At 67.2% G+C, this 55,385-nt stretch carries 51 protein-coding genes and 4 pseudogenes (2 of these 55 running past the window's edge); 34 read left to right on the top strand and 21 right to left on the bottom strand.

Annotated features, from left to right (window positions below):
* A protein-coding gene (gene sfnG / locus BSE24067_RS12295; protein WP_151063991.1) for a dimethylsulfone monooxygenase SfnG crosses the window boundary here: on the top strand, positions 1–941 show its 3' portion. 163 nt of this gene lie to the left of the window's left edge; 941 of the gene's 1,104 nt are visible here — the last part of the coding sequence; its start codon lies off the left edge, out of view; its stop codon occupies positions 939–941.
* 157 nt (positions 942–1,098) lie between these two features.
* On the opposite strand, the gene BSE24067_RS12290 is transcribed toward sfnG, so the two are convergent.
* Positions 1,099–1,746, bottom strand: coding sequence for a LysE family translocator (locus BSE24067_RS12290; RefSeq protein ID WP_151063990.1), 648 nt, complete (start codon positions 1,744–1,746; stop codon positions 1,099–1,101).
* A 106-nt stretch (positions 1,747–1,852) separates the two neighbouring features.
* On the opposite strand from BSE24067_RS12290, the gene BSE24067_RS12285 reads away from it, so the two are divergent.
* Positions 1,853–2,704, top strand: coding sequence for a LysR substrate-binding domain-containing protein (locus BSE24067_RS12285; protein ID WP_151063989.1), 852 nt, complete (start codon positions 1,853–1,855; stop codon positions 2,702–2,704).
* A 22-nt stretch (positions 2,705–2,726) separates the two neighbouring features.
* On the opposite strand, the gene BSE24067_RS12280 is transcribed toward BSE24067_RS12285, so the two are convergent.
* The gene (locus tag BSE24067_RS12280) at positions 2,727–3,617 is read right to left on the bottom strand and encodes a LysR substrate-binding domain-containing protein (RefSeq protein WP_151063988.1); all 891 of its coding nucleotides are present in this window, start codon (positions 3,615–3,617) and stop codon (positions 2,727–2,729) included.
* Between the two features lie 151 nt (positions 3,618–3,768).
* On the opposite strand from BSE24067_RS12280, the gene ydiJ reads away from it, so the two are divergent.
* Complete coding sequence (gene ydiJ, locus BSE24067_RS12275; protein WP_151063987.1) at positions 3,769–6,816, top strand: D-2-hydroxyglutarate dehydrogenase YdiJ; 3,048 nt, start codon at positions 3,769–3,771, stop codon at positions 6,814–6,816.
* A 192-nt stretch (positions 6,817–7,008) separates the two neighbouring features.
* On the opposite strand, the gene BSE24067_RS12270 is transcribed toward ydiJ, so the two are convergent.
* From BSE24067_RS12270 to BSE24067_RS12260, 3 genes are all read right to left on the bottom strand, one after another.
* Positions 7,009–7,311 carry an XRE family transcriptional regulator gene (locus BSE24067_RS12270; RefSeq protein ID WP_151063986.1) on the bottom strand — a complete coding sequence of 101 codons (303 nt, stop codon included), beginning with the start codon at positions 7,309–7,311 and terminating at the stop codon, positions 7,009–7,011.
* An 88-nt stretch (positions 7,312–7,399) separates the two neighbouring features.
* The gene (locus tag BSE24067_RS12265) at positions 7,400–8,554 is read right to left on the bottom strand and encodes a branched-chain amino acid ABC transporter substrate-binding protein (RefSeq protein ID WP_151063985.1); all 1,155 of its coding nucleotides are present in this window, start codon (positions 8,552–8,554) and stop codon (positions 7,400–7,402) included.
* A 623-nt stretch (positions 8,555–9,177) separates the two neighbouring features.
* Positions 9,178–10,080: a DMT family transporter gene (locus tag BSE24067_RS12260; protein ID WP_151063984.1), complete on the bottom strand. Its 903-nt coding sequence runs from the start codon at positions 10,078–10,080 to the stop codon at positions 9,178–9,180.
* 57 nt (positions 10,081–10,137) lie between these two features.
* Here BSE24067_RS12260 and BSE24067_RS12255 point away from each other — a divergent pair, with 57 nt between their 5' ends.
* The 4 genes from BSE24067_RS12255 to BSE24067_RS12240 all read left to right on the top strand — a co-directional run bounded on the left by BSE24067_RS12255 (position 10,138) and on the right by BSE24067_RS12240 (position 13,080).
* The gene (locus BSE24067_RS12255) at positions 10,138–11,118 is read left to right on the top strand and encodes a LysR substrate-binding domain-containing protein (RefSeq protein WP_151063983.1); all 981 of its coding nucleotides are present in this window, start codon (positions 10,138–10,140) and stop codon (positions 11,116–11,118) included.
* A 166-nt stretch (positions 11,119–11,284) separates the two neighbouring features.
* Positions 11,285–11,947 carry a nitroreductase gene (locus BSE24067_RS12250; protein WP_151063982.1) on the top strand — a complete coding sequence of 221 codons (663 nt, stop codon included), beginning with the start codon at positions 11,285–11,287 and terminating at the stop codon, positions 11,945–11,947.
* Positions 11,948–11,990: 43 nt separating this feature from the next.
* Positions 11,991–12,455, top strand: a complete 465-nt coding sequence (locus BSE24067_RS12245; RefSeq protein ID WP_244130546.1) for a sodium:proline symporter — start codon at positions 11,991–11,993, stop codon at positions 12,453–12,455.
* Between the two features lie 154 nt (positions 12,456–12,609).
* The gene (locus tag BSE24067_RS12240; RefSeq protein WP_151063980.1) at positions 12,610–13,080 is read left to right on the top strand and encodes a hypothetical protein; all 471 of its coding nucleotides are present in this window, start codon (positions 12,610–12,612) and stop codon (positions 13,078–13,080) included.
* A 72-nt stretch (positions 13,081–13,152) separates the two neighbouring features.
* Here the strand turns inward: BSE24067_RS12240 and BSE24067_RS12235 are convergent, their stop codons facing one another.
* Together BSE24067_RS12235 and BSE24067_RS12230 are read right to left on the bottom strand one after the other, a co-directional pair.
* Positions 13,153–14,325, bottom strand: a complete 1,173-nt coding sequence (locus tag BSE24067_RS12235) for a porin (protein ID WP_151063979.1) — start codon at positions 14,323–14,325, stop codon at positions 13,153–13,155.
* A gap of 247 nt (positions 14,326–14,572) precedes the next feature.
* The gene (locus BSE24067_RS12230) at positions 14,573–16,426 is read right to left on the bottom strand and encodes an ABC transporter ATP-binding protein (protein ID WP_151063978.1); all 1,854 of its coding nucleotides are present in this window, start codon (positions 16,424–16,426) and stop codon (positions 14,573–14,575) included.
* 289 nt (positions 16,427–16,715) lie between these two features.
* On the opposite strand from BSE24067_RS12230, the gene BSE24067_RS12225 reads away from it, so the two are divergent.
* The 6 genes from BSE24067_RS12225 to BSE24067_RS12200 all read left to right on the top strand — a co-directional run bounded on the left by BSE24067_RS12225 (position 16,716) and on the right by BSE24067_RS12200 (position 20,963).
* A complete protein-coding gene (locus BSE24067_RS12225) occupies positions 16,716–17,282 on the top strand; it encodes a TetR/AcrR family transcriptional regulator (protein ID WP_151063977.1) in 567 nt (188 codons plus the stop codon).
* A 202-nt stretch (positions 17,283–17,484) separates the two neighbouring features.
* Positions 17,485–17,910: an organic hydroperoxide resistance protein gene (locus BSE24067_RS12220; RefSeq protein WP_151063976.1), complete on the top strand. Its 426-nt coding sequence runs from the start codon at positions 17,485–17,487 to the stop codon at positions 17,908–17,910.
* A 67-nt stretch (positions 17,911–17,977) separates the two neighbouring features.
* Positions 17,978–19,012, top strand: coding sequence for an alpha/beta hydrolase (locus BSE24067_RS12215; protein WP_151063975.1), 1,035 nt, complete (start codon positions 17,978–17,980; stop codon positions 19,010–19,012).
* Between the two features lie 281 nt (positions 19,013–19,293).
* The gene (locus tag BSE24067_RS12210) at positions 19,294–19,665 is read left to right on the top strand and encodes a CidA/LrgA family protein (protein WP_151063974.1); all 372 of its coding nucleotides are present in this window, start codon (positions 19,294–19,296) and stop codon (positions 19,663–19,665) included.
* Positions 19,662–20,396, top strand: a complete 735-nt coding sequence (locus BSE24067_RS12205) for an LrgB family protein (protein WP_151063973.1) — start codon at positions 19,662–19,664, stop codon at positions 20,394–20,396. The genes BSE24067_RS12210 and BSE24067_RS12205 overlap by 4 nt, the downstream gene beginning before the upstream one ends.
* A gap of 231 nt (positions 20,397–20,627) precedes the next feature.
* The gene (locus BSE24067_RS12200; protein ID WP_151063972.1) at positions 20,628–20,963 is read left to right on the top strand and encodes a hypothetical protein; all 336 of its coding nucleotides are present in this window, start codon (positions 20,628–20,630) and stop codon (positions 20,961–20,963) included.
* 176 nt (positions 20,964–21,139) lie between these two features.
* On the opposite strand, the gene wrbA is transcribed toward BSE24067_RS12200, so the two are convergent.
* Positions 21,140–21,742: an NAD(P)H:quinone oxidoreductase gene (gene wrbA, locus BSE24067_RS12195; protein WP_151063971.1), complete on the bottom strand. Its 603-nt coding sequence runs from the start codon at positions 21,740–21,742 to the stop codon at positions 21,140–21,142.
* Positions 21,743–21,804: 62 nt separating this feature from the next.
* Positions 21,805–22,530, bottom strand: coding sequence for a pirin family protein (locus tag BSE24067_RS12190; RefSeq protein WP_151063970.1), 726 nt, complete (start codon positions 22,528–22,530; stop codon positions 21,805–21,807).
* Between the two features lie 126 nt (positions 22,531–22,656).
* On the opposite strand from BSE24067_RS12190, the gene BSE24067_RS12185 reads away from it, so the two are divergent.
* The 4 genes from BSE24067_RS12185 to BSE24067_RS12170 all read left to right on the top strand — a co-directional run bounded on the left by BSE24067_RS12185 (position 22,657) and on the right by BSE24067_RS12170 (position 27,079).
* Positions 22,657–23,577, top strand: coding sequence for a LysR family transcriptional regulator (locus tag BSE24067_RS12185; protein ID WP_151063969.1), 921 nt, complete (start codon positions 22,657–22,659; stop codon positions 23,575–23,577).
* A 201-nt stretch (positions 23,578–23,778) separates the two neighbouring features.
* Positions 23,779–24,723 (top strand): dTDP-4-dehydrorhamnose reductase family protein, encoded by a 945-nt coding sequence (locus BSE24067_RS12180; protein ID WP_151063968.1) that lies wholly within the window; start codon positions 23,779–23,781, stop codon positions 24,721–24,723.
* A gap of 524 nt (positions 24,724–25,247) precedes the next feature.
* A complete protein-coding gene (locus BSE24067_RS12175) occupies positions 25,248–25,577 on the top strand; it encodes an H-NS histone family protein (RefSeq protein ID WP_151063967.1) in 330 nt (109 codons plus the stop codon).
* A 254-nt stretch (positions 25,578–25,831) separates the two neighbouring features.
* Complete coding sequence (locus BSE24067_RS12170) at positions 25,832–27,079, top strand: MFS transporter (RefSeq protein ID WP_151063966.1); 1,248 nt, start codon at positions 25,832–25,834, stop codon at positions 27,077–27,079.
* Here BSE24067_RS12170 and BSE24067_RS12165 read toward each other — a convergent pair.
* Positions 27,057–27,648, bottom strand: a pseudogene (locus tag BSE24067_RS12165) (alpha/beta fold hydrolase); the annotation flags it as partial. The gene BSE24067_RS12170 and the pseudogene BSE24067_RS12165 sit on opposite strands and share 23 nt — an antisense overlap.
* 211 nt (positions 27,649–27,859) lie before the next feature.
* Here BSE24067_RS12165 and BSE24067_RS12160 point away from each other — a divergent pair.
* Positions 27,860–28,771 (top strand): acetoacetate decarboxylase family protein, encoded by a 912-nt coding sequence (locus tag BSE24067_RS12160; protein WP_151063965.1) that lies wholly within the window; start codon positions 27,860–27,862, stop codon positions 28,769–28,771.
* A gap of 43 nt (positions 28,772–28,814) precedes the next feature.
* Positions 28,815–30,062: a saccharopine dehydrogenase family protein gene (locus BSE24067_RS12155; protein WP_151063964.1), complete on the top strand. Its 1,248-nt coding sequence runs from the start codon at positions 28,815–28,817 to the stop codon at positions 30,060–30,062.
* Between the two features lie 175 nt (positions 30,063–30,237).
* Here the strand turns inward: BSE24067_RS12155 and BSE24067_RS12150 are convergent.
* A pseudogene (locus BSE24067_RS12150) lies at positions 30,238–30,549 on the bottom strand (type 1 glutamine amidotransferase family protein); the annotation flags it as partial.
* A gap of 397 nt (positions 30,550–30,946) precedes the next feature.
* Between BSE24067_RS12150 and BSE24067_RS12145 the strand changes: the two are divergent.
* Entirely contained in the window at positions 30,947–32,137 is a 1,191-nt protein-coding gene (locus BSE24067_RS12145) for a beta-propeller fold lactonase family protein (RefSeq protein ID WP_151063963.1), read from the top strand.
* 197 nt (positions 32,138–32,334) lie between these two features.
* Here BSE24067_RS12145 and BSE24067_RS32785 read toward each other — a convergent pair whose 3' ends face one another.
* Complete coding sequence (locus BSE24067_RS32785; protein WP_006750603.1) at positions 32,335–32,469, bottom strand: hypothetical protein; 135 nt, start codon at positions 32,467–32,469, stop codon at positions 32,335–32,337.
* 412 nt (positions 32,470–32,881) lie between these two features.
* On the opposite strand from BSE24067_RS32785, the gene BSE24067_RS12140 reads away from it, so the two are divergent.
* The 7 genes and pseudogenes from BSE24067_RS12140 (at position 32,882) to BSE24067_RS12110 (ending at position 39,732) form a co-directional block, all read left to right on the top strand.
* Positions 32,882–33,310 carry a hypothetical protein gene (locus tag BSE24067_RS12140; protein ID WP_151063962.1) on the top strand — a complete coding sequence of 143 codons (429 nt, stop codon included), beginning with the start codon at positions 32,882–32,884 and terminating at the stop codon, positions 33,308–33,310.
* A 104-nt stretch (positions 33,311–33,414) separates the two neighbouring features.
* Positions 33,415–33,540 (top strand): annotated as a pseudogene (locus tag BSE24067_RS12135) (alpha/beta fold hydrolase); the annotation flags it as partial.
* Positions 33,541–33,725: 185 nt separating this feature from the next.
* A complete protein-coding gene (ampC, locus tag BSE24067_RS12130; RefSeq protein WP_151063960.1) occupies positions 33,726–34,895 on the top strand; it encodes a class C beta-lactamase in 1,170 nt (389 codons plus the stop codon).
* A 398-nt stretch (positions 34,896–35,293) separates the two neighbouring features.
* On the top strand, positions 35,294–36,313 hold the full coding sequence (locus tag BSE24067_RS12125) for an aldo/keto reductase (RefSeq protein WP_151063959.1): 1,020 nt from the start codon (positions 35,294–35,296) through the stop codon (positions 36,311–36,313).
* A 17-nt stretch (positions 36,314–36,330) separates the two neighbouring features.
* Positions 36,331–36,744, top strand: a complete 414-nt coding sequence (locus BSE24067_RS12120; RefSeq protein WP_151063958.1) for an SRPBCC family protein — start codon at positions 36,331–36,333, stop codon at positions 36,742–36,744.
* Positions 36,745–37,226: 482 nt separating this feature from the next.
* The gene (locus BSE24067_RS12115) at positions 37,227–38,015 is read left to right on the top strand and encodes an SDR family oxidoreductase (RefSeq protein ID WP_151063957.1); all 789 of its coding nucleotides are present in this window, start codon (positions 37,227–37,229) and stop codon (positions 38,013–38,015) included.
* 133 nt (positions 38,016–38,148) lie between these two features.
* On the top strand, positions 38,149–39,732 hold the full coding sequence (locus tag BSE24067_RS12110; protein ID WP_151063956.1) for an aldehyde dehydrogenase (NADP(+)): 1,584 nt from the start codon (positions 38,149–38,151) through the stop codon (positions 39,730–39,732).
* Between the two features lie 313 nt (positions 39,733–40,045).
* Here the strand turns inward: BSE24067_RS12110 and BSE24067_RS12105 are convergent, their stop codons facing one another.
* Positions 40,046–40,954 (bottom strand): LysR family transcriptional regulator, encoded by a 909-nt coding sequence (locus tag BSE24067_RS12105; RefSeq protein ID WP_151063954.1) that lies wholly within the window; start codon positions 40,952–40,954, stop codon positions 40,046–40,048.
* A 119-nt stretch (positions 40,955–41,073) separates the two neighbouring features.
* On the opposite strand from BSE24067_RS12105, the pseudogene BSE24067_RS12100 reads away from it, so the two are divergent.
* Positions 41,074–41,563, top strand: a pseudogene (locus BSE24067_RS12100) (aldo/keto reductase); the annotation flags it as partial.
* On the opposite strand, the gene BSE24067_RS12095 reads toward BSE24067_RS12100, so the two are convergent.
* A complete protein-coding gene (locus tag BSE24067_RS12095) occupies positions 41,535–42,851 on the bottom strand; it encodes an MFS transporter (RefSeq protein WP_151063953.1) in 1,317 nt (438 codons plus the stop codon). The pseudogene BSE24067_RS12100 and the gene BSE24067_RS12095 overlap by 29 nt on opposite strands.
* Positions 42,852–43,077: 226 nt before the next feature.
* Here BSE24067_RS12095 and BSE24067_RS12090 point away from each other — a divergent pair, with 226 nt between their 5' ends.
* Together BSE24067_RS12090 and BSE24067_RS12085 are read left to right on the top strand one after the other, a co-directional pair.
* Positions 43,078–44,241: an iron-containing alcohol dehydrogenase gene (locus tag BSE24067_RS12090; protein WP_151063952.1), complete on the top strand. Its 1,164-nt coding sequence runs from the start codon at positions 43,078–43,080 to the stop codon at positions 44,239–44,241.
* A gap of 46 nt (positions 44,242–44,287) precedes the next feature.
* Positions 44,288–44,602: an NIPSNAP family protein gene (locus BSE24067_RS12085; RefSeq protein ID WP_059682945.1), complete on the top strand. Its 315-nt coding sequence runs from the start codon at positions 44,288–44,290 to the stop codon at positions 44,600–44,602.
* Here BSE24067_RS12085 and BSE24067_RS12080 read toward each other — a convergent pair.
* The 5 genes from BSE24067_RS12080 to BSE24067_RS12060 all read right to left on the bottom strand — a co-directional run bounded on the left by BSE24067_RS12080 (position 44,595) and on the right by BSE24067_RS12060 (position 49,364).
* Complete coding sequence (locus BSE24067_RS12080; RefSeq protein ID WP_151063951.1) at positions 44,595–45,539, bottom strand: LysR family transcriptional regulator; 945 nt, start codon at positions 45,537–45,539, stop codon at positions 44,595–44,597. The two genes, BSE24067_RS12085 and BSE24067_RS12080, sit on opposite strands and share 8 nt — an antisense overlap.
* Before the next feature lie 136 nt (positions 45,540–45,675).
* The gene (locus BSE24067_RS12075; RefSeq protein ID WP_151063950.1) at positions 45,676–46,464 is read right to left on the bottom strand and encodes an ABC transporter substrate-binding protein; all 789 of its coding nucleotides are present in this window, start codon (positions 46,462–46,464) and stop codon (positions 45,676–45,678) included.
* 50 nt (positions 46,465–46,514) lie between these two features.
* Positions 46,515–47,951 carry an FAD/NAD(P)-dependent oxidoreductase gene (locus tag BSE24067_RS12070; protein ID WP_151063949.1) on the bottom strand — a complete coding sequence of 479 codons (1,437 nt, stop codon included), beginning with the start codon at positions 47,949–47,951 and terminating at the stop codon, positions 46,515–46,517.
* Complete coding sequence (locus BSE24067_RS12065) at positions 47,948–48,247, bottom strand: (2Fe-2S)-binding protein (RefSeq protein ID WP_151063948.1); 300 nt, start codon at positions 48,245–48,247, stop codon at positions 47,948–47,950. The genes BSE24067_RS12070 and BSE24067_RS12065 overlap by 4 nt, the downstream gene beginning before the upstream one ends.
* Entirely contained in the window at positions 48,240–49,364 is a 1,125-nt protein-coding gene (locus tag BSE24067_RS12060; protein WP_151063947.1) for an NAD(P)/FAD-dependent oxidoreductase, read from the bottom strand. The genes BSE24067_RS12065 and BSE24067_RS12060 overlap by 8 nt, the downstream gene beginning before the upstream one ends.
* A gap of 149 nt (positions 49,365–49,513) precedes the next feature.
* Between BSE24067_RS12060 and BSE24067_RS12055 the strand changes: the two genes are divergently transcribed.
* On the top strand, positions 49,514–50,428 hold the full coding sequence (locus BSE24067_RS12055) for a LysR substrate-binding domain-containing protein (protein ID WP_151063946.1): 915 nt from the start codon (positions 49,514–49,516) through the stop codon (positions 50,426–50,428).
* 220 nt (positions 50,429–50,648) lie between these two features.
* On the top strand, positions 50,649–50,894 hold the full coding sequence (locus BSE24067_RS12050; RefSeq protein ID WP_151063945.1) for a hypothetical protein: 246 nt from the start codon (positions 50,649–50,651) through the stop codon (positions 50,892–50,894).
* Between the two features lie 128 nt (positions 50,895–51,022).
* On the opposite strand, the gene BSE24067_RS12045 is transcribed toward BSE24067_RS12050, so the two are convergent.
* Complete coding sequence (locus BSE24067_RS12045) at positions 51,023–51,964, bottom strand: dihydrodipicolinate synthase family protein (protein WP_038571588.1); 942 nt, start codon at positions 51,962–51,964, stop codon at positions 51,023–51,025.
* Positions 51,965–52,559: 595 nt separating this feature from the next.
* On the opposite strand from BSE24067_RS12045, the gene abaF reads away from it, so the two are divergent.
* Both abaF and BSE24067_RS12035 read left to right on the top strand, forming a co-directional pair.
* Positions 52,560–53,939, top strand: coding sequence for a fosfomycin efflux MFS transporter AbaF (gene abaF / locus BSE24067_RS12040; RefSeq protein WP_151063944.1), 1,380 nt, complete (start codon positions 52,560–52,562; stop codon positions 53,937–53,939).
* A gap of 470 nt (positions 53,940–54,409) precedes the next feature.
* A complete protein-coding gene (locus tag BSE24067_RS12035; RefSeq protein WP_151063943.1) occupies positions 54,410–55,090 on the top strand; it encodes a GntR family transcriptional regulator in 681 nt (226 codons plus the stop codon).
* A 134-nt stretch (positions 55,091–55,224) separates the two neighbouring features.
* On the opposite strand, the gene BSE24067_RS32500 is transcribed toward BSE24067_RS12035, so the two are convergent.
* Positions 55,225–55,385: the 3' portion of a hypothetical protein gene (locus BSE24067_RS32500; protein ID WP_151063942.1), read on the bottom strand. The gene runs 34 nt beyond the window's last position; only the last 161 of its 195 coding nucleotides appear in the window; its start codon lies beyond the right edge, outside the window; its stop codon occupies positions 55,225–55,227.

The raw sequence follows: 55,385 nt of genomic DNA, 5'->3' as shown, positions 1-55,385 counted from the left end.
CGCTGAGCCAGATCCGCTTCACGGCCGGCTACGGCGCCGAATACCAGCACGAATCCGTATCGTTCAGCCAGGCGCTACTGCACGCGACGACGAAACTCAAGGTGCTCGCCGCGATCCTGCCGGGCCCGTGGCATCCGGCCGTGGTCGCGAAGCAGCTCGCGACGATCGACCACATTTCGAACGGACGCATCGCGATCAACGTGGTCAGCGGCTGGTTCAAGGGCGAATTCACCGCGATCGGCGAGCCGTGGCTCGAGCACGACGAACGCTATCGGCGCTCGAAGGAGTTCATCCAGGCGCTGAAGGGCATCTGGACGCAGGACAACTTCACGTTCAAGGGCGACTTCTACCGCTTCAACGATTACACGCTGAGCCCGAAGCCGGTGCAGAAACCGCATCCGGAGATCTTCCAGGGCGGCAGTTCGCGCGCCGCGCGCGACAACGCGGCCAGCGTGTCGGACTGGTACTTCACGAACGGCAATACGCCGGAGAACCTGAAGGCACAAATCGACGACATTCGCGCGAAGGCCGCCGCGAACAACCATCGCGTGCGGATCGGCGTCAACGCGTTCGTGATCGCGCGCGACACCGAGGAGGAAGCACGGGCCGTGCTCGACGACATCATCCGGCATGCGCACGTCGAGGCCGTGCATGCGTTCGGCGATGCGGTGAAGGAAGCCGGCAAGGCGTCGCCGGAGGGCGAGGGCAACTGGGCGAAGTCGACGTTCGAGGATCTCGTGCAGTACAACGACGGCTTCCGCACGAACCTGATCGGCACGCCGCAGCAGATCGCCGAACGGATCGTCGCGCTGAAGGCGATCGGCGTCGACCTCGTGCTCGCGGGGTTCCTGCATTTCATCGAGGAAGTCGAGTACTTCGGCAAGCGCGTGCTGCCGCTCGTGCGCGAGCTCGAAGCGCAGCGGCAGGCGGTGGTCGCGTGATGCAGGTCAGTGGCGCGCCGCAGCCGGTCGCAGCCGCGCCACGATCCGCGTAGCCATGCGAGCGTCGCGGCTCGCGACGTTCGCTTTTTTCACCGCGTGCGCAACATGGAGCGCGTGGACCGGCTCGCCATGGCCGCTCGTCGGTCCGTCTTCCGCGTCACGCCGCCGCTGCCATTCTCGCCGCATCGACCAGCATCTCCACGCCGAGGCCGCCGAGCACGGCGCCCATCGCCCAGCGCTGCGCGAGCAGCAGCGCCGGCCGGCCGCGCAGGAACGCAGCGATGCCGCTCGAGCAGATCGCGACGAGCCCGTTCGCCGATGCGAACGCCGCGATCAGCAACGAACCGAGAAACAGCGACTGGCCGAACACGCTCCCCTGCCGGTAATCGATGAACTGCGGCAGCAGCGACACGAACAGCATCGCGAGCTTCGGATTCAGCACGCTCGTCGTCGCGCCCATCGCGAGCAGCCGCAGCGGTTGTTCGCTCGGCAGCGCCTTCACGTCGAACGGCGAACGGCCGCCGGGCCGCACGGCCTGCCACGCGAGATAGAGCAGATACGCGGCGCCCAGCACGCCGAGCACGGTGCGTGCATACGGCACGCTCAGGAACAGCGTCGTGATCCCGAATGCGGCGCCGAACATGTAGAACAGGTAGCCGACCATCACGCCCGCCAGCGAAATCAGCCCGGCGGTGCGCCCCTGCGCGATCGAGCGCGACATCACGTAGACCATGTTCGGCCCCGGCGTGACCGCGAGCATGCCGCCGATGAGCAGGAATCCACAAAGTGAGCCGGAGGGTTGCATGATTGCCGCTTCCTGAAATGAACGTCGATGGCAATCATTGTCCGATCATGGAGGTGAACAGTAAAACGGGATAAACTGAATCGATTGATCAGATTTGCTGAATACGATGAAGAAGCTCGATCTCGACGTGCTGGCGATGGTGGTGGCCGTGGCGGAGTCCGGTTCGTTCGCGCAGGGTGCGCAGGCCGTGCATCGGTCGCCGTCGGCCGTGAGCATGCAGATCAAGGCGCTGGAGGATGCGCTCGGCAAGCCGCTGTTCATCCGCGACACGCGCAACGTGACGGCCACCGGCGACGGCCGCATGCTCGCCGACTACGGTCGCCGGATGCTCGCGATGCGCGACGAGGCGTGGGCGTCGGTCGTGCGACCGGAGATCCGCGGCCGCGTGACGATCGGCGTGCCGGACGATTACATCTCGTCGCTGCTGCCGCAGGTGCTCGGCAAGTTTGCCGCTATGCATCCGCGTGTCGAAGTGCGCGTGATCGGTCAGCCAAGCAGCGCGCTCGTGCCGATGCTGAAGGACAACACGGTCGACCTCGCATGCCTCACGCGGATCAAGGGCGTGACGGGCGAGCTGATCCGGATGGAACCGCTCGTCTGGGCCGGCTCGCCGAAACGCGATGTGTGGGAGGAGCGGCCGCTGCCGGTGGCGTTTTTCACGCACGGCGGCAGCATGGCGCGCGATCACGCGGTCAAGGCGCTGAACCGGCGCAGGATTCCGTACCGGATGTCATACGAAAGCCCGAGCTTTCTGGGGCTGCTGAGCATGGTGGAGGCCGGCCTCGCCGTTGCGCCGCTCGCGCGCTGCTGCGTGCCCGATCACCTGTTGCAACTGTCGGAGAGCCACGGGCTGCCGTCGCTCGGCGAACTCGAAGTCGTGCTCGCGCGCAGCGTGCAGTCCGCGCGCCCGCCGTGCGACTACCTTGCCGAGCAGATTCTCGGCGAATGGCGCACGTGAGCGCGCCGCATCCGCCGGCGCTTCAGCACGATTTCAGCAGCCATTCCCGGAACGCCACCAGCGACGGCAACGTATCGTTTTCGGGCGGATACACGAGGTAGTAGCTGCGCTGGCTGGTGATCGCGTCGCCGATCGTCACGAGCTCATGGCGGCTCAACTCGTCTTCCACCAGCACCTTCGGCACGAGGCCGATCCCCATTCCGGCCCGCACGGCCTGGATCAGATGCGACGTCAGCTCGAAGCTCGGCCCGATCCGCATCTCGCGATGATCGAGCCCGAAATGCGCAAACCATTCGGCCCATGCGTGCTGATTGCTCGTCACGCCCAGCAGCGTCTGCCCGGCAGCCCACGCCGGCGCGCGCGAATCGGCGTTGCGCCGCCCGGCCGCGTCGGGGCTCGCGATCGCGATCAGGAACTCGTTGTAAAGCCGGTGCGCGTGCAGGCCGGGCCAGTCGCCCGCGCCGACGGTGATCGCCGCGTCGAGATCGTCGGTATGGAAATCGATGCCGCCGATCCGCGAATGCAGGTGCACGGTCACGCCCGGGTGCGCGGCGTAGAAGCCGTGCAGGTGCGGCAGCAGCCATTTCGACCCGAACGTCGGCAACGTCGCGAGCCGCAGCGTGCCCGCGCCGGCCTGGTGCGACATCGCCTGCAGCGTCGCGCCGCGGATGCGTCCGAGCGCGCCGCTCAGCTCGACGAAGTAGCGCCGCCCGACTTCGGTCAGCTTCACGGAGCGGCCCTCGCGCCGGAACAGCGGCACGCCGAGCTGATCCTCGAGCGTCTGCACCTGCCGGCTGATCGCGCTCTGGCTCAGCGACAGCTCGTCGGCCGCGCGCGTGTAGCTCTCATGCCGCGCGGCGGCTTCGAACACCAGCAGCAGCGACATCGAAGGGGTCAGGTGGCGGTAATTCATGAGTTTTATGCAAGTTTTGACGGCGCAGAATTCGTTTGTTTCTCATGCCGCTTCGCAAGATACTGGATTTTCGGTTCGCGTGGAATCTTGCTCAAAACTCATGGTTCTGATCGCGGCCGCGCACCGGCTTCCCTAATTGCGCTTCCATCTCATGTCGATTGCTTCGTTGCCTCGTCCCGCCAGCCCGCCCGCCGACCGTTACCGTGACTTTCTCGCGGCCCTTCAGGCTGCCGGGTTCGCCGGCGAGATCCATGCGGATCATGCGAACCGGACCGTGCAGGCGACCGACAACTCGATCTACCAGCGCCCGCCGCAAGCGGTGATCTGCCCGGCGCACGCGGACGACGTGCGGCTGCTCGCGCGCGTGCTCGCCGAACCCGCGCACCGCGACGTCGCGGTGGCCGCGCGAGGCGGCGGCACCGGCACCAACGGGCAGTCGCTGACCGACGGCGTGGTCGTGGACCTGTCGCGCAACATGAACCGGATTCTCGAAATCAACGCGCAAGAGCGCTGGGTGCGCGTGCAGGCAGGCGTCGTCAAGGATCAGCTGAATGCCGCGCTGAAGCCGCATGGGCTGTTCTTCGCGCCGGAACTGTCGACGTCGAACCGCGCGACCGTCGGCGGGATGATCAACACCGATGCGAGCGGGCAGGGCAGCTGCACGTACGGCAAGACGCGCGACCACGTGCTTGCGCTCGACTTCGTGTTGCTGGGCGGCGAACAGCTGCACAGCGATGCGATCGACGGCGACGAACTCGAGCGGCGCTGCGCGCGGCAGGACCGCATCGGCAAGGTCTATCGCACCGCGCGCCGCATCAGCGACGAGAAGGCCGCGCTGATCGACGCGAAGTTTCCGAAGCTCAACCGCTGCCTGACCGGCTACGATCTGGCGCATCTGCGCGAGCCGGACGGCCGCTTCAACCTGAACAGCGTGCTGTGCGGCGCGGAAGGCTCGCTCGGCTTCGTCGTCGAGGCGAAGTTGAACGTGCTGCCGATTCCGAAATATTCGGTGCTGGTGAACGTGCGCTACGCGGGCTTCATGGACGCGCTGCGCGATGCGCGTGCGCTGCTCGAACTCGAGCCGCTGTCGATCGAGACGGTCGACTCGAAGGTGCTGATGCTCGCGACGAAGGATATCGTGTGGAGCAGCGTCGCCGAGTATTTCCCGCAGGACGACGCGCGCCCGACGCTCGGCATCAACCTGATCGAATTCTGCGGCGACGATGCCGACGACGTCGATGCACGCGTGCGCGCGTTCGTCGAGCATCTGCGCACCGACACGAGCGTCGAGCGGCTCGGTCACACGATCGCGACCGGCGACGACGCGGTGAAGCGCGTATATGCGATGCGCAAGCGCGCGGTCGGCCTGCTCGGCAACGTGCAGGGCGAGGCGCGCCCGCAGCCGTTCGTCGAGGACACAGCGGTGCCGCCCGAGAACCTCGCCGCATACATTGCCGAATTCCGCGCGCTGCTCGACGGCCACGGGCTGCAGTACGGGATGTTCGGCCACGTCGACGCCGGTGTGCTGCACGTGCGTCCGGCGCTCGACATGAAGGATCCGAAGCAGGCCGCGCTGGTGCGGCCGGTGTCGGACGCGGTGGCCGAGCTCACGCGGCGCCATGGCGGCCTGTTATGGGGCGAGCACGGCAAGGGCGTGCGCTCCGAATATGCGCCGGCGTTCTTCGGCGAACTGTATCCGTCGCTGCAGCAGCTGAAGGCCGCGTTCGATCCGCACAACCAGTTCAACCCCGGCAAGATCGCGACGCCGCCGGACGCCACGCTGCGGCTGCTGAAGATCGACGAGGTGCCGACGCGCGGCGACCACGACCGGCAGATCGACGAGCGCGTGTGGCAAAGCTACGGCACCGCGATGCACTGCAACGGCAACGGCGCGTGCTACAACTTCGATCCGGACGACGCGATGTGCCCGTCGTGGAAGGCGACGCGCGAGCGCGTGCAGTCGCCGAAAGGGCGTGCGTCGTTGATGCGCGAATGGTTGCGATTGCAAGGACAAGCCGGCGTCGACGTCGTCGCGGCGGCGCGTACGCGGCAGCCGTTCCTGCGCGGGTTCGCTGCGCGCTGGCGCAACAGCCGCGCCGCGCGCGACGGCGCGGCCGACTTCTCGCACGAGGTGTACGACGCGATGGCCGGCTGCCTCGCGTGCAAGTCGTGCGCGGGGCAGTGTCCGGTCAAGGTCAACGTGCCCGAGTTTCGCTCGCGCTTTCTCGAGCTGTATCACCAGCGCTACCTGCGGCCGCTGCGCGACTACCTGATTGGTTCGCTCGAATTCACGATGCCGTGGATGGCACGCGTGCCCGCGCTGTACAACGGGCTGATGCGCGCCGGCTGGGTGCGCACGCTGCTCGAGCGGCACGTCGGGATGGTCGACGGTCCGCTGTTGAGCCGCTTCGATCTCGCGCCCGTGATCCGGCAATGGAACGTGCGGCCGGCCGATCCGCACGCGCTCGCCGCATTGACCGATGCGCAGCGCGCGCGCAGCGTCGTGATCGTGCAGGACACGTTCACGCGCTACTTCGACACCGAGCAGCTCGCGACGCTGATCGAACTCGCCGCGCGCATCGGTTTTCAGGTATGGCTCGCACCGCTCGCGCCGAACGGCAAGCCGCTGCACGTGCAAGGGTTTCTGCGCGCGTTCGAGCGGGCGGCGATCCGCAACGCGACGCAACTGGCCGCGCTCGCGCGCTCGGGCGTCGCGCTCGTGGGCCTCGATCCGGCGATGACGCTCACGTATCGGCAGGAATACCTGAAGGTGACGGGGCTCGCCGACGTGCCGAAGGTCGCGTTGCCGCAGGAATGGCTGGCGGATGCGTTGCCGGAAGCCGATGCGGGCGGCGCGACGGTTTCGTATCGGTTGCTGCCGCACTGCACCGAGAAGACCAACGCGCCGGACAGCGGCAGGCAATGGGCGCAGGTGTTCGCGCGCCGCGGATTGCGCCTGGCGGTTCAGGCGACCGGCTGTTGCGGGATGTCGGGCACCTACGGGCACGAAGCGCGCAACCTGCGGACGTCGCGAACGATCTATGCGCAATCGTGGGCCGCGCACGTCGATGCGCCGAGCGAGCACGGCGAAGCGCTGGCGACCGGGTATTCGTGCCGCAGTCAGGTGAAGCGCATGTCCGCGCGGCAGCTGCGTCATCCGTTGCAGGCGCTGCTCGATCACGTGCGGGCGGCGCGGTAACGGCCGGTCAGCGCGCTGCTGCGTGGGGTTGCGCTGCCCGATGCACCGCTACGCTGGTGACGTTGGCCCCGTACGTTGGGTGCGGAGCGTCTTGCGGCCGGGCTTGCCACTATTCGAGATGCGGGCTGATTGATGCGGCGCGGCGTGCAGAGCGCCGCGCGCAACGGCCAAGCGGCCCGTCGGCCGCGGCCGTTACGACTTGCCGCTGCGGCGCTTCGCGGCACGCGGTTTTGCCACGCCCGGAAACGCGCCGACGCCGCGCGGGCGCTTCGGTTCGATGCCGGTCTTGCCGATCACGTGCCGGAAATCGATCTCGTGCGCGGCGAGCGCGCCGATCAGCGTCGCGATGACCGCGAGGTGGGAAGGGACGGTGCCCTTGCTCGAATAATTGGTGATGGAGCTTTCGTTCATCCGGATCAGCCGCGCGAATTCCCGCGCCGTCAGCTGCGCTTTCTTCAACTCCTGTTGAAAGTCCGCATACGCCATCGCACACATGTTGCTTCGTCTCCGCAAAACCTGAATCGGCCCCGCGCGGCACCGGCGCCGACGGGTGGCGTTCCCGTCGGGCCGGCCTCGCGGGGAATTACATCTTCACCTGATCGAGGAAGGTCTTCTTGCCGGTCTTGTAGCCGTAGATCGAGATGACCCCGTGCGTCAGGTCGCCCTTCGAGTCGAACGTCGTCGTGCCGATCACGCCGTCATACTTCGTCGACGGCATCGCCGCGAGGATCTTCGCCGGGTCGGTCGAGTTCGCGCGCTTCATCGCATCGACCGCGATGTAGACCGCGTCGTACGCGAACGGCGCATCGAACTTGATGCCCTGGTTGAAGCGCTTCTGGTACTTCGCGAGGAACGCCGCGCCGCCCGGCATCTTCTCGAGCGCCGCGCCGGCCTGCGAGCACAGTACGTTGTCGGCCGCCGGGCCGGCCAGTTCGGCCAGCGAGTCGGTGCACACGCCGTCGCCGGACAGGATCTTCGCGCGCAGGCCGAGCTGCTTCGCCTGCTTCGCGAGTGGGCCGCCGGTGGCGTCCATGCCGCCGTACATGATCGCGTCCGGGTTCTCGCCCTTGATCTTCGTCAGGATCGCGCGGAAGTCGACGGCCTTGTCGTTCGTCGCATCGTGCGACAGCACCTTCAGCCCGAGCGCCTTCGCCTTCTTCTCGAACTCGTTCGCGAGGCCCTGGCCGTACGCGGTCGAATCGTCGATCACCGCAACGCTCTTCACGCCTTTCGACTGCGCGTAGGTCGCGAGTGCGGGGCCTTGCTGCGCGTCGGTCGCGACGACGCGGTAGGTCGTCTTGAAGCCTTGCTGCGTGTAGGTGGGATTCGTGGCCGACGGCGAGATCTGCACGATGCCCGCGTCGCTGTAGATCTTCGATGCCGGGATCGACGTGCCCGAGTTCAGGTGGCCGATCACGGCGACGACCTTGTCGTCGACCAGCTTCTGCGCGACCTGCGTCGCCTGGCGCGGGTCGGCTGCGTCATCCTGCGCGTCGAGCTGCAGCGTGATCTTCTTGCCGCCGATCGTCAGGCCCTTCGCATTGATTTCTTCCACCGCGAGGCGCGCACCGTTCTCGTTGTCCTTGCCGAGGTGCGAAATGCCGCCCGTCGTCGGTTCGACGCTGCCGATCTTCACGACCTGGTCGGCCATCGCGCCCGACGCAGCCGCGAATGCGGCGGCTGCCAGTGCGGCGGTGATCAGGGGTTTGCAGCGCATGCCGACAGTGCTTCGTTCCATCTGCCATCTCCGTTGATTGATATTTCTCGTACCGTCCGGCCGCCGCGCGCCCTTGTGAGATGCTGACGTTGCCCGGACGGGTTTCCGCGACCCGTGACGGGTTCGGCTTGCATGTCGCCGGGCCGCGCCCGAGCGAGCAGGCGATTTTTTCCGACGACACGCAATCGTATGAATATATCCGAACGCGTTTGCGGCCGCCTCGGCGAATTGCGTAGGCTTGCGCAAATGTGATGCGGTCGTGCAGCAGCCGTCGCGGGTTTTGTCGTGCAATTCGCGTGGGGTGGTCGCGCCGTCGATTGCTCCGATTATTCGGCTGCGCCGATGCCGCTGACCATGGACAGTGCGATGCAATCAGTCGCGAACTGTTCGGTCGGTTTGTCTGCACACTTTTCGACGCACGCTGCGCGAATGTGCACGCGCGTTCGTGGGGATCCCGAGGACACCGCGACCTCGTTACGCCGTTAATGCAACTAACGGTCAAGTCCGGCAGCGTCGATGAATTGGCGCGGCTCGCGTCGCCGGCCGATGCATTCCGTCTCGCAGACTGCGGGGGGCGGCCCGAACGGAGCGCTACTGGCTCCCGGCTCCTCCGCACCGGCAATGCCGCTTAGCCACTCGCGCGCCTACGTCCGTCCGCGCAACGCGACGAAGACCACGCCCGCGATCGCCAGCAGGCCGCCGCACACTGTCTCGACACCAGGCCGCTCGCCCGTCAGCGCCATCGACAACGCGGTCGCGACCGCCGGCGTCAGGTACAGAAAATTGGCCGCGCGCGCCGCGCCGAAATAGCCGAGTGCGAAAGTCCAAGTCGCATACCCGAGCGCGGCCGGAAACACGCCGAGCACGAGTACGGCGAGCGCCGTGTCGTGCGACGCGCTGCCGCCGAGCGACGCCAGCGCGCCGGGCAGCCACGGCGTGAGCAGCACCGCGCCGGCCAGCAGCGTGTACGCAGCGCAGTGCAAAGCGCCGTACACGGGAATCATCCGGCGCTGCAGCACGAAATAGCTGGCCGAACACAGCGCCGCGCCGAGAATCAGCGTGCTGCCGGACCCGAGGACGAGCCCGCCCGGCTGGTCGTGCGCGATCACCGCGATGCCGGCGAGGCTCGCGAGCGAACCCAGCCAGCCCCAGCGATTGAACCGTTCGCGCAGAAACACCGCGGCCAGCAGCGCGGTGAAGATCGGCAGTGTGTTGACGATGAAGCTCGCGGCGCCCGCCGACACGGTTTGCTCGCCGGTATTGAGCAGCGCGTTGTAGAGCGCGATCCCGAGAAAGCCGCACACGAAAAAGCGCAGCGCGTCGCGCGCCGACGGTTTCGGCGGCCGCCGCCACGCGAGCCATGCGATCACGAGCACGGCCGCGGTCGCGAAGCGCGCGGCTGCGAGCTGCAGCGGCGTGAGCCCGTGCAGGCCGATCCGGATGAACGGGAACGCGGAGGCCCACGACACGATCGTGAACGCCACCGCACCGGCCGCGAAGAGCGGCGGTCGCGCATTGCGCGACGACGGGGATGAAAGGGTATTCATGCAGCCATGGTGCATTGTCGCGAGATGCTAAGCTAGCGCACAGATCAACACCCAGATATGAATATGGCTCACATCTCGTCGCGACGCCGGGCCGACGGTTCGGCACGCACGCGGCAGCGCGCGCGGGACCTGCTGCCGGCCGTCTCGCCGGCACCGGGCCCGCGGCCGCCGCTCGCGAGCCTCGAGACCGTGTGCGCGGTCGCGCGCGAGGGTTCGTTCCTGGCGGCCGCCGACGTGTCCGGCGTCACGCACGGCGCGATCAGCCGGCGCGTGGCCGCGGTCGAGAACTGGCTCGGCATGGCGTTGTTCGAACGTCATGCGCGCGGCGTGCGGCTGACGCCGGACGGCCAGCGCTTCGTCGGCCGCATCGAGCAGGCGTTTGCGATCATCGACAGCGCGGCGGACCAGTGGCGCTCGCCGCGTACGCCGCGCGTCGTCAGAATGAGCGTCGTCCCGGCCTTCGCGCAGCTCTGGCTGTTCGAGCGGCAACACGCGCTCGAGAGCGAAGCACCCGCGCTGCGCATCGAACTCGGCATCGACGTGCGCAACGTGGATATCGCCGCCGGCGAAGCCGACCTGTCGATCCGGTACGGGCGCGGCAACTGGCGCCAGCTCGACACGCGCGAGTTCATGCCGGAGACGCTTTATCCGGTCGCGCATCCGCGGCTCGCCGCGCAGCTCGCAACGTTGCGCCGCCGCCGCGGCGATGCGGCGCTGCTCGAGATGCCGCTGCTGCACGATTCCGACGTGACCGGCTGGCGTACGTGGTTCGACGCGCTCGGCATTCCGTTCAAGCCGCGCGCGCAGGACCGGCGTTTCGAGGATTACAACCTGGTGCTCGCGGCGGCCGAAGCGGGGCTCGGCGTCGCGCTGGCGCGGGTGCCGCTCGCCGACGCGTATCTGAAGCGCAGCGCGCTCGTGCGCGTGAGCCGTCACGAGGTCGAATCGCTGCTCCGCTATCACTTCGTGCACGCGAAGGGCGAGAATCGTCCGGAGGTGCTCGCGCTGATGGAGCGGATGCGGGCGGCGCTGCGGTAACGATGACGGACATCGGCGCGTGCGACACCGCGGCATGGACGTTGCTGCGGCTCGGCCAAGAAGGGCGGATCGCCGACAATGCGTGCACGGAAAACCGGCAGATCCGGAAGATGAGCGAGAATCGAGGGTTTCGAGCCGTTCGATTCGAATGCACAGGGAATGAGGAATGAATAGACCAGACAAGTCGTCGAAAGCGCGCGCGGCGCTCGACCAGCTGTTTTCGGGCATGGCGCCCGCGGACGCGCAGCAGCGTGCGCCGTCGCGTCCGGGCAATCCGTTCGAAGCGGCGGGCGACGCGGCCGGCGCCGACGGCCGCGTCGAAGTCACGCTGTCGACCAGAATCCAGCTGCGCGGTTATCCGGGCGCGGATGCGTTCATGAAGCGCATGGCCGAGGCGTGGGGCCTCACGTGGGGCGCATACGACGCCGTGCGCGCGACCGCGACGCTGCCGGCCGGCTGGCGCTCGCGCCGGCTGCCGGAAGTCACGCAGATCGTCGACGAACGCGACGTGCTTCGTGCGGAAAGCAGCCTGCAGGGCGGCGAGATGTCGTATCTGAAAGTGCATCCGCGCTACTACATCGATGCGCGCAAGGGGTTCGGCTTTCGCAAGTCGTCGAAGGCGTCCGACGATCCGGATCTCGACGGCCCCGACTGGAACTGCTATGTGATGGATCGGGAAAAGTCCGTCGAAGTGCACGAGCTGACGACGTCGTCGTCGAAGGCCGACCTCGACAACGCGCGCGCGACGCTGCTGAAATGGCTCGACGAGCACTACCCGAGGCATCGCGATCCGTTCGCGTACTGGACGGACTGCGAACGTCCGTTGTAAGTCCATACCGCGGACTGTCATCGATCGCGGAGGCGGGCACGTGATGCGGAACGGTATGGTCGCGATCCTGTGGGCGGCGTTCGGCGCGGCGCTCGGATCGACCGTCATCGAACTGCTGCTCTGGCCGCTCGCCGGCGAACACCCGATTCACAACCTGTTTCGCGATGCGCGCCTGACCGCCGCGATCGTGATGGGACGCGGCGCGCTCGGTGCGCCCGCGGGTTTCGATCCGGTCATCATGGGCGTCGCGACGCTCGTGCATGCCGCGCTGTCGCTTGCCTACGTGGCCGTGCTCGTGAAGCTCGTCCGCAATCTGCCGCCACGCGCCGCGTTGCTCGCGGGCGGCGCATTCGGTCTCGTGCTGTACGGCGTCAACCTGCATGCGTTTACAGCGATCTTCCCTTGGTTCGTCCAAGTGCGCGGCGCAATCACGCTCGGGGCACATGTCGTGTTCGGCGTGACCGCGGCGGGCGTGTACTGCATCGTCCGCCGCGCGCCGCGCGCATGATCGCCGGCAGATTCCGCGGCCCGCGAACGCATCCCGACCCCGGGAATATTCCGGCATGTCCTATCGTTTAATGGTCGGGTGACCCTGTACGAAGCGTGTGCCTTCAATGACGCCAGGGGTCGAGTGGTCCGGGGCAACAATGCAGGAGCCGATCATGTGCAGCTTGTTTCGGTTCGGGATGGGTGCGGTCTGCGTCGTTTGTTCGATGTCCGTCCCGGCGCAACCGTATGACGACTCGACGGATGACGGCGCGGCCTGCCGGGCGGTCGTCATGCAGGCGGAAATCGACGGCTCCGAACAGCAGGTGGTCGGGCGAGCGTGCCGGCAACGCGACGGCACGTGGCAGATGATGCAGAACGCGGACGGCAGCGTCGTGTGGTACCCGGACACCGCGTATCCGTACACGGACCCGTGGTACTGGGGGCCGGCGGTTTTCGTCGGCACCGGCGCCAGTTTCGTCTTCATCGACCGTTTCCATCATCGCCATCACTTCGACCATCCCGGTCATCCCGGCCACTTCGAAGGCGGCGTGCGCGGCCGCGTCGGCGTTCCGATGGGCGCGGGCTTTCATCGTGAGCCGGCCTTCACCGGCGGCCACGGATTCGGCGGCATGCGACGGCATTGAAGCGGTGCGAACGGCACGGCGGACGCCCACTGCGGTGTGCGTCCGCCGGTTCACGGCGATGCGAGGGGGCGGTCAGAACTTGTGGCGGATGCCGACGATCGCGAGTTCCTGCGTATCGGTGCCCGAATTCACGCCATACGAGCCGACCGACGCCGCCGCCTTCACGATCGCGCCGCTCGCGTTCAGCGTGTTGCCGCTCGCCTTCTGGTAGCCGAACAGCGCATACAGGTCGGTGCGCTTCGACAGCGCGTAGTCGGCGCCGACGTTCACCTGGTTGTAGTGCGCGGAAGCCGGGCCCGTCAGCGACGTGTAGTTGTAGCCGACGCCCGCGCGCAGCGCCGGCGAGAATTGCCAGTTGAAGAACGCGGAGCCGTTGTTGAACTTCGCGTTCTGCGTGAAGGCCGACAGCGTGTCCGCGCCGTACTGCGTGTTCGAATACGCGAGCCCGAACGTCGCCGGCCCCGCCACGTACTGGCCGGCCACGCGCACGATCTGGATCGACTTCGCGCTCGAGAAGCCCTGGTTGATCACGGTGTTGAACAGCGTGTCCGAGCTGCTCGACCACGTGCGCACGCCGCTCGCGACCGTCGAGCCGCCGTTCGCGAAGAAGTAGCCGGCGCCGAGCGACAGCGGGCCGTTCGCGTAGCTGAGCCCGAAGCTGTACGTGCGGCCGCTGCCGGTCGCGCCCGCGACGCCGCCGAAGCCGTACAGCGCGGCGAACTGGAAGCCGGAGATCAGCGGACTCGTGTATTTCACCGAGTTGCTGACGCGCAGGCTGTTGTCGTAGTTGTCGAGGTCGCCCGGCGTCGCGAACACGCCGCCGAAATAATTGTCCTCGGTGAGGCCCTGCACGAGATCGATGACCGGATCGTACTGGCGGCCAAGCGTCACGGTGCCGTACGTGCTGCTCGCGAGCCCGACGACTGCCTTGCGGCCGAATTCGCGCTGGCCCTGGCCGAGCGCGCCGGTGCCGAGGTTGAAGCCGTTCTCGAGCTGGAACAGCGCGGACAGCCCGCCGCCGAGATCCTCGATGCCGCGCAACCCCCAGCGGCTGCCCGACAGGTTGCCGCTGCTGAACCTGACGAGGTTCGACGCGTTGCTGCCGTTGGCGTTCTGCACGTTGTGCACGTACGCGATGCCCGCATCGGCGATGCCGTACAGCGTGACGCTGCTTTGCGCGTGCGCGCCGGCAACGTGGAGCGACGCCGTAACGGCGAGGAGCGCGAGTGACCGGATGCGTTTCATTGTTGGTTTCCCCCGTTGGTCGATAAGTCTGACGAATCGATGAACGATACGGATCGCGCATCGTCGAGGGAACCAATAAATTGTCGAATCGTTATGAGGCGTGACGGCGTGTCGGCATATCGTTGCGCAAGCAACCGAATCGGCGCGATATCACTTCGCACTTCGCACTTCGCACTTCGCACTTCGCACTTCGCATTTCGCACGTCGGGCACGCGTTGCGCGCGGCACGCCCGAAGCATCGGCACGGCTATTGTTCCGCGCCTTCCGCTTCCGCCGTCTCGCCGAGGAAGCCGCCGCTCTGGTGCGCCCACAGCGCCGCATAGATGCCGCCGGCCTGCAGCAGCTGCAGGTGCGTGCCTTCCTCGACGATGCGGCCTTCGTCGAGCACGATCAGCCGGTCCATCGCCGCGATCGTCGACAGCCGGTGCGCGATCGCGATCACCGTCTTGCCGCTCATCAGGCTGTCGAGGCTGCGCTGGATCGCGACTTCGACCTCCGAATCGAGCGCGCTGGTCGCTTCGTCGAGCACGAGAATCGGTGCGTCCTTGAGCATCACGCGCGCGATCGCGACGCGCTGCCGCTGGCCGCCCGACAGCTTCACGCCGCGCTCGCCGACCTCGACGTCGTAGCCGCTGCGCCCGTACCGGTCGCGCAGCCGCTCGATGAAGTCGGACGCCTCGGCGCGCACGGCCGCGTCGCGCATCTCGTGCTCGGTCGCGTCGGGGCGGCCGTACAGGATGTTCTCGCGCATCGTCCGGTGCAGCAGCGACGTGTCCTGCGTGACCATCCCGATCGCCGCGCGCAAGCTGTCCTGCGTCACGTGCGCGATGTCCTGCCCGTCGATCCGGATCGCGCCGCCGTCCACGTCGTAGAAGCGCAGCAGCAGGTTCACGAGCGTCGACTTGCCGGCGCCCGAGCGGCCGATCAGGCCGATCCGCTCGCCGGGCCGGATCGTCAGGTTCAGCCCGTCGAACACCGGCGTGTCGTTGTCGTCGTGCGCGAAGCGCACGTTGTCGAACACGATTTCGCCGCGCGGCACCGCGAGCGTCTTCGCGCCGGGCGCGTCGACCACGCTGCGCACCTTCGTCAGCGTGTTGATGCCGTCCTGGATCGTGCCGACGTTCTCGAACAGCTCGGTCATCTCCCACATGATCCAGTGCGAATAGCTCGACAGCCGCAGCGCCATCGCGATCACGGCCGCGACCACGCCCGCGCTCGCTTCGCCGTGCAGCCATAGGTACAGTGCGAGGCCGGTCGAGCCGACCAGCAGCAGCGTCGACAGCAGGTGGTTGACGATCTCGAACGCGCTGACGAGCCGCATCTGCGCATCGCCAGTGACCTTGAACGCTTCCATCGCTCGGCGCGCGTGGTCGGCTTCGCGGCGCGTGTGCGAGAACAGCTTCACCGTCGTGATGTTCGAATAGGCGTCGGTGATGCGGCCCGTCATCAGCGCGCGCGCGTCGGCCTGTTCGCTGCCGACGCGCCCGAGGCGCGGCACGAAGAACGCGCAGGCGGCGCCGTAGCCGAGCGCCCACAGCACGAGCGGAATCATCAGCCGCCAGTCGAAGCTCGCGGCGAGCGCGAGAATGCCGATCAGGTACGCGGCGACGCCGATCACGACGTCGACCGACATGAACAGCGCATCGCGCACCGCGAGCGCGGTCTGCATGATCTTGGTCGTCACGCGGCCCGCGAACTCGTTCGCGTAGAACGACAGGCTCTGATCGAGCATCAGCCGGTGAAACAGCCAGCGCAGCCGCATCGGGAAGTTGATCGCGAGCACCTGGTGCTTGACCATCGTATGCAGCGCGATCAGCAGCGCGCTGCCGGCAAGGATCGCCGCGAAGCCGGCGAGCGTGCCGAAATGGCGGCCGCCGAAGTCGGTGGGCGTCGCGGACGACAGCCAGTCGACCACGCGCCCCATCATCGCGAACAGCGCGGCTTCGTACGCGGCGAGCGCGGCCGACGTCAGCGCGATCAGCAGGATCCAGCCGCGCGCGCCTTTCGTGCACGCCCAGACGAACGAGAAGAACCCCTTCGGCGGCGTGACGGGATCCTCGAGCGGGAATGTCGGCAAACGCCGTTCAAACCACGAAAACATTGAACCTTTCTCCTTGTGCGCACCGGCGCCGCCGCCGGACGGGCAATGGCCGGGCGAGCGCGGCGCGATCCTCCCGGGCCGCCGATTCGCGTGCGGGCTCGTCGACCAGGAATACGTTGCGGCCTTGCGGCCGCGGCGTCCGGCTGCGAGTGTCGCACCGATTCGACTCCGCTGCAGGGCGGTTGTAAGCGCCGGCCGCAGTTCGAGGCGAACGCACGGCGCCGGTCTTTTCACCCCCATCCAAAAAAATCGCTTGACTATCTATCTATGAGTAGATAAAGTTCGACCCATGGAAACGAAAACGACCGTCCGCGAACAGATTCTCGACCACGCGATCACGCTGATGATGCTGCGCGGTTACAACGGCTTCAGCTATCGAGACCTGTCCGACCTGGTGGGCGTGAAGACGTCGAGCATCCACTACTACTTCCCGTCGAAGGATGATCTCGTGCTGGAAGCAGTGGCAGCCTACAGCGACGACGTCCTCGCGGCCATGCGGGCGATCGATCCGGCGTTGCCGGCCGACGTGAAGCTGAGCCTGTACACGAAGCTGTTCGGGCGAACGCTGGGCGACGGCAACCAGATCTGCCTGTGCGGGATGCTGGCGGCCGACATCGAATCGTTGCCGGAGAACGTACGGCAGGCTGTACAGGCATTCTTCAAGGCCAACGAGCGCTGGCTCGCCGAATTGCTGGCGCAGGGCGCGAAGGAGGGCACGCTGCAGTTCAGCGGCAAGCCGGAAACGGCGGCGCGCACGCTGTACGCGGCGTTCCAGGGCAGTGTGCTGGCCAGCCGGCTGTTTCATACGCGGGCGCGTCTCGAGGACGTCGAGGCCGTCTGGAAAGCCCGGTCCTGACGGGCCGGCAAGCGGTCAGGCGGTTCGCCGCCTTTTGTTGGGTTTGGTTGTCTATCATGTAGTAGATAGACTGGCTGATGTAGCGGATGGGATTTCACCGTCCGCGTTTTTGGGGGTGCTTGTTTATCTATTAGTAGATAAACCGGCGTGATCCCGGATTTGAAAGCTGTTTCATTCACTCATCGTTGAAAAGGAGTCTGTCATGTCGATCGAAAAAGTGCTGTATCGCGCTCATGCAAAAGCCACCGGCGGCCGCGACGGCCGTGCGACGGTGCCCGAAAGCGGTCTCGACCTGAAGCTGACCACGCCGCGCGAACTCGGCGGCGCGGGCGGCGCCGGCGCCAACCCCGAGCAACTGTTCGCGGCCGGCTACAGCGCGTGCTTCATCGGCGCGATGAAGTTCGTCGCGGCCCGTGACAAGATCGCGATCCCCGCGGACGCGTCGATCGAAGGCAGCGTCGGCATCGGCGCGATCCCGAACGGCTTCGGCATCGAAGTCGAACTCAGGATTTCGCTGCCCGGCCTCGACCGCGACACCGCGCAAACGCTGGTCGATCGCGCGCATGTCGTCTGCCCGTATTCGAACGCGACGCGCGGCAACATCGACGTCACGCTGACGCTCGTCTGATCGCACGTACTGCGAACCCATCCATCGTCATTCATTGCATTTACCGGTTGAGCCAAGGAGTCTCATCATGAAGATCGTCAAGCCGCTGCTGATCGCCGCCGCCGTTGCAGCCGCGTTGTCCGCCGCGCCCGCCGCATTTGCGGGCGGCGCCGAAGCCGCCCGTCCCGATACGGCGACGCGTGCATTCCTCGCCGTGCTGAACGGCCAGAAGGGGCCCGGCCTCGAAACGCTGAGCCCGGCGAAGGCGCGGCAGGTACTGGTCGATGCGCAGAGCGGCGTGAAGGTCGACCTGTCGGGCATCGACGTATCGAACCGCACGATCGAGCAGGACGGCCTGTCGGTGCCGATCACGATCGTCCGTCCGCACGGCGTGACGGGGACGCCGCCGGTGTTCATGTTCTTCCACGGCGGCGGCTGGATTCTCGGCGACTTCCCGACGCATGAGCGCCTGGTGCGCGATCTCGTCGTGCAATCGGGCGCGGTCGCGGTGTTCGTGAACTACACGCCGTCGCCGGAAGCGCATTACCCGGTCGCGATCAATCAGGCGTATGCGGCGACGAAGTGGGTCGCCGCGCACGGCGCGGAGATCGGCGTCGACGGCAGCCGCCTTGCGGTGGTGGGCAACAGCGTCGGCGGGAACATGGCGGCTGTCGTCGCGCTGATGGCGAAGGACAAGGGCGGCCCGGCGATCCGCTTCCAGGGTCTGTTGTGGCCCGTCACGGACCACGACTTCAACACCGGTTCGTACAACGCGTATCAGCAGGGGCACTTCCTGACCCGGCCGATGATGAAGTGGTTCTGGGACGCGTATACGAAGAACGAAGCGCAACGCAACGAGATCTACGCGTCGCCGCTGCGCGCGAGCACCGCGCAGTTGAAGGGGTTGCCGCCCGCGCTGATCCAGGTCGCGCAGTTCGACGTGCTGCGCGACGAAGGCGAAGCGTACGGCCGCAAGCTCGATGCGGCGGGCGTCGACGCGACGACCACGCGTTATGACGGCACGATCCACGATTTCGGCTTGCTCAACGCGCTGGCCGACGATGCGCCGACGAAGGCCGCGATGAAGGCGATGGCGAACGAAATCGCGACGCGGCTGAAGTAATACCGCGGGCGGCATTTGGGCAGACCCGAATGCGCACGATGAAGCGGCGGCCCTGTGTCCGCCGCTTTTTGCATGGTGACGAAAGTTGCGATGAAACGCGATCTTCCCCGCCGGCTTGAAACGATCGGATCGCAATCGTGTTGCGCTTGCGCGATCGCGCCGGTCCCGTCCGTCGTTTGTTGGTACGATCGCGCGTATCGTCCATGCCGGCGCCCGCAAGGGCCCGGCCCATCGGCCGCGCGGCCGCACGCCGGCGCGGCCACGTTCGGGAGAAGTGCTTCATGCTGCAGGCGTTCGCGGTGTTGCTGACGTTCCAGTGCCTCGGGGAAGGCGTGTCCTATCTGTTCGCGCTGCCGGTGCCGGGCCCGGTGATCGGCATGCTGCTGCTGTTCGGCTTCGTGCTGCTGCGCCCCCAGGTGGCCGACGCGATCGAGCCGACCGCGCTCGAGCTGCTGCGTCACCTGTCGCTGCTGTTCGTGCCGGCCGGCGTCGGGATCATGGTGTCGGCCGACCGCGTGCGCGGCGATGCGCTCGCGGTGGTCGTCGCGCTGGCGGTCAGCACGTCGCTCGCGATCGCCGTGACCGCGCTCGTCACGCGCGCGTTGCTGCGCCGCCAGCGGCGCGCGGGCGGCGCGGCGGAGGGCACGCAATGACGGCCTTCCCGAAACTCGGCGCGATCTGGGTCTATCTCGCCGCGACCCCGCTGCTCGGCCTGACGATCACGTTGATCGCTTACGTGATCGCGCAAGCCGTCTATGCGCGAGCGCGCTTCAACCCGCTTGCTAATCCGGTGCTGATCGCGGTCGCGCTGATCGTCGTGCTGCTGACGATCACGCACACGCCGTATCCGACGTATTTCGAAGGCGCGCAGTTCGTGCACTTCCTGCTCGGCCCGGCGACCGTCGCGCTGGCGCTGCCGCTGTACCGCCAGTGGTCGAAGCTGCGGCGCGCGGCGGTGCCGCTGCTCGTCGGGCTGCTCGCGGGCTCGCTGACCGCGATCGTGTCTGCGGTGGGCGTCGCCGCGCTCTTCGGCGCGTCGCATCAGACGATTGCATCGCTCGCGCCGAAATCCGCGACCACGCCGATCGCGATGGCCGTCGCGCAGGCGATCGGCGGAATTCCGTCGCTGACGGCCGTGCTCGTGATCTCGACCGGCATCTTCGGCGCCGTGTGTGCACGCGGCATCCTGAACGCGCTGCGCATCGACGAGCCGGCCGTGCGCGGCTTCGCGCTCGGCGTCGCATCGCACGGGATCGGCACCGCACGCGCGTTCCAGGTCAGCGAGGAGGCCGGCGCATTCGCCGGGCTCGGGATGGGGCTGAACGGCGTGCTGACCGCGTTCGTCGTGCCGGTCCTGCTGCCGGTGCTGTCGCGCTGGATCTGAGCGGTGCCGAACACGGGACGGCGGCTGCGCGCGGATGCTATCGGTTTCCCTGATGGGACCGGCGACGGGCCGGCCGGTCAACGCACGTCGCGCCGACGTATCGCAGACGTTATCAGGAGAATTCAGGAACCCGCGCGGACATTTGTGCGGCGATCGGCTAACGTTGCATCGGCGCCGTCGTCGCACGCCGGCGTTCGACCCGCAACCAACAATCGACAAGGAGATCCCGCCATGAAGAAGTCTCGCGCGGTTTCGGTGGCAATGGCAGTAACGGCGTCGTTCGGTCTGCTGTTGACCGTCGCGCCGGCGGCATACGCGCAGGATCCGGCGTCGGCGCCGATGCAGGATTCGGCATCCGCGCCGACGCAGAAGCAGCTCGACAAGGCGCAGAAGAAAGCTGCGCGCAAGGCGGCGCGGGCACGCCACGCGAAGGATCTGAACGCGATCGGCACCGGCAGCGGCTATCGGCTGACCAACGATCAGAGCAACTATCCGCAGAACGCGGTGGAAAAGGCGCCCGCGGCCAAGGCGGCACCTGCGCCGGCCGCGCCGGCCTCGGGCCAGTAACGGCCGCTGACCGCCGCTGACGACCGCAGGCGGCCGGCAAGGGCCGCGCGGGTGCTCGATGGAAAACGGCGCCGGGTTCGACCGGCGCCGTTCGTTCGTGTGCGTGCCGCGCAGGCGTCACGTGCCGAACGCCGCCGCGCGTCACGGCTTACCGGCACGCGCGGCATTCGTTCGCGTTACGACGCGAGCTTCGCGGCGAGTTCCGCGACGTGCTTGCCCTGGTAGCGCGCGATGTCGAGTTCGTTCGCGCTCGGCTGACGGCTGCCGTCCGCGCCCGCGAGCGTGGTCGCGCCGTACGGCGTGCCGCCCGTGATTTCGTTCATGTTGACGAGGCCGCTGCACGCGTACGGCACGCCGACGATCACCATCCCGTGGTGCAGCAGCGTCGTATGGAACGACGTGAGGGTCGTTTCCTGGCCGCCGTGCTGCGTGCCCGTCGACGCGAACACGCTGCCGATCTTGCCGACGAGCGCGCCCTTCATCCACAGGCCGCCGGTCTGATCGAGGAACGTGCGCATCTGGCCGGCCATGTTGCCGAAGCGGGTCGGCGTGCCGAAGATGATCGCATCGTAGTTCGCGAGTTCGTCGACGGTGGCGACGGGCGCGGCCTGGTCGACCTTGACGCCGATCGCCTTCGCCTGGTCGACCGGGATGGTTTCCGGCACGCGTTTGAGCGTGACCTCGACGCCGGGCACCGATTTCGCGCCTTCCGCGACGTGCTGCGCCATCGTTTCGACGTGCCCGTAGGACGAGTAGTAAAGAACGAGTACCTTGGCCATGTTGCGAATCTCCGAGTAAGGAAGGCCCCGCCTTCAGCGGGGCCCGATGTTCCGAACGGGCGTCATGCCCACTCGGCCGTCACTTCGACCGGACGCAAGTCGAATACCAGCACTTCCGCATCCTTGCCGTCGGCGAACGTGAGCGCCCGTTCGCCGCGGATGCGCGCGCCGTCGCCTTCGCCGAGCGTCACGCCGTTGACCGTCACGCTGCCGCGTGCGACGTGCACGTAGGCGAAGCGGTCCGGTGCGAGCTCGAGCGTGGCGCGCTCGTCGCCGTCGAACAGGCCGGCGTAGATCCGCGTGTCCTGCCGGATCGTCAGCGAGCCGCCGTTACCGTCAGGCGACACGATCGGCGCGAGCTTGCCGCGCTTGTCGGCTGTCGCGATGTTCGTCTGCTGATAGCGCGGCTCCGCACCCTTCTCGGCCGGCCCGACCCAGATCTGCAGGAAGTGGACGGGCGAGTCCGGCGAGTGATTGAACTCGCTGTGACGCACGCCCGTCCCCGCGCTCATCAGCTGGACGTCGCCCGGCACGATCACCGACCCGGTGCCCATCGAATCCTTGTGCTCCAGCGCGCCGTCGAGCACGTACGACAGGATTTCCATGTCGCGGTGCGGGTGCGTGCCGAAGCCGCGGCCCGGTGCGACGCGGTCATCGTTGATCACCAGCAGGTCGGAGAAGCCGACTTGCTTCGGATCGTAGTAGTTCGCGAAAGAAAACGTGTGACGCGAGCTGAGCCAGCCATGTTCCGCACGGCCACGTTGGTTTGCTGCACGAGTCTCGATCATGATTTTTCCTGGATGTCGCCGGACCTCGGAAGTGGGACCGGCCGTTCGTTGAGATGAATCTTAGGTCAATCTATTTGACAAATAAATCGCCGTAGAGATAATGACTGTCGCTATGGAGTGGACAATATGGAACTCAACGACCTGAGGATCTTCGTCGCGACCGTCGACGCGGGCAGCTTCACGGCGGCAGCCGACCAGCTGATGCTGTCCAAGCAGTTCGTGAGCCGGCGCACGATGGCGCTCGAGGCGTCGCTCGGCGTGCGGCTTTTGCATCGCAATACGCGCAATCTCGCGGTCACGGAATCGGGGCAGGAGTTCTATGCGCGTGCGCAGCGGATCCTCGCCGAGGTCGCCGATGCCGAGCAGGCGATGTCGGTGCGCAGCACCGAGCTGCACGGGTCGCTGAAGATCAGTGCGCCGCTGTCGTTCGGGATCACGCACGTGTCGCCGCTGATCGCCGAGTTCCTGTCCGCGCATCCGGCTGTGCGGCTGAACCTCGATCTGACCGACCGGCGCGTCGACCTGATCGGCGAAGGCTTCGATCTGGTGCTGCGGATCGGCGCGCTCGAGGATTCGACGCTGATCGCGCGGCCGCTCGGCGCGTGGAAGATGATCGCGTGCGCGAGCCCGGCTTACCTGAAGCGGCAGGGCACGCCCGCGACGCCGGCCGATCTCGGCGCGCACACGTGCCTGATGTACGGGCGCGAGCGGCGCGTCGGGTGGGAATTCCGGATCGACGGCGTCGCGCGCACGTTCGACGTGCAGGGGCCGCTCGTCGCGAACAACGGCGAAGTCGTGCGCGACGCGGCGATCGCGGGGCTCGGCATCGCGCTGCTGCCGCAATTCATCGTCGGCGCGGCGCTCGACCGCGGCGCGCTCGTGCCGGTGCTGGACGCGTACGCGCCGTCGCCGCTCACGCTGAATGCGGTGTTTCCGCAGCACCGGGAAGGGTTCGTCACGCTGCGCACGTTCATCGGATTTCTGGCGGAGCGGCTCGGGGACGTCGTGCCGCAGCCGGACGGCGGCGCGGGGCGGCGGCAGCGGTAGCGGTAGCGGGAACAGGCGTGCGGTGAAACCGGAGTCTCATCTCCGCTGTCCGTGCGGAGATTAGTGTGCCAGGCCCGACGCGCCGGATGGCGCGCCGGGCCTTGCTTCATCAGATGCAAAGCCGACGTCAGCCGGCCTCGACATCGGCCGCGCGTTCCCGTATAGATTGGGGTCCGTCATCCCTTTTCTTCGTTGGCTACCGTGCCGCATCCGACCATCCTCCTCATCGGCGCGTCCGGCCTGCTTGGCCGTGCGGTCGCCGCATCGCTGGCGCGCGAATCGTCGTCGACGCTGGTCGCGACCATCCGGAACCCGGCCACCGCGGGCGCACGGCGTCTCGCGCTGCCGTCGCACAACGTCGTCCGGCTCGACGCGCTCGATCAGCCCGCGCTCGAACGCCTCTTCGACACCCGCCGGCCGGCCGCCGTGATCATCTGCGCGGCCGAGCGCCGGCCCGACGTCTGCGAACGCGACCCCGCGGCCGCGCGGGCGATCAACGTCGACGCGCCGGCGCGCATCGGCGCGCTCGCCGCGCGCTACGGCGCATGGACGCTCGGCATCTCCACCGACTACGTGTTCGACGGCAAGGCCGCGCCTTATCGCGAAGATGCGACGCCGAACCCGCTGAACGTCTACGGCCGCACCAAGCTGGAAGGCGAGGCCGCGTTGCTCGCCGCGTCGCCGCTCGCGTGCGTGCTGCGCCTGCCGTTGCTGTACGGGCCGATCGTCGACTGGCACGAGTCCGCCGTGACGAGCCTCGTGCCGGCGATCGTCGCGTCCGCGCGGCCGGGCGCGCAAGCGGTCGGCATGGACGCGTGGGCGATCCGCTATCCGACTTACACGCCCGATGTCGCGGAAGTGATCCGCGATCTGACGCTGCGTCATCTCGCGGGCGCGACCGTCACCGGCATCCATCATTGGTCGGGCGAGGAGCCGATGACGAAGTACGACATCGCGCAGCGCATCGCGGCCGCGCTTGGTATCGACGCGGCGCTCGCCCGGATCGACACGCCGGCCGATGCGACGCCGCGACCGTACGATTGCCATCTGGACGCTGCGCGGGTGCGCGCGCTCGGGATCGATCATGCGACGCCGTTCGATACCGGGCTGCAAGCGGTATTGCGTGACGCGCCGACATTGGGTTGAGCGCGCGGTAGCGTGTACGCAGAAGTCGCGATTGGCTACGGCACGACGCGCACGGTCGGTGCTGATCGCGAATACCTGCACGTGTTTCCGGTCAGCGCCGGTGACGCGGCGCGGGCGACGATGCCGAACCACCTGGCCGACGACGTCGGCGCGTCGCCGATCTCGAACCGCGTGGGACGGGCGCGGCTTCGGCGCGTAAATCGCCGCGCGCGCCGGCGCGCAAAAGTCCGAACACGACCGATGCGCACTGCTATCATTCGCGCCATGCCGAGCCTTTCACGGGCGCGGTGCTCGGCGGCGAGGAGGTCGCCCCCGGCGGTTCGTTGCGGACTCGGACTCGGCGCGCGTCGTGTTGGGTGCCGGTGCCGCGCGGGTTTCGGCGATTGCTTGCTTTCGGCAGACTGCGAAAGCCTTGCGGGCCCGTGAAACGATTCACATATCGCAACACAGATTGGCGGAACTTCGTGATAGGTTTGGCCATCGGACGTTTTTTGAATAAAAACATGCCCAAAGAGGATGAATACATGACCCAGGCTCTACAGGAACTCGAGGCACAACTTCGGGACCTGAACATCAAGCTGTCGGAAGCCAAGCAGAAGGAGAAGCAGGCCGCACTCGCGGCGTTCAAGGAGCAAGTCGAACTGTTGGGCATCTCGCAGCAGGAAGTGCTGAGCGCCCTCGGCTACATCGTTCAGCGAAAACGCAAGGCGCCTGCGAAGTACTACGATCCGACGACCGGCCGCTCATGGTCCGGCCGCGGCCCGCGGCCCAAATGGCTCGAAGGCAAGGATCTCGATTCGCTGCTCGTCAACCGCGAGGCCAAGACCTGGTGGCCTGGGGAAGATCAGGGCTGATACGACACCGCGACGGCACCGCCCGGTGCCGTCCGACGCGCAGCGGCGGCTCCGGCCACGCAGCACCCGTTTTCTTCGTTCCTCTCTTTCGGTGTCCCGCCTGACTGCGGGATCGCCGGCTTCAAAGCCTTGCAAATTCATTGCCGCACGCCGCCCGTTTCCGCTTGCGGAAGCGCGCGGCGCGCGGCGCTTTTCGCCGGTGATGCGCGGGAACAGGCCGTAGAATGTCGCCCGGACATTCGCGGCAGGACACCATGGCAGCAAACATGAAATCTTCGACGCTCGGCGATCCGGCGCCGCCGCGCGCCGAGCAGGTCGGCTCGTACGCATGGAAGGCGCTGGCCGGCTCGGCGCTCGGCTATGCGATGGACGGCTTCGACCTGTTGATCCTCGGCTTCATGCTGCCGGCGATCACGGCCGCGCTGCGGCTGACGCCCGGGCAGGGTGGCGCACTCGTCACGTGGACGCTGATCGGCGCCGTCGCGGGCGGCATTCTGTTCGGTACACTGAGCGATCGCTACGGCCGCGTGCGCGTGCTGACCTGGACGATCATGCTGTTCGCGGTCTTCACCGGCCTGTGCGCGTTCGCGCAAGGCTTCCGCGATCTGCTCGTGTACCGGACGATCGCGGGCATCGGGCTCGGCGGCGAATTCGGGATCGGCATGGCGCTCGCGGCCGAAGCGTGGCCGGCGAGCAAGCGTGCGCGCGTGTCGTGCTACGTCGCGCTCGGCTGGCAGGCCGGCGTGCTGCTGGCCGCGCTGCTGACGCCGCTGCTGCTGCTTCATATCGGCTGGCGCGGGATGTTCGTGGTCGGCGTGCTGCCCGCGCTGCTCGCATGGGTGCTGCGCAACCGGCTGCACGAACCGGGAGTGTTCCAGCAACGCGCGACGCAGCCGCGCGCCAACGCATTCCGGATGCTCGTCGCCGACACGCGCACCGCGCGCACGAGTCTCGGCATCGCGATCCTGTGCTCGGTCCAGAACTTCGGCTACTACGGGATCATGATCTGGCTGCCGACGTTCCTGTCGAAGCAGATGGGTTTCTCCCTGACGAAATCGGGACTGTGGACCGCGGCGACCGTGATCGGGATGATGATCGGCGTGTGGGTGTTCGGGCAGCTTGCCGACCGCATCGGCCGCAAGCCGACGTTCCTGCTGTACCAGCTCGGCTCGGTCGTGACGGTCATCGCGTACGCGCGGCTGTCGGACCCGACGACGATGCTGTGGGCCGGCGCGCTGATGGGGATGTTCGTCAACGGGATGGTGGGCGGCTACGGGACGCTGATGTCCGAAGCCTATCCGACGGCCGCGCGCGCGACCGCGCAGAACGTGCTGTGGAACATCGGCCGCGCGGTCGGCGGCTTCGGGCCGGTGGCGGTCGGCGCGCTGGCCGCGCACTTCTCGTTCCAGACGGCGATCGCACTGCTCGCCGGCCTTTATGTACTCGACATGGTCGCGACGCTGTTCCTGATTCCCGAGCTCAAGGGCGTCGCGCTCGAGTGATGTCGGGCGGCCGTCGCGCGGCAAGCGGCTGCCCGTGCCCGCGATCGCAGGCCGACGGCAGCATCGCGCGCGAACCTCGGCCGTGGATGAACGCGAGCAGATCCGCATTGATCGTGTCGGCGTTCGGCGTCGGCGTACCGTGCGGAAAGCCCTTGTAAATCTTCAATGTGCCGTTTCGCGCGAGTTTGGCCGATGACAGCCCGGAATCCGCATACGGACGATCGGTCGTCGTCGCCATGCATCACCGGCACCGGCATCGTGGTGCGTTGCGGGTCTTCGGTGAAGTCGGTCTGCGAGAACGCGACGATCCTGTCGCAATGTGCGTTGGCGCTACCCATCATGCCCTGTCGCCACGCGTGAATGTCGTAGTAGAACTGTGCGCGATTCGCCGCGAGTTGTGCCTGCAGATCGTCGAACACGTCTTTCGGCAAGCCGCCCGGGTTGCTATCGGTCTCGACCATCAGCGGCGGCACGGCGCTGATCGGCACGGCCGTGGACACGCGGTCCTCGCCATGACGAGCGACGTAGTGAATAACTTCGCCGCCGCCGGTGGAATGGCCGACATGCATCCTTCGCGGCGTCGTTTCCATCCGGGCAAAAGGACGCCGCCCGGCCGCCAAATCCGGCAAATCAGCGGTGGCGGGCATTCCGACCCGTCCCTCTAGTCATGGCCTTGACCTTGAAGTCGACTTGAATCTTAAAGTGCGTGCTGACAGGTCATGGATCTGCAGGCCGCGCACGTTGCCTGCGACGATCGTTCTTCGATGCGAGGAAACGCACATGGACAGGCGCTTTACACAGGTTGAATTCGGGCCGCACAAGGTCGACGTGCCCGAAGGCGGCTATTACGACCGGTTCCGGATGAATCCGGATCTCGACGCGGTCGCGCGGGATCCGGCCGCGGGGAACATTGATTTCTTCCGTCGGATTCCGAAGCGTCAGGTTGCGTCGCGGGTAGGCCAGACCTGGGCGCCGAACTTCTACTATCGTTCGAGCAGTATCCAGCTGCTGTTTCTCGCGCCGCTCGAGCGCCTGCGCCCGATGTTGCCGGTGCCGCTCGAACCGCTGCGCGCGGTTCCGGGGTACGGGCTCGTGGCGCTGACGTTCTTTTCGTATTCGGTCTGCGACAACGATCCGTACGACGAAGTGTCCGTCGCGCTCGTGATTCGACGGCCGGGTGCGCGTGGCTCGCATGCGCTCGAACTGCTCGACGCGATGCGGCGGCGCAGCTTCTTCGCGCACGTACTGGCGCTGCCGGTCACCACGGAAATCGCGCGGGTGCGCGGCGTGCACGGCTATCAGCTGCCCAAGTGGCTCGCCGATATCGACATGGACATCGGCGCACGCGTTGGCGCGCGGATCGCCGGACCGGACGGCAGGCCGGACCTGACGCTGAGTGCGCCAACGCCGGCGTTGACCGATGTGCCTTCGCAGTCGCGGATGGGCACGAACACCATGATCAATCTCGTCGACGGTGTGTGGCACCAGAGCTCGGTGCAGACCAATACGTTATCGTTCGCGCAGCGCGTGTTGCCGCGCGGTGTCGAGCTGGTGCGGCACGGTGGGCCGTTGAGCCAGCTGCTCGACGGGCTGGGCATCGCGACGATCGTGCGCTTCGACGTGGTGAAGGATGCGCAGCTCGTCCTGAACCTTCCGACGCCGGTGAAGGCGTTCGATGAACCCGTTCGATGAACCGGACGGGAGCCGCACACCACTGGATGAACAGGAAGTGTCGATGACCCAGCCGACCCACGTTCTCGATCTCGTCGTATTCGGTGCCACCAGCTTCGTCGGGCGGATCCTGACGCGCTATCTGGCGGAACACCTGTCCGGCAGCGGTGAAACGCTGAAGTGGGCGATTGCCGGCCGCTCCGAGACGAAGCTGCGGCAACTGAGAGATACGCTCGGTCCTGCGTGGGACACGCTGCCGATCATCGTTGCCGATGCGGCCGACGAAGGGCGGTTGCAGGCGCTGTGTGCCCGCACGCGTGCGGTCGTGTCGACCGTTGGCCCGTACGCCCTCCATGGCGAACCGCTGGTCCGGATCTGTGCGCAAACCGGCACGGACTATTGCGATCTCACCGGCGAGACGCAGTGGATCAAACGGATGATCGAGCGCTACGAGCCGGCGGCTCGGCAATCGGGTGCGCGCATCGTACATTGCTGCGGTTTCGATTCGGTGCCGTCGGACCTCGGCGTGCTGTTCCTGCAGCAGCACGCGAGGCGGGAGTGGGGCGTGCCGGCCACGCAGGTGAAGATGCGCGTGAAGACGCTGAAGGGTGGCGCGTCGGGCGGCACGGTTGCGAGTGTGATCAACGTCGTGCGCGAAGCGGCGGCCGACCCCGCATTGCGCCGCGCTTTACTGGATCCGTATGCGCTCGCGCCGAAGAATCACGGGTTCACGGTGCGGCAGCACGCGGTCCGCTCGGCGGAATTCGACCGCGACGACGGCACGTGGATCGCGCCGTTCGTGATGGCGGCCATCAACGAGCGCGTCGTACATCGCTCCAATGCGCTCGCCGGCAACGCGTATGGCAGCCGGTTCACCTACGACGAAGCGGTGATCACGGGAACGGGGCTGAAGGGCCGCTTCGCCGCATTCGCGATGGTCGCCGGCCTCGGTGCGTTCATGGCGGGCGTGTTGATCAAGCCGGTGCGCGGGCTGATGGAGCGTTATCTGCTGCCGAAGCCCGGTGACGGGCCGAGCGAGGCGGCGCAACTGGCCGGCTGCTACGACCTGCGCTTCGTCGGGCGCGCCGACGACGGTCGGACACTGCGCGTCAAAGTCACCGGAGATCGCGACCCCGGCTACGGCTCGACGGGAAAGATTCTGGGCCAGGCTGCGTTGAGTCTCGCACTGGATTGCAGCCGTGACGGCGAGAAGGCCGGGCGCGGCGGCTTCTGGACGCCCGCAACGATATTCGGCGAGCGCTTCGTCGAGCGTCTCGAGCATCATGCCGGACTGCGTTTCGAGCGGCTTTGACGGCGTTGCGCGCGCAGCCGCACGTATCCGCCCGAAGCCGCCCGAAGCCGCCCGAAGCCGCCCGAAGCCGCGGCGACGCGCGACGGATCGCGGCGCGTTTGCGTCACGCGTGCAGCGTCACGCGATTGCGTTCCAGCAGCCCGACGACCTGCTCGGCCGTTGCCTTTGCGGACTAGCCGCCGGTGAAATAGATCGCATCGAACTCGGCCGGGTCGATCTCGTCGGGGCGCGCAGTGTTCGCGAGTAGCGCCGCGTTCGCTTCGTCGGCGCGCCACGCCTTCGTCACGGCGTCGGCGTGCGGCCATTTGAGCGAGCGCGGCTCGAGCGGCGACACGCCCCCTTTGGGGCTCACCAGCCGTTGCTCATAGCCCCTTTTCGCGACGATGTGATGGGCATGGGTCAGCTCGGACAGCCACAGTCCTGTCGGTTGCGACGGATCGGCGTAGTGCGCGACGTTGCCGACGACATGAAGTATCCGCTTCGCCATGATGCGATCTCCTCTTTGTCGGCCACGGGCGGCTGTCCTCGACGCACCGCCGTTTTGACGGATGGCAGAACACGCATCTGTAGCCCCGATACGCGTGCCGACACAAACCATAACCCTGAAGTGAAGTTCAAGGTCAAGCGCTTTTCGCCTTCTTCCGCGCGGGCGCCCGGAGGGGCTCGATCCCGGCGCGGCGGCGATGGCCGACACCGCATGCATGCCGAAGCTGCGGGATCCCGGCTCGTTCGTGAGCGTCGACATCGATCCGCTCCCGACCTGGACCGCCGGCATGCGACGCCGGTTTTGCGCGCTTTCATGCATCATGCGATGGCATCGACCCGTCGAGCAGCAGGGTCGTGCGAATTCTTGCGTCCGCAACCGATCCGGAGAACCGACCGCCATGCATTCGAATCCCATTCGCCTTCGTCGCGCCCGCCTGCTCGCCGCGCTGACGCTCGCCACCGCCGCCGTCGCCGCGCACGCGGCCGACTGGATCGTGTCCGGCAACGACGGCAAATATCAGCGCGTCGAAGGGCGCGACACCTTTCTCGCATCGCCGCCCGCCGACACGCTGACGCTGCTCGATGCGAGCGTGTTCCCGCCGAAGGTCGCGGTTCAGGTCGATGTCGAGAACGGTATCCAGGGGCCGCCGCAGGCGGTCGCGATCACGCCCGACGCGAAGCTCGCGCTGGTCGGCGCGCCGACTCGCTACGATCAGGCCGCGAAGCAGCTCGTGTTCGACACGTTCGTGCAGGTCGTGAACCTCGATGCGTCGCCGCCGGCGATTGCACGCATCGAACTCGGCACGCATCCGCAAGGGATCGCGATCGACCGGTCGGGCCGGCTCGCGCTGGTCGCGAGCGTCGACGGCAGCGTGTCGATCCTGCGGATCGACGGCACGCAGGCGATGCTCGACGGCAACCTGAAGATCGGCAAGAAGCGGCTTGCCGGGATCAGCTTCACGCACGACGGCAAGCATGCGCTGGTGTCGCTGCGCGACGAGCAGGGCATCGCGGTGCTGAACGTTGGCGACGACGGCAAAGTGACCGACAGCGGCGCGCGGCTCAGCACGGGCGTCGCGCCGTATACGATCGACGTGTCGAGCGACAACCACTGGGCCGTCGTCAGCAACGTCGGACTCGCGGGGCTGCCGGGCTATACGGGCACGCTCGCCGGCGATGCGGACACGATCGCGCTGATCGACGTATCGCGCACACCGTTCCGCACGGTCCAGTACCTGACGGTGCCGTCGCTGCCGGAAGGCGTCGCGATCTCGCCCGACGGCAAATGGATCGCCGTTCAGGCGATGGACGGCTCGAACCTGACGGCCGACAACCCGGGTCGTCACAAGCTCGGCAAGGTGGTGCTGTTCGAGATCCGCAACGGCCGCGCGGTGCAGACGAGCGAAGTGCCGGGCGGCGAAGCCGCGCAGGGGATCGTGTTCACCGCCGACAGCCGGCACGTGATCGTGCAGTTCAACGTCGAACGGCAGCTCGCGTTGTATGCGGTGGAAGGCGGCAAGCTGCGCGATACGGGCAAGCGCATCGCGCTGTCGGGCGGGCCGTCGTCGTTGAGGACGTTGCCGCGGTGACGTGCGGCGGGTGCCGGCCACCGCGATGCGGGCTGCGCGAACGTCACTGCGAACGACGTCGCGGTCGCGCTCGCGCGCCGGCTAATCGATGAGCGGGCAGGCCGCCGCACCGGCGTCCGGCGCGTGCCGGGCGCGGCGCGTTCGTGATGCGATGATTCCACGCGGCGGGCGGCCGAGCCGCCACGCACGCGCGCTCGTTACGGACGCAGCAGGTCGAATCCGCCGAACACGACCACGCCGCTGAGCGCAATCATCGCGACCGAATGCTGGCCGAAATAAAGAATCGCGGCCGCAAGCCACGTGGTCAGGCAGAAGGCGCCGATGCGGGCCATCGTGAATTCCTCGAAATGCGTGATGAAGGGTGGCCCATGCGTCGCGATGTCGCTGCGTGCGCGACGCTTGCGCCGCGACGGCGATGGACTGCGTCGCGTGTCGCGCCCGCACACGCGCGCGCAAGTGCGGGGTCGCCTGCGCCGCGTTGCCGGAAGCAGCCGGAACGCAGCCGATGGCGTGCTGCCGTAGGCCGGCCGACGATTTTACCAGCGCGGCACGCGAGTCATTCTGGCCCCGATGCGACATTCGGCGGTGCGCGCGCGGCAGCCTGCATGCCGTCGCGCGCGGTGGGGCCGTCCCGATACAGCACGGATGCGGCGATTAAAGTTTTATCTGACGAATACCGTAAACCGGTTGCAAGGGTTTCCCATTCAACCGACCTGAGTCGGACACTCGTTACAGACGGACACGATGCAAATCGATCTTTCTTCCGCCGCACAAACTCCGCTTGCCACCGGCAACGCGGCCGCCAGCCCGTCCGGGGCCGGTGGCGCGCCGACGGCGTCGTTCACCGCATCGTCCGCGACGAGCGGCGCGGCTGCCGATGCCGCGGGTCAGACGCTTGGCGCGTCGGGATCCTCGGGCGACGATCCCGCGGTCGCGCAGCTGAAGCAGCTCATCGAGCGCCTGCAGAAACAGCTCGCGCAGGTGCAACAGCAGATGGCGGCCGCCGCGCAGCGCGCGAAGAACGATCCGGCCGCTGCGGTCCAACAGCAGACGCTCGGCGCGGAAGCGAGCACGATCTCCGCTGCGCTGTCTACCGCGATCGCGCAGCTCGCGCAGGCGATCGAGAAGTCGGGCGGCTCGACGTCCGGCGCGCTGGTGTCGACACAGGCCTGACCGGCACGGCACGGTACGGCAGGGCACGGCTGCGCGGCGGCGCGGCTACCCGTCGCGTGGCCTCCTCGCGTCGTCCCGCGCACTACATTCGCAAGCGCCTCTGCCTCGACAGGACGATTCCGGGCGCGACGCCGACGATCCTGCACGGCGTCAGCCACTTCGCGCCGCTGCAGCGGCCGGCGCGCTTCAATGCCGCGATGCTCGCGTTTCTCGACCGGTTGCCGGGCTGACGTTCGCGTGGCCGGCTCGTGCGCTGCATAAGATTTTCTTTAGGCACGCGCAACATATCGTCGATTGTTGGCGGCCGGCCGGTGACGGATAGTCCTGCTTCGGCCGGCCCGGCTGCCGCGTCCTCCACGCGGTGCGGCCGGTTTGTTGTCCACGCAACCATCGGAAAATCGAAGGAACCGCACTCATGCGATTCAACGCGACACGCCTCGCTGCGACCGTGTTCGTCGCCGCGTGCACCGCCGCCGCGGCGGGCCGCGCGGCGGCCGCCACGCCGGACGAGATACACGCCACCGTGACCCGCAACATCGCGCCGCTGATGAAGCAATTCGCGATTCCCGGCATGGCGATCGGCATCGTCGCCGGCGGCAAGGGTTATGTGTTCGACTACGGCGTGATGTCGACGCAAACCGGCAAGCCCGTGACCGGCGACACGCTGTTCGAGATCGGCTCCGTCAGCAAGACGCTGACCGCGGCGCTCGCGGCCGACGCGCAGGAGGGCGGCGCGCTGTCGCTGTCGGACCCGGCGGGCAAGTATCTGCCCGCGCTGCGGCACACGCCGTTCGGCGGCGTGACGCTGCTCGAGCTCGGCACGCATACGCCGGGCGGGATGCCGCTGCAGGTGCCCGACAGTATTCGCGACGAGGCCGCGCTGATGCGCTATCTGCAAGCGTGGCGGCCTGCATACGCGCCGGGCACGCATCGCACGTACTCGAACGTCGCGATCGGGATGCTCGGGCAGCTCACCGCGAACGCGATGAACCGCGACTTCGCGGCGCTGATGGAGCAGCGGCTGTTTCCCGCACTCGGGATGACGCACACGTACATCAACGTGCCGGCCGCGCGCGACGCCGACTATGCGCAGGGATATACGAAGGACGGCAAGCCGATCCGGATGACGGGTGGCATGCTGTGGCAGCCGGCGTACGGCGTCAGGACGACGGCGGCCGACCTGCTGCGCTTCGTGCAGGCGAACATGGGGCTTGTCGAAACCGCGCCGCGGCTGCAGCGCGCGCTCGAGCGCACGCATACCGGCTATTTCCGCGCGGGCCCGCTCACGCAAGACTTGATCTGGGAGCAGTATCCGTATCCGGTCGCGCTCGCGACGCTGCTCGAAGGCAACGCGCCGCCGATGCTTTTCGATGCGACGCCCGCAACCGAACTGCAGCCGCCGCTCGCGCCGCGGCCGGACACGTGGATCAACAAGACCGGCTCGACCAACGGTTTCAGTACCTACGTCGCGTTTATTCCCGCAAAGCGGCTCGCGATCGTGATGCTCGCGAACCGCAGCTTCCCGATCGAGGATCGCGTGAAGACCGCGTACCGGATCGTCGAGTCGCTGGGCGGCAAGCCGTAACGCGCGGCGCGGCGGTGCGTGCGGAATTGCCCATGATCGCGAGTATTTTCACCACTCCGGTGAGCGGTCCGCGCATTACGATCGACGGAGGCCGAGCGAGCGGCAGCCGCGTCGTCGGCGTTGCGCGTGCCGCCGATACAGGTGTCCCGACGCCGCGAAAAAACGCGTCATCCGCGAAATCATTTTTTGATCCGGAATCACGAATCGACGCTCGATTTCGCCGCCAGCCTTGCCGCACGGGCCTACTGCGGCGATGCGCCCCGAACGCGGTCGCAAATCCACCTGCTACACGCGTCAGTTAGACCCAGAAGGACTCAACTGTGTCGAATTCCGTCTTGGACAGACTTAACCCTGATCCCTAGACTGAACTCGTTTTCCGTTACTCCGTGGAGAAAATCATGAGTCTCAAAGGCAAGCTGCCCGCAGAAAAGATCCTTGGCTTCGGTACCGCACCGCTCGGCAACATGTTCCGCAACATCCCCGACGCGGAAGCCGCGGCCACCGTCGAAGCGGCGTGGCAGCATGGCATCCGCTACTTCGATTCCGCGCCGTTCTACGGCGCCGGTCTCGCCGAAATGCGTCTGGGCGATGCGCTCGCGCACCATCCGCGTGACGAATACGTGCTGAGCACGAAGGTCGGCCGCGTGATCCTCGACGAAGTGGAAGACGTGTCGGCGCGTGATCTCGGCGAGAAGGGCGGCCTGTTCGAACACGGCCGGCCGAACCGCATCGTCAACGACTACTCGGCCGACGCGACGCTGCGCTCGATCGAGGACAGCCTGAAGCGTCTGTGCACCGATCGCCTCGACATCGTGTGGGTGCACGACATCGCGCAGGACTTCTACGGCGACGAATGGCTCGCGCAATTCGAAGTCGCGCGCAAGGGCGCGTTCCGCGTGCTGAGCAAGCTGCGCGACGAAGGCGTGATCAAAGCGTGGGGCCTCGGCGTGAACCGCGTCGAGCCGATCGAGCTGGTGCTCGACCTCGCCGAACCGCAGCCGGACGGCATGCTGCTGGCCGGCCGCTACACACTGCTCGATCACGAGCGCGCGCTGCAGCGCGTGATGCCGGCGGCGGCCGCGCAAGGCGTCGGGATCGTCGTCGGCGGCCCGTACAGCTCGGGCGTGCTCGCGGGCGGTACGCACTTCGAATATCAGAAGGCGTCGCCGGAAATCCTCGCGAAGGTCGGCCGCATCAACGCGATCGCCGCCCGCCACGACGTGCCGATCAAGGCCGCCGCACTGCAGTTCTCGATGGCGCATCCGGCCACCGCCGCGGTGATTCCGGGCGCGAGCCGTCCGGAGCGGATCGCGGAAGACCACGCCGCGCTGAACGTCGTGATTCCGGCCGACTTCTGGCGCGAGATGCGCGAACAGGGCCTCGTCGCAGCCAATGCACCGCTGCCGATCGATCGTTGATTATCGAAGGTGATGACGTGGCAAACGCAAATGCAAGCATCGAGGTCTCGGCTTCGGCCGATACGGTGTGGAAACTGATCGGCGGCTTCGGTTCGCTGCCCGACTGGCTGTCGTATATCCCGGCGAGCGAGCTGAGTGAAGGCGGCCGCGTGCGCAGCCTCGCGAACCCGGACGGCGACGCGATCGTCGAGCGCCTGATCGCATTCGACGACGCGGATCGCAGCTATGCGTACGCGATCCTGAAGGCGCCCTTTCCGGTCGTGAACTATCGCTCCACGCTGCGCGTGCGCGAGAACGGCGCGAACGCGTCGACGGTCGAGTGGTCGGGCACGTTCACGCCGAACGGCGCAACCGATGACGAAGCGATCCAGCTCTTCCGCGGCATCTACGAAGACGGTCTCGCCGAACTGGCGAAGCGGTTCGCGGCGTGACCGCGTGATCGCGCGGCGAGGTCGCGCGTGGTGAGCGGGCGCCGGCGATGTCGGCGCTTGCCGGCTCCGCGCGTCGTTGCGGGTTTCATGCGTGACGAACCACGGAGCCGGCGTCACCGTGCGCGCGGGCTATCGTCTGACTGAAGTGCCGACGTCCGTCGTTTGGCGCAGGTCGCCGCCCGACCGCCGCAACGGCGTAACGCAGCGGTGACGGAAGGCGCTCGCGCAGAGCCGCCACGCAACGGGCGATAACGAACGGTTATACCGGTATCACTTCCTTTCAATTGTCGCGCGGTCGACGAGTCCGTATGCTGGCCCATTGCGCAAGTTTTCCCGCGCGTTTTCCCGCGCATTCCCGACGTGCGCGCCAGCGTGCCGCCGGCACTGGCAGGCAGGGGCGAACGCACGCGAGCTTCGGCTCATCACCGTGTCGATTGCCGCACGAGGCGGCCACGGCGCGCACGGGATTCCAGGAGCGAAGCATGAATCTGAACATCGAAGGCCGCTGGGCGCTGGTCTGCGCGGCGAGCAAGGGGCTCGGCAAGGGCTGCGCGCGGGCGCTGGTCGCCGAAGGCGTGAACGTCGTGATCACCGCGCGCGGCAGCGACGCGCTCGAGGCGACCGCCCGCGAACTGCGCGCGCTCAACCCGGCCGTCACGGTGATTGCGGTAGCGGGCGACATCACGACGGGCGCGGGCCGTGCGGCAGCACTCGCGGCCGCGCCGCACATCGACATCCTCGTGAACAACGCGGGCGGTCCGCCGCCGGGCGACTTCCGCGAATGGACGCGCGACGACTGGATCGCCGCGCTCGACGCGAACATGCTGACTGCGATCGAGCTGATCAAGGCGACCGTCGACGGGATGGCCGAACGCGGCTTCGGCCGCATCGTCAACATCACGTCGAGCGCGGTGAAGGCGCCGATCGACGTGCTCGGCCTGTCGAACGGCGCACGCGCGGGCCTGACGGGCTTCATCGCGGGCATCGCGCGGCAAAGGCGCATCGCATCGCGCAACGTGACGATCAACAACCTGCTGCCGGGGGCATTCGACACCGATCGCCTGAAGAAGGCGACCCAGGCATCGGCAAAGGCAGAAGGAAAGGATTACGAAGCAGTGCGCGAAGCGAGGCAGCATGCGGTGCCGGCCGGACGCTTCGGCTCGGCCGACGAGTTCGGCGCGGTCTGCGCATTCCTGTGCAGCGCGCATGCGGGCTACCTGACGGGGCAGAACGTGCTGCTCGACGGCGGCGCGTATCCGGGCACGTTCTGATCGGGCGTTGCGGTTCGACGGCAATGCGTAGCGAGCCGGAACGTGCGATGCCAGCCGATACAAGACAACACTTAAGCGAACCCGTCATCCGATGGCGTTCGCATTCGATTCATCTACAGAGGACACGACGGAAATGACTATCGCAGGCAACCTGCTGATCGGCCAGCGCGCGCGGCGCGGCACGAACGGCGAGATATACGCGATCCACGCGGCCAGCGGCGAACGCATGGAGCCCGCATTCGGCGGCGCGGGCGTCGCCGATCTCGACGAAGCATGCGCACTCGCGTGGGCCGCGTTCGATACGTATCGCGAAACGCAACCGGACGCGCGCGCGACCTTCCTCGAAACGATCGCGACGAACATCCTTGCGCTCGGCGACGAACTGGTCGAGCGCTGTGTCGCCGAAACCGGGCTGCCGCGCGCGCGCATCGAAGGCGAGCGCGCCCGCACGGTCGGCCAGTTGCGGATGTTCGCCGGCGTGGTGCGCGCGGGCGACTACGTCGAAGCGCGCATCGATCCCGCGCAACCGGCGCGCCAGCCGGCGCCGCGCCCCGACCTGCGCCTGCGTCACATCGGGCTCGGGCCGGTCGCGGTGTTCGGCGCGAGCAACTTCCCGCTCGCGTTTTCGGTGGCGGGCGGCGATACGGCGTCCGCGCTCGCGGCCGGCTGCCCGGTGATCGTGAAGGCGCACCCGGCGCATCCGGGCACGTCGGAACTCGTCGGGCTCGCCGTGCAGCAGGCGGTGAAGACGTGCGGGATGCCGGAAGGCACGTTCTCGCTGCTGTTCGACAGCGGCCTCGAGATCGGTCAGGGGCTGGTGCGCGACCGTCGCATCAAGGCGGTCGGTTTCACGGGTTCGCGCCATGCGGGCACCGCGCTGGTCGCGATCGCGAACGCGCGCCCCGAACCGATTCCCGTGTACGCGGAGATGAGCAGCATCAATCCGGTGCTGCTGTTCCCGAACGCGCTCGACGCGCGCGGCGAAGCGATCGCGCAGCAGTTCGTGCAGTCGCTGACGCTCGGCGCCGGGCAGTTCTGCACGAACCCCGGCCTGATCTTCGCGGTGGACGGGCCGGCGCTCGAGCGCTTTATCGCGGCCGCGGCGGAGCGGCTCGCGCAGGCGCCCGCGGCGACGATGCTCACGCCGGGCATTCACCGCGCGTTCGAGCGTTCGGTGGACGCGTTCGTGCAGCATCCGCAGGTGCGCACCGTCGCACGCACGCATGCGCCGGCCGGCGCGAATCAGGGGCACGGCGCGTTGTTCTCGACGACTGCGGACGCGTTCCGCGAAGCGAAAGCGCTGCACGAGGAAGTATTCGGTGCGGCGTCGCTGATCGTCCGGTGTCCGGATCTGAACACGATGCTCGAACTGATCGAGTCGCTGGAAGGCCAGTTGACGGCGGCGCTCCATATCGACGAAGCCGATTACGCCGCCGCGCGCACGTTCCTGCCGGCGCTGGAGCGGCGCGCGGGCCGCGTGCTCGTCAACGGTTTCGGCACCGGCGTGGAAGTCGCGCACGCGATGGTGCACGGCGGCCCGTACCCGTCCACTTCGGACGGGCGCTCGACGTCGGTCGGCAGTCTCGCGATCCGACGCTTCCTGCGGCCGGTGTGCTATCAGGACATGCCGGACGCGCTGTTGCCCGATGCGCTGAAGGCGTCGAATCCGCTGGCGATCAATCGGCTGCTCGACGGGAAGGTCACGCTCGCGACCTAACGCGGGAGCGGGATGCCGGCTTCGGGGAATGCGCATGCACACGTCGTTGTATGCGCACCGATGCCCGGCCGATCGATTCGAACGGGTTCGCCGCGGGCACGCGCGCAGCACGACGGGCTCGCGCGTCATTCGGGCGATCACATCGTTTCGGGCAGCGAGTCTTCGTGCCGCGACACGGCGACACGGCGACACGGCGACACGGCGACACGGCGACACGGCGACACGGCGACACGGCGACACGGCGACACGGCGCGCCGCGCCGTGTGCCCTCGACGACGCCCGCCGCCATCACACTGCGCGGCGCCTGCCCATGTCATTCGACCGCCGCGACCACTTCCTCGCCCGTCAGGATCTCTCGAAACACGCCCACCAGCGGCCGCAGATTGACCTTGTGCCATGCCGCCCATAGTGGCGTGCGATAACTGAACCACGGCAGTTCCCGCAGCACGACGCCTTCGGGCACCTGGTGACGCAGGCTCTGCTGGATCATCGTCACGCCGAGGCCGGCGGCGACGAGCCCGAGCGCCGCGAGCGGCTCGCTCGCCTCGACGGAGATGTCCGGCGAGAAGCCCGCCTTCGCGCACGCGGCGACGAACGGGCCATGGCGCGGCGCGCTTTCCTGTTGCGCGACGCCGATCCATGCCTGCGTGGCGAGATCGTCGGGCGTAAGCGTCTTCTTCTTCGCGAGCGTATGTTCTTCCGGCAGCGCGAGCAGCATCGGATCGTTCAGCACGCGCATCGATTCGAGTTCGGGATCGTCCGGCGCGGGCGGCTCGGTGACGAGCGCGATGTCCAGACTGCGTTCGCGCAATCCTTCGAGCTGCGCGGCGGACGTGTAGTTGTACAACGCGATATGGACGGCCGGGCGGTCGGCACGCAACGTCTTCAGCGCGCGCGGCAGCACGCCCGAGTGCGTGGCCGTTTCCAGGTAGCCGATGCAGAGGCCGCCTTCGTCGCCGCGGCCGAGCCGGCGCGCGAGCGATTCGAGCCGGTTCGCGTGACGCAGGAACGCCTGCGTCTCGCTGAGGAACGTGCGGCCGTCGCGCGTCAGCCGAATGCGTTGCTGACTGCGCTCGAACAGCGTCAGCCCGAGCTTGTCCTCGAGTTGCGCGATCTGGCGGCTGAGCGGCGATTGCGAGATATGCAGGCGTTCGGCGGCGCGCCCGACATGTTCCTCTTCCGCAACCGCGATGAAATATTGAAGCTGGCGGATGTCTAGCATATAAGACCTTGAGGGACTCAAGTAGTATCAATTATGTCTTGATAAGACATAACCATGCAACCTAGACTGGGCTCACTTTTTCGCGACCCGCGGAGAAACGCAGGCGTCTCGAGGGCACGCTGCCGGCCAACAACACGCTTGGCTTCGGCGCCGCCCCGCTCGGCAACATGTTCCGCGACATCCCCGCTGGAGAAGCCGCCGCGACCGCCGAGGCCGCGTGGGCACGCGGGATCCGCTACTCCGGCACCGCGCCGTCGTATGGGGCTGGGCTGGCCGAGTCGCGCGTGGGCGACGTGCTCGTCGGCCATTCGCGCGACGATTACGTGATCATCACGAAGATCGGCCGCATCGTGCTCGACGAAGCGAAGACGCGAGCACGCGCGACTACGTCGACAAGACGGGCCTCTTCGCGCACGCCGCGCGAACCGGCCCGTCAGCGGCTACTCGGCGGACGCGACGCTGCGCTCGATCGAACGCAGCCTGAAGCGCGTGCGCAGCGATCGCGTCGACATCGTGTGGGTACACGACCTCGCGCAGGACTTCTACGGCGACGAATGGCTCGCGCAGTTCGAGCGTGCACTCAACCGTGCGCGCGCGGCCGATAGTCGATCATGCTGGAGAACACCGCGATCAGCACCGCCATCGCGACGAAGAACAGCAGTGCGAAGAAGTACGAGCCCGACCACTGGACGATCAGCCCGATCACGATCGGGACCACCACGCCGACCATGCTGCCGCAGAAGTTCATCGTGCCGCCGAGCACGCCGGCGCGCGCCGGGCCGCCGACGATCGCCGGCAGGCTCCAGTACATCCCGCAGAAGCGGATGAAGAACATCGCGATGCTGAGCAGCAGGACGACCGCGTTCGCGTTCGCGATATAGGCGGCCGCGAGGATGCATGCGGCGGCGATCAGCGACGAGCCGCTGAACATCGTGCGCATCACGAGGTTCGGCGATGCGCCCGACGCCTTCCAGCGATCGCCGATGGTGCCGCCGATCAACTCGCCGACGAAGCCCGACATGAAGATGATGAAGGTCGCGCCGCCCGTCGTCGCGATGTTGAAGCCGTAGGTCTTGTGCAGGTAGCTCGGCATCCACGTGAGCAGCCCGTAGAACACCGCGAGGATGCAGCTGTAGCCGGCGAACATCGCGAGCACCGAGCGGTCCTTCACGAGTTCGCGCAGCGGCACGCGCTCCGCTGCGGCGTTCGCCGGACGATTCGCGCGCGCGATGTGCTCGAGTTCGGCCGCGTTGACGCCCGGATGCTCGGACGGATGGTTGCGGATATAGCGCCACACGAGCACGCCCACCAGCATCGTGCCGACGCCGGCGATCACGAACGCGATGCGCCACGAACCGAACCACGCGATCAGCCCGGAGATCAGGATCGCGCCGAGCGCGCTGCCGAGCGGCGCGCCGCCGTCCACCAGCACCGCGCCGCGGCCGCGTTCGTGCGGCGTGAGCCACGTGCCGATCAGCTTCGCGCCGGCCGGAAACACCGGCGACTCGGAGAAGCCGAGGCCCATGCGCGTGAGCATCAGCAGGATCCAGTTGTGCGATGCCGCGCCGAGCGCCTGGAACGCGCCCCATGCGAGCGTCGCGGTCGCGATGATGCCGCGCGTGTGATAGCGGTCGAGCATCACGCCGACCGGGATCTGCATCAGCGCGTACGACCAGAAGAACGCGCTCAGCATCAGTCCTTCGAGCGCGGGCGACAGGTTGAATTCCGGTGCGATCAGCGGCATCGCGACCGACAGCGACGCGCGGTCGATGTAGTTGATCGCGACCAGCAGCAGCATCAGCAGGAAGATGCGCCAGCGGACGTTGGTCGGCCGGGCCGCCGCGTCGAGTGACGCCGATGCGGCCGTCGAGGCCGCGGAAGCGTGCGAGGGGGGCATGGTTGTCTCCGTCGTTATGGTTGCGGGGCGATGGCTCGTCCCGTGCAGCGACTGTAGGGCGGCGGCCGCGTCTTGCCTAATGACGCTTCGTGATTGCCTGATAACCAGACGGAACGGCGCGAGCCGGGAATAAGCGGCCGTTATCGGGCGATCCGGTTTTTTCATTACCGGCGGCGATCGGCCGCTTGTAGTGTTCGGTGCGAAGACTTCACACGGAGACAGCACCATGAACCCCTTCCAATACTTCTTTCCCACCACGCTGAAATTCGGCAACGGGCTCGCGCGCCAGGCCGGCGAGCTGCTGAAGCCGCTGTTCAGCGGCAAGCTGCTGGTCGTGACCGACGAAGGCCTGATCAAGAGCGGCGTGCTCGACGGCTTCTTCGCGTCGCTGCGCGACGCAGACGTTGCGTATGCAACGTTTTCGGGCGTCGAGGCGAATCCGGGCACGGCCGTGCTCGACGAAGCGCTGACGTTCCTGAAGGAGCACCGCTGCACCGCGGTGATCGGCGTCGGCGGCGGCAGCAGCATCGATACCGCGAAGGGCGTGGCGGCGATGGCGACCAACGGCGGCACGATCCTCGACTACGAGGGCTACAACAAGATCCCGGACGAACCGCTGCCGATGTTCGCGATCCCGACCACGTCCGGCACAGGCAGCGAATGCACGGCGTCGACGGTGTTCACGAACAAGGAAACGCTGTTCAAGACCGTGATCGTCAGCCACAAGATTTTCCCGAAGCTCGCGATCCTCGATGCGGAGCTCACGCTGAAGCTGCCCGCTCCGATCACGGCCGCCACCGGCATGGACGCGCTGACCCATGCGATCGAATCGTACGTGTCGAAGCAGGCGAACCCGGTGAGCCAGTCGCTCGCGCTCGGCGCGATCCGGCTGATCGGCCGCAGCCTGCGCAACGCGTTCTACGTCGGGTCGGATCTCGCCGCGCGTGAAGACATGCTGCTCGGGTCGTTCCTCGCGGGCGTCGCATTCTCGCAGTCGAAGCTCGGCAACGTGCATGCGATCTCGCACACGATGGGCGGTGTGTTCAACATCGCGCACGGCATCGCGAATGCGGCGCTGCTGCCGTACGTGATCGACTTCAACCGCCCGGCATGCCCGGCGCTGTATCGCGACATCGCCGAGGCGCTCGGCGGCGACGTGAGCGGCCGCGATGCGGACGAGGCCGCGCGCGCGCTGGTCACGCAGATCGTCGAGCTCAATCGCGCGCTCGCGATTCCGTCGAACATCCGCGAACTCGGCGTCGATCTCGCGCACCTGCCGCAGATGGTTGCCGACTCGATGCGCAGCGGCAACGTGCTCGTCAATCCGCGCTTGACCACCGCGGGCGATGTCGAAGCGATCATTCGCGCCGCATACGCAGGCGAGATCTGAGCGCACGACACGCGTCATTCCCGTTTCGATCCAACCAGGAGCACTCATGTATTACGAAATGCGGACCTACACGGTCCAGATCGGCAAGATGAACGAATATTTGCGGCACTTCGAGAAGGAAGGCCTGCCGGTGATCTCCCGCTACGCGACGCTGGTCGGCTGGTGGTACACGGAAATAGGCGAACTGAACCAGGTCGTGCACATCTGGGCGTACGAGAGCCTCGACGACCGCATCAAGCGTCGCACCGCGCTGTACGAGGATCCGGACTGGCTCGAGAAGTTCGTGCCGAAGGCGTTCCCGATGCTCGAGAAGATGGAGTCGAAGCTGCTGCGTCCGGCCGTGTTTTCGCCGATCAGGTAACGAACTGCGGACTCTGCAGCGTCTCGACGAGCATCCGCGCGCCGGGCGTCAGGTGCGCGAACGCGCGGGCCACCACGCCGAACGGCTCGTCGAGCGCGGGAATCGCGACCGGCAGGCACGCAACGAGACCGAAGCGTTCGCCGAATTGCGCGACTTCGCGCGGAATGATCGCGACGAGTTCCGGGTTTTCCTGCAGCAGCGTCAGCGTCGCGAACGTCGACGCCGTTTCGATCGGATAGCGCGGCACGTCGATCCCGGCATCCGCGAGCGCGCGCTCGAGCGCGAGCCGCATCGGCGTGTTGACCGGATACGCGACCCATTCGGCGTCGGCGAGATCGCGCAGCGTCAGCGTGTCGCGCGCGGCCAGCGCATGCGTGCGTGCGGTCACGACCGCGAGCGGTTCGGATTTCAGCGGCACGTAGTCGTACGCTTCCGGGCGCCGGCCGTTGCCGTTGCGGCAGATTGCGAGATCGATGCGGCCGTCGTCGATCAATGCGAGCAGGCTCGCGCTCGTGCCTTCGACGATCTCGACCGACAGGTGCGGCTGGCGCCGGCGCAGATCGGTCAGTGCGCGCGTAAGCAGCGGCACCGCGCCCATGATCACGCCGACGGCGAGATGGCCGCCATGCCCCTGCGTGATCGCGAGCACTTCGGTATGCAGATGTTCGAGATCGCTGTAGATGAGGCGCGCATAGCGCGTGACGCAACGGCCGAGGTCGTTCGCGACGAGGCCCTTCGGTTGCCGCTCGAACAGCGGCATGCCGAGGATGTCCTCGATCTCGCGCAGCACCTTGGTCGCACCGGGTTGCGAGATCGCGATTTCTTCGGCGGCCTTGTGCAGCGAACCGTGGTTTTCGAGCGCGATCAGCAGCTTCAACTGCTTCAGGCGAAGGCGCGACGCGATGTTCGCGAGGGAGGGAACGGCCAGCGGCTTCATGGCAACGACCAAACCGAAAGCGGCGATTATAGCGTCGTTCGTGCCGGCCGCGACCCTGAAGACCGCTCATGCGGCACCGCTTCGAGCGCGTGCGGCGAACCGGCGGCGCACGCGTCGCGATGCCCGACGCCGGCCGTCAATTCCCGTACATGTCGAAGTCGAAATACTTCGCCTGGATCTTGTTGTACGTGCCGTCGCTGCGGATCTGCGCGATCGCGCGGTTCAGCGCGTCGCGCAGGTCGGTATCGGCCTTGCGCACGCCGGCCGCGTCGCCGTTGCCCATGATCTTCGGATCGAACACGACGCCGCCCGCGAACGAGAAGCCCTTGCCGCGCGGCGTCGCGAGGAAGCCGAGCTGGCCCTGCACCGCGTCCATCAGCACGCCGTCGACGCGCCCCGTCACGAGGTCTGCATACGCCTGGTCGTAGCTCGGATACGGCACGACTTCGACCTTCGCCGCCGCCCACTTGTCGCGCGCATAGGTTTCCTGGATCGTTCCCTGTTCGACCGCGATGCGCTTGCCGGCAAGCTTCGCCGCTTCAGGCAGCAGCCCCGAGCCGGTGCGTGCGATCAGGCGCGTCTGGTTGCGGTACAGGCGGTCGGTGAAGTCGATTTGCTGGCGGCGCTGTTCGGTCGCGGCCATCGACGACAGGATCACGTCGAACTTGCGCGCCTGCAGACCGGGGATCAGCCCGTCGAAGCTGCTCGACACCCACACGCATTTCGCGTTGAGCTTCGCGCACAGCGCATTGCCGAGATCGATGTCGAAACCCTGCACGCTGCCGTCGGTGGCGGTCGATTCGAACGGCGGGTAGGTCGGATCGACGCCGATGCGGATCGTCGTCCATTCCTTCGCCGACGCCAGCGTCGCGAAGGCCATCGCGGCCGCGGAAAGCAGGATCGTGATGCGCGTCTTGTTCTTCATGGTCAGGCTCCGTTCGTGTGGGGAAGCTTGGTACATGCGCGGGCCGCGCTTCAGCTCGGGAATTCGCCGCGCCGGAAATCGTTCGACAATTCGAGTGCGTCGGCCATCTCGCCGACGGTCACGGGCTTGATCGGCGCGCGGATCCGGTAGTGGCCCACATCGCCGACGTCGCGCTGCTGTACGTCGGCGATCAGCTCGCCGACCGTCGTGCCGCACCAGCGCCCCTGGCACGGGCCCATCCCGCAGCGCGTGAACGCCTTCATCTGGTTCGGCCCCTGGCAGCCGAGCGCCGCGAGCGCACGGATCTCGCCGGCCGTGATCTCCTCGCAGCGGCAGACGATCGTGTCGCCGTCGGGGCGGCGCAGCGCGACGGGCGGCGTGTACAGCGCATCGAGCAGCGGACGTACCGCGAGATGACGGCGCAACGCACGAAGCACCGGCCGTTCGCGTTCAGCCTGCTGTCGGCGGTCGAGCGCGCCGAGCGCGGCCGCGATGTCGAGCGCCGCGACTTCGCCGGCGAGGGCCGCGGCCTGCGCGCCGCCGATGCCCGCGCCATCGCCTGCGATCCATACCTGCGCGACGCTGCTTCGGCCGCGCGCGTCGGTTCGCGGCCGCCAGCATGCCGCGCGTTCATCCCATTCATGCGCGCAGCCGAGCGCGCGCGCGAGCTGCGTCGACGGGATCACGCCCTGGTGCAACAGCACGAGCGACGTATCGAGCGATTGTGCGATGCCGTCCGCGGCGCGAAAGCGGATGCATTGCGCGCGGCCGTCGCCGTCGATGCGCACGTCGGTGGCGCCGCGATAGACGGGAATGCGCGCGTCACGCACCGCGCGCAGCATGCGCGAGCCCTTGAGCAGATAGTCGGCGCCGCGCAGCGCGTGCAGCGCATGCGGGAGCGCGCGGCGCCATGCGTCGCGCGGCGTCGTGTCGACCAGTGCGCGCACGCGCCGGCCCGCATTCAGCAGTTGCGCGGCGAACAGCCACAGTAGCGGGCCGCTGCCCGCGAGCACGGCGTCGGCAGACGGCGCGAGGCCGCACGATTTCAGCAGCGTCTGCGCGGCGCCGACGCCCATCACGCCCGGCAGCGTCCAGCCGCGCACCGGCCACGGCCGCTCCTGCGCGCCGGTCGCGATCAGCACCGCGCGCGCGCCGATTTCGAGCGTGCCGCCCGACGGGCCGCTTTGCGTGAGCATCGCGACCGGCGCCGGTTCGAACGCGATCTGCCATACCGTGCTGCGCGGCAGATAGTGCGCACCGCTCGCGAGCAGGCCGTCGACGAGCGGGCGGCCGGCCGTGTAATCGGAGCCCAGCCAGCGCGCGAGATCGGCGGGCGCGGCCGCGACGTTGCGATAGATCTGACCGCCGGGCGCCGTGCCTTCGTCGGCGACGACGACCGACAGGCCAGCGTTGCGCGCGGCCGCGGCCGCCGCCATTCCGGCCGGTCCGGCACCGACGATCAGCAAATCGAACTGGCCGTGCGTCATGCGAGCCTCGCGCTGCCGTGCATCGCACGCACCTGCATCCCGTCGCGCACGGGCGTCATGCAGCCCTGCACGTTCGGCACGCCGTCGACGTCGACGAGACAATCGAAGCACACGCCCATCATGCAGAACGGGCCGCGTGGTGCGCCGCTGACTGCGCTGGAACGGCACGCGAGGGTGCCGGTCGCGAGTAGCGCGGCGGCGACGCTGTAATGCGCGGGCACGTCGTGCGGCGTGCCGTCGATATGGATGCGCACGCGCTCGCACGTCGCGGCGGCGGAGACGATGGATTCAAACATGCCGGATATCCGTGGGCGCGGCGAAGCGCGCGGTGTTGAAGGCGGACAGGCCGGCCGGTGCGGCGTCGCCCGCGATCCACGGTGCGACGAGATCGGCGTGTGCGGCCGCGAGCGTCACGCCGCTGTGGCAGATCGCGAGGAACGCGCCGGGATGCGTGGTCGACGCTTCGTACACGGGCAGCCCGTCGGGCGTCATGATGCGCAGCGCGCCCCATGCGCGGACGATGCGCGCATGGGCGAGCGCCGGGAACGCGGTGCGTGCACGGCGCGCGATGTCGACCATCGCAGGACGTGTCTGGCCGTCGTCGAAGCCGGCGTCTTCCGCCGAGTCGCCGAGCAGCACCGAGCCTTCCGGCGTCTGGCGCACGACCAGCGTCGGGTAGTCGAGAAACGGCGCAAGCCGTTCCGTGACCATGATCTGACCGCGCAGCGGCGAGATCGGCGCATGCATGTCGACCATCGGCGCGAGCCGCGCATTGTCGAGACCGGCGGCAAGCACGACGCGCCCGGCTTCGAGCAGGCCTTCGCGCGTGTCGATCTCGAAGCGGCCGGCACGCGGACGGATCTCGCTGACCGCGTTGCGCGGCAGATAGACGCCGCCGTGTTGCACGAACGCCTGTAACAACGCGCGCAGCGTGTAGAGCGGATTCGCGTGACCGTCGTTCGGCGACCACAGCGCGCCGGCGAGCGCCGGCGACGCGGCCGGGATCCGTTTGCGCAGCGCGGCTGCGTCGAGCACTTCGTACGACAGCGCCGCGTCCTGCCGATGCAGCGAGTCGAGCAGCGCGGTCGCGCTCGCAAGCTCATCGCCGTGCTCGAACAGTTCGATTCCGCCTGGGCGCTCGAAGCCGCAGTTCACGCCGGTCTCGCGTTGCAGCTGCGCGGCGAACGCGTTCCAGCGCTCGGACGATTCGCGCGACCAGCGCGCGTACGGCAGGCAGCGTCCGCCCTTGCCCTGCACCCACACGAGCCCGAAGTTGCCGCGTGCCGCGCGAAACGCGATGTCGTCGCCGTCGCACACGGCGACGCGCTTGCCGGCGCGCGCGATGCCCCACGCGAGCGCCATGCCGACGAGTCCGCCGCCGGCCACGACGACGTCGAAGCCGCGCACGGTCATGTGCGGCTCCGCGGGTATCGTGTCGAGGCGTGCATGTTATGGGGCATGGCGGCGCGGTTCCTTGCGTGTTTGACATTGCTGAATCGATGTTCGGGCAGGCAAAATAGACTGTCCAATACAGCTTGATCAATGTCCCATAATCCAGTGTTATGACCACGCCTTCTCTGAGGATCCGCCAGATCGAAGCGTTCCGCGCGGTGATGCAGCGTCATACCGTCACGCGCGCGGCGCGCGATTTGCATATCTCGCAGCCGGCCGTGAGCCGGCTGATCGCCGATCTCGAGGAGCGCGTCGGCTTCGTGCTGTTCGAGCGCCAGCAGGGGCGCTTCACGCCGACCGCGCAGGCGCGCGTGCTGTACGAAGAGGTCGAGCGCGCGTTCGTCGGGCTCGATCGCGTCGCGCAGGCCGCCGAGCAGATTCGCGCGATGCGGCGCGGCACGCTGCGGGTGGCCGGATCGCCGGCCGTCGCGCTCGACCTGCTGCCCGAGCTCGTCACGCGCTTCTCGGCCGCGCATCCGGGCGTCGACATCACGCTGCTCGCGCACAGTGCGTCCACGGTCGTCGACAAGGTCGCGTCCGGGCAGTGCGACGTCGGATTGATCGCGGAGCCTGTCCCGCATCCGGCGGTGCGCGGCGAGCGGCTCACGGAAAGCGCGATGTGCTGCATCGTGCCGCGCGGGCACCGGCTCGCGCGCAAGCGCGTGGTGCAGCCGGCCGATCTGCGCGACGAGTCGTTCATCTCGTTCCCGCCGAGCTTCGAGGCGCGCAGCGCGATCGATCGCGTGTTCGTCGAGGCCGGCGTGTCGCGCGTGCTGTCGATCGAGGCGCAGCTGTCGCAGACGATCGTCGCGTTCGTCGCGAACGGCGCGGGCGTCGCGCTGATCGATCCGGTGACCGCGGCTTATGCGCGGCATCGCGTGGCCGTCAAGCGGTTCGAGCCGGCCGTGCCCGATCATTTCTATCTGGTGACGTCCGCGTCGCAGCCGTTGTCGATGATCGGCGACGCGTTCTGCGCGGATTTGCGCGACGCGTTCGCGCGGATGCGGAACCGGCGCGACGAATGAGCGGGAGCGGGGCATGCGGGATCGCGATCGCGACAGCGTGGGGATGCGGCCGAGCGACAATGGTCTGACGATATGAACAAAACCGTCCAGCGTGCCGGCGCTTTTCTGACACACGACGCGCGTAACGTGACGGGAAGCGGATACGACGCGTCGAGCGAAAAGCCCATGCGGCGGCGCCGATGACGACAGGCCGGGTGCGGTATTGCGGGGTGGCCATCACATGCTGACGAGAGACTATGTGGAGCGCGAGCTTTCTCATATCGAGAAAATGGTCGCGCTGCTGGAAAGCGATGCGCAAGCCGGTTCGGCGGCGATGCCGTGCGCGATGCGCGTGAGCCGCCCGAGTTACTGGCGCGAGCGGATCGAAGCGTTGCTGGCGATCCCCGGCATGCCGCGCCACGTGACGACGCTCGGCCATGCGCTGCTCGCGAAGATCGACGGGATCGAGGCGCGGAACGCGGGATGAAGCAGGGCGCGCGTTTGCGTCGAGGCGATGGCGATCGCATCGCGCGCGAAAGAAAAAAGCCACGGAACGATCCGTGGCTTCCCGTTTCCAGCATGCGACAGTTTCGCCGCAGCATCGCGCGTTATCGTTTACGCGATCGTCTTCGACCAGTTCGCGTACCAGTTGCGGAACAGCGTGTACTGCGCTTCCGCGTAGTTGCGCTGCGCGTCGCTGAGCACGTCTGTTTCGTTGAAGTGCAGCGTGTATTCCTTGTCACCGTTCAGCACCATCAGGTGCTTGTAGAACAGCACCAGGTCGCAGCCTTCGTCGAACGACGACAGTACGGCCAGCGCCGCTTCCAGCTCCTTCGCACGCACGCGCGCCACTGCATCGCCTTGCGCGGCCTTCTTGCAAAGATCGACCAGTTGCAGCACTTCGCGCGGCAGCGCGTTGCCGATGCCGGTGATCGCGCCCGCCGCGCCGCAATTCACGAAGCCATGGAACACTTGCGTGTCGACGCCGGCCATCAGCGTGACGCTGTCGTCCTGCGACGTGATGTTCTCGGCCGCGTAGCGCATGTCGGCCGCGCCGCCGAATTCCTTGAAGCCGATCAGATTCGGGTGCTGGCGACGCAGTTCGAAGAACAGGTCGGCGCGAGTCGCGAAGCCGTAGTACGGGCTGTTGTAGATCACGGCCGGCAGGTTCGGCGCGGCGTTCAGGATTGCGGAGAAATGCGCCTTTTGCGCGGCCGGCGATGCGCCGCGCGACAGTACGCGCGGGATCACCATCAGGCCGTGCGCGCCGACTTTCGCCGCGTGTGCCGCGTGCGACACGGCTTCCTTTGAGTTCACGGCGCCCGTGCCGACGATCGTCGGCACGCCGGCTTCGACCAGGCGCGCGACACCTTCCTGGCGCTGTGCTTCGGTCAGCAGCGGCCAGTCACCCATCGAACCGCAATACACCACCGCGCGCATGCCCAGTGCGACCAGTTCCTTGCCCTTCTTCACCAGCGCGTCGAAATCCGGCTGACGGTCGGCGGTGCACGGCGTCATCAGGGCTGGAATGGTGCCGGTAAAAATGTTGTCGCTCATCTCGTTTCCTCATTCAGATAGGGTCAACTGCCATTGCTGGCAACGTGGGTGCGTGCGCGTTTGCCGTCTCGTTCGTGCTTCATGCGATCCGGACGGCGGCCGGCCTTCCTCTTGTTTGCGTCGGTGCCGAAACGTTGCCTCCGGTTTCGCCCGAGAGTCAGCCAATCGACGACTGCATTCTAGCCAGTTCGAATATTTTATACAATATAAAATTAAAAGGGCGTGACGACGGGCGTCGTTCGGGGCGTCGGGGAGGGCGTCGGGCGCGCCGCAGCGGCGTTCGAGGCGGGAACGAACGATTCTTCGGGAAAGCATGGCGATGCGCGTGCGGCCGCCTTTCGGCTCCGGCCCGCGTCCAGCAGTAGGCGGCCGCGCTACGCAATCCTGCCTGAGCGGTACATCCGTCAGATCAAAAGACGTCGAGCAAGCCCGCCGTACCGGCCGGCCGACACCGCCCGCCGCGTCGCTTTTCCGACGAAGGTATTTTTGAGATTCTCGTGGATCGTGTATTGAATATTGTATAAAGTCTTTCGTCGCGCTTACTCGCGCAACGGTCCGTCAACGGAAATGGAACACAACGAGAGGAGATTCGAAGATGACAAGTCAGGCAGGCGAAGCGGTCTCGCCCGGTAGTGCAGCGGCCACGCAGGACACGGCGTCGAGACGGGAGTTGAAGCGGGTCGTCGCGGCGTCGATGGTCGGCTCGGTTGCGGAGTGGTACGAGTTCTTTCTGTATGGCACCGCGTCGGCGCTGGTGTTCGGCACGCATTTCTTCAAGAAGACCGGCAACCCGATCGACGGGCTGCTCGCCGCGTTCGCACTGTACGCGGTCGGGTTCGCCGCGCGGCCGATCGGCGGGCTGGTGTTCGGCTACTACGGCGACAAGTTCGGCCGCAAATATCTGCTGCAAGTAAGCCTGATCGTGGTCGGCATCACGACGTTCCTGATGGGCTGCCTGCCGACCTTCGACGCGATCGGCTACTGGGCGCCGGTGCTGCTCGTGTCGTTACGGCTGATCCAGGGTTTCGCGTTCGGTGGCGAATGGGGCGGCGCGATCCTGCTGGTCAGCGAACACAGCCCGGACAACCGACGCGGTTACTGGGCGAGCTGGCCGCAGGCCGGCGTGCCGGCCGGCAACCTCGTCGCGACGATCATCCTGCTGGTGCTGTCGAGTTCGCTGTCCGAGGCCGACTTCCTCGCATGGGGCTGGCGCGCGGCGTTCTGGTTCTCGGCGGTGGTCGTGCTGATCGGGTTCTGGATCCGCCGCAAGGTCGACGACGCGCCGATTTTCAAGGAAGCGCAGGCGCGCCGCGAACAGAAGCAGGAAAAACAGCTCGGCGTGATGCACGTGCTGAAGCATCACTGGCGTCAGGTGCTGATCGGCATCGGCGCGCGGTTCGCCGAAAACATCCTGTACTACATGGTCGTCACGTTCTCGTTGACGTATCTGAAGCTGGTGGTCGGCTTCGATACCACGCGGATTCTGAAGCTGATGTTCGCGGCGAATGCGATCCATTTCTTCTTCATTCCGCTGATGGGACTGATGTCGGATTTCGTCGGCCGCAAGCCTGTGTATCTGACCGGCGCCGTGTTGACCGCCGGATGGGGTTTCGTCGCGTTCCCGATGATGGATACCGGCAACGACTGGATCATCATGGCTGCGATCGTGCTCGGGCTGTTCATCGAATCGATGACGTACTCGCCGTATTCGGCGCTGATGACGGAGATGTTCCCGACCAACGTGCGGTATACGGCGCTGTCGCTGTGTTATCAGGTCGCGCCGCTGATGGCCGGATCGCTCGCGCCGCTGATCGGGCTGTCGTTGCTCGAGCGGTATCACTCGTCGACGCCGATCGCGCTTTATCTGGTTGCGGCAGCGGGGATTTCGATCGTGTGCGTCGGGCTGGCGAAGGAGACGCGTGGGAAGTCGTTGCGCGAGGTCGATGCGGAGGCGAGGGGGCGGATGGGGGCGTGAAGCGGGTAGCCGAGGCCTGATCACATGCAAGGAAGCCACCCGCAACGGTGGCTTTCTTGTGGTGGGTTTCGGATTGCCGGCGAATGAGAAAACGACGGTCGGCGCTCCCGATCGCGGCGCCGTAATCCGTCAGGCCACGCTCCTGGTCACGAAGCATGCGTAAGAGAATGCACCGAGTATTCTGCGCAGCCACGCGGTGGGCGTTTCGCCGCAGACTTCATTCGGCCGAAGCGAAATCCCGTTCTGTTGCATTCGGGATTCCGCTCGGTGTGAGCGGACCCGCGCCGAGCGGGTCCCGTATTGCGCGGCAGGCGCGAACCTGACGGCGTGCGGCGCATGGCGGGGCAAGGTGGCGAAGGTACGCCCATCGCCGCTCGCGCCAACTCCGTCTGCTAATATTGTAGAAAATATCCAATCCCCGCCGCCGCGCCGGCGCCAGCTCGACCGCCATCCCCCGTCCGAACCGCTACATGAACGAGAAACGCCCTGCTCTTGTCTACGCCACGCGCGCCGAGGCCGCAGCGAATGAATTGCGCCGCCGCATCCTGACGGGCGAGTACGTCGACGGATACCAGCTTCGTCAGGATGCGCTCGCGACGGAGCTCGGCATCAGCCGCATCCCGTTGCGCGAAGCGCTCGTGCAGCTCGAGAGCGAAGGGCTCGTGAAAATTCTGCCGCACAAGGGAGCGATCGTATCGGAGTTGTCGCCGGAAGACATCACCGAGTTGTTCGAGCTGCGCGCGCTGCTCGAACCCGTGCTGCTGAAAAAATCCATCCCCAGGCTGACCGCCGACGATTTTGCACGGCTCGACGCGATCCTCGACGAATACAGCGCCGTGCTGCATGCGAGCCAATCCGGGCGTTGGGGCGAACTGAACACGGAACTGCATCATCTGCTGCTGTCCCGCGCCGAGCAGCCGAAGACGTCGGCGATCGTCGCATCGCTGCTGCAGCAGACCGACCGCTACACGCGCGTGCAGCTGTCGCTGTCCGAAGCCGCGCGCGACGTGGCCGAATCCGAACATGCGGAACTGGTCGCGTTGTGCCGCAAGGGCGATACGCGCGCGGCGGCATCGCTGCTCAAGCGTCATATCGAGCACGCGGGCAACGAGCTGAACGCATTTTTGCGAGACCGACGCGCCGGTCGCTGAACGCATTCTGTTAGTCGGCGCGGCGAATACCACGTAGCGATCAGATCCAGCCCCGAAGCGACGCGCATGCGACTCGCTTCCGTCCGGATGCCGCGTGCCGGATGCCACCGAACCGGGCTCGTGCCGGCTGACTTCTATCCGCCGCCGATTCCCTGCAACACCTTTCCCGTCCCGCCGCACACCGTACACGGCTGTCCTTCGACCATCCCGGTTCCGCGGCACACGCCGCACACATCCTCGCCGACGCCCGGCGCATCGGGTGGCCCTTCGTCGCCCGGGTTCAACGGCGAATCCG

This window comes from Burkholderia latens (assembly GCF_902499045.1).
GTDB classification, from domain to species: Bacteria; Pseudomonadota; Gammaproteobacteria; order Burkholderiales; family Burkholderiaceae; genus Burkholderia; species Burkholderia latens.
Note: the sequence above shows the minus strand (reverse complement) of the source record. Positions and strands in the feature narration are given on the sequence as shown.

Bases quoted from the DNA above. Each gene is read 5' to 3' on its own strand.
- BSE24067_RS12290 (WP_151063990.1), bottom strand. From the start codon at position 1,746: ATGCAACCCTCCGGCTCACTTTGTGGATTCCTGCTCATCGGCGGCATG.
- BSE24067_RS12285 (WP_151063989.1), top strand. From the start codon at position 1,853: ATGAAGAAGCTCGATCTCGACGTGCTGGCGATGGTGGTGGCCGTGGCG.
- BSE24067_RS12280 (WP_151063988.1), bottom strand. From the start codon at position 3,617: ATGAATTACCGCCACCTGACCCCTTCGATGTCGCTGCTGCTGGTGTTC.
- ydiJ (WP_151063987.1), top strand. From the start codon at position 3,769: ATGTCGATTGCTTCGTTGCCTCGTCCCGCCAGCCCGCCCGCCGACCGT.
- BSE24067_RS12270 (WP_151063986.1), bottom strand. From the start codon at position 7,311: ATGTGTGCGATGGCGTATGCGGACTTTCAACAGGAGTTGAAGAAAGCG.
- BSE24067_RS12265 (WP_151063985.1), bottom strand. From the start codon at position 8,554: ATGGAACGAAGCACTGTCGGCATGCGCTGCAAACCCCTGATCACCGCC.
- BSE24067_RS12260 (WP_151063984.1), bottom strand. From the start codon at position 10,080: ATGAATACCCTTTCATCCCCGTCGTCGCGCAATGCGCGACCGCCGCTC.
- BSE24067_RS12255 (WP_151063983.1), top strand. From the start codon at position 10,138: ATGAATATGGCTCACATCTCGTCGCGACGCCGGGCCGACGGTTCGGCA.
- BSE24067_RS12250 (WP_151063982.1), top strand. From the start codon at position 11,285: ATGAATAGACCAGACAAGTCGTCGAAAGCGCGCGCGGCGCTCGACCAG.
- BSE24067_RS12245 (WP_244130546.1), top strand. From the start codon at position 11,991: ATGCGGAACGGTATGGTCGCGATCCTGTGGGCGGCGTTCGGCGCGGCG.
- BSE24067_RS12240 (WP_151063980.1), top strand. From the start codon at position 12,610: ATGTGCAGCTTGTTTCGGTTCGGGATGGGTGCGGTCTGCGTCGTTTGT.
- BSE24067_RS12235 (WP_151063979.1), bottom strand. From the start codon at position 14,325: ATGAAACGCATCCGGTCACTCGCGCTCCTCGCCGTTACGGCGTCGCTC.
- BSE24067_RS12230 (WP_151063978.1), bottom strand. From the start codon at position 16,426: ATGTTTTCGTGGTTTGAACGGCGTTTGCCGACATTCCCGCTCGAGGAT.
- BSE24067_RS12225 (WP_151063977.1), top strand. From the start codon at position 16,716: ATGGAAACGAAAACGACCGTCCGCGAACAGATTCTCGACCACGCGATC.
- BSE24067_RS12220 (WP_151063976.1), top strand. From the start codon at position 17,485: ATGTCGATCGAAAAAGTGCTGTATCGCGCTCATGCAAAAGCCACCGGC.
- BSE24067_RS12215 (WP_151063975.1), top strand. From the start codon at position 17,978: ATGAAGATCGTCAAGCCGCTGCTGATCGCCGCCGCCGTTGCAGCCGCG.
- BSE24067_RS12210 (WP_151063974.1), top strand. From the start codon at position 19,294: ATGCTGCAGGCGTTCGCGGTGTTGCTGACGTTCCAGTGCCTCGGGGAA.
- BSE24067_RS12205 (WP_151063973.1), top strand. From the start codon at position 19,662: ATGACGGCCTTCCCGAAACTCGGCGCGATCTGGGTCTATCTCGCCGCG.
- BSE24067_RS12200 (WP_151063972.1), top strand. From the start codon at position 20,628: ATGAAGAAGTCTCGCGCGGTTTCGGTGGCAATGGCAGTAACGGCGTCG.
- wrbA (WP_151063971.1), bottom strand. From the start codon at position 21,742: ATGGCCAAGGTACTCGTTCTTTACTACTCGTCCTACGGGCACGTCGAA.
- BSE24067_RS12190 (WP_151063970.1), bottom strand. From the start codon at position 22,530: ATGATCGAGACTCGTGCAGCAAACCAACGTGGCCGTGCGGAACATGGC.
- BSE24067_RS12185 (WP_151063969.1), top strand. From the start codon at position 22,657: ATGGAACTCAACGACCTGAGGATCTTCGTCGCGACCGTCGACGCGGGC.
- BSE24067_RS12175 (WP_151063967.1), top strand. From the start codon at position 25,248: ATGACCCAGGCTCTACAGGAACTCGAGGCACAACTTCGGGACCTGAAC.
- BSE24067_RS12170 (WP_151063966.1), top strand. From the start codon at position 25,832: ATGGCAGCAAACATGAAATCTTCGACGCTCGGCGATCCGGCGCCGCCG.
- BSE24067_RS12160 (WP_151063965.1), top strand. From the start codon at position 27,860: ATGGACAGGCGCTTTACACAGGTTGAATTCGGGCCGCACAAGGTCGAC.
- BSE24067_RS12155 (WP_151063964.1), top strand. From the start codon at position 28,815: ATGACCCAGCCGACCCACGTTCTCGATCTCGTCGTATTCGGTGCCACC.
- BSE24067_RS12145 (WP_151063963.1), top strand. From the start codon at position 30,947: ATGCATTCGAATCCCATTCGCCTTCGTCGCGCCCGCCTGCTCGCCGCG.
- BSE24067_RS32785 (WP_006750603.1), bottom strand. From the start codon at position 32,469: ATGGCCCGCATCGGCGCCTTCTGCCTGACCACGTGGCTTGCGGCCGCG.
- BSE24067_RS12140 (WP_151063962.1), top strand. From the start codon at position 32,882: ATGCAAATCGATCTTTCTTCCGCCGCACAAACTCCGCTTGCCACCGGC.
- ampC (WP_151063960.1), top strand. From the start codon at position 33,726: ATGCGATTCAACGCGACACGCCTCGCTGCGACCGTGTTCGTCGCCGCG.
- BSE24067_RS12125 (WP_151063959.1), top strand. From the start codon at position 35,294: ATGAGTCTCAAAGGCAAGCTGCCCGCAGAAAAGATCCTTGGCTTCGGT.
- BSE24067_RS12115 (WP_151063957.1), top strand. From the start codon at position 37,227: ATGAATCTGAACATCGAAGGCCGCTGGGCGCTGGTCTGCGCGGCGAGC.
- BSE24067_RS12110 (WP_151063956.1), top strand. From the start codon at position 38,149: ATGACTATCGCAGGCAACCTGCTGATCGGCCAGCGCGCGCGGCGCGGC.
- BSE24067_RS12105 (WP_151063954.1), bottom strand. From the start codon at position 40,954: ATGCTAGACATCCGCCAGCTTCAATATTTCATCGCGGTTGCGGAAGAG.
- BSE24067_RS12095 (WP_151063953.1), bottom strand. From the start codon at position 42,851: ATGCCCCCCTCGCACGCTTCCGCGGCCTCGACGGCCGCATCGGCGTCA.
- BSE24067_RS12090 (WP_151063952.1), top strand. From the start codon at position 43,078: ATGAACCCCTTCCAATACTTCTTTCCCACCACGCTGAAATTCGGCAAC.
- BSE24067_RS12085 (WP_059682945.1), top strand. From the start codon at position 44,288: ATGTATTACGAAATGCGGACCTACACGGTCCAGATCGGCAAGATGAAC.
- BSE24067_RS12080 (WP_151063951.1), bottom strand. From the start codon at position 45,539: ATGAAGCCGCTGGCCGTTCCCTCCCTCGCGAACATCGCGTCGCGCCTT.
- BSE24067_RS12075 (WP_151063950.1), bottom strand. From the start codon at position 46,464: ATGAAGAACAAGACGCGCATCACGATCCTGCTTTCCGCGGCCGCGATG.
- BSE24067_RS12070 (WP_151063949.1), bottom strand. From the start codon at position 47,951: ATGACGCACGGCCAGTTCGATTTGCTGATCGTCGGTGCCGGACCGGCC.
- BSE24067_RS12065 (WP_151063948.1), bottom strand. From the start codon at position 48,247: ATGTTTGAATCCATCGTCTCCGCCGCCGCGACGTGCGAGCGCGTGCGC.
- BSE24067_RS12060 (WP_151063947.1), bottom strand. From the start codon at position 49,364: ATGACCGTGCGCGGCTTCGACGTCGTCGTGGCCGGCGGCGGACTCGTC.
- BSE24067_RS12055 (WP_151063946.1), top strand. From the start codon at position 49,514: ATGACCACGCCTTCTCTGAGGATCCGCCAGATCGAAGCGTTCCGCGCG.
- BSE24067_RS12050 (WP_151063945.1), top strand. From the start codon at position 50,649: ATGCTGACGAGAGACTATGTGGAGCGCGAGCTTTCTCATATCGAGAAA.
- BSE24067_RS12045 (WP_038571588.1), bottom strand. From the start codon at position 51,964: ATGAGCGACAACATTTTTACCGGCACCATTCCAGCCCTGATGACGCCG.
- abaF (WP_151063944.1), top strand. From the start codon at position 52,560: ATGACAAGTCAGGCAGGCGAAGCGGTCTCGCCCGGTAGTGCAGCGGCC.
- BSE24067_RS12035 (WP_151063943.1), top strand. From the start codon at position 54,410: ATGAACGAGAAACGCCCTGCTCTTGTCTACGCCACGCGCGCCGAGGCC.